The organism is Lactobacillus sp. X-49 (assembly GCF_057063645.1).
Genome location: NZ_JBXSQM010000009.1, coordinates 1 through 57,671, shown reverse-complemented (window position 1 = coordinate 57,671; position 57,671 = coordinate 1). Strand labels below are relative to the sequence as shown.

Here is a 57,671-nt window from a genome sequence, read left to right as displayed (position 1 = left end):
AGTATCAATACTATACTAAAATTAGCTTTGATGAAAATGCTAGTGATGATATTCGTCTTTATCACATGGCGCCTGTAATTGAGCAAAAAATAAGTGTCTTGCAGAAGAAAATTGAAGCAAGTGAGCGTGCAATTTCGCATGTAAAAGTTAAAACTGAAAATCTAATTCAATTGATTGGTTTTGTTCGGTTTGGATTAAGCTTTTGCTTGTTACTTTTAGCTATTAAGCAAGGAAAATTGAATGTTAGCCAGTTTACTTTTTATTTTAGTTTAATTGCGAGTATTGAGATAGTAATTAAAAGTAATTGGCAAAGTCAATTAAATTTACGTTCGGCTAATAGTGATCTGAATGTTGGTCGCAGTTACTTTGATAGTGTGAAAACGGTAATTTCTGAGAAAAAAACAACTGAGTTAATGTTGCCTATTGAGCTTAACATTAAGTTTGACCATGTATGTTTTGGCTATGAAGCAAGTAAACTTATTATTAAAGACCTTAGCTTAGAAATTAGAGCTCATGAGCATCTTGCTTTTGTTGGCCGTAATGGAGCTGGTAAAACAACCTTGATGATGCTACTAATGGGATATTTAAAACCAACTTCGGGTAAAATTTATTTTGGAGAAATTGACAGCAGTCAGTTGAGTACCCAGCAGCAATTAGGACTTTTTTCAGCCATGTTTCAGGAAAATACAGTTTTGGCAACAGATATTTTACATAACTTATCTGTTAAAGCAATAGCAAATCCAGTAAGAGCAGAAAATGAACTTAAACTAGTGGGATTATCAGCTAAAGTTAAACAGCTAGAAAAAGGATTAGAAACACCTTTAACTAAATATGTGTGTGATAATGGGCAAAACTTTTCGGGTGGTGAACTAGAAAGTTTAATGCTGGCTCGAGCATTGTATAAGTCAGCGCCGATGATGATTTTAGATGAGCCAACTGCAGCTTTGGATGCACTTAGTGAAAAGAGTTTGTATGAACAAATTGCGAAATTAATGCGCGGAAAAACTACGATTTTTATTTCGCACCGTTTAGCTTCAACAGCTGCTAGTGATCGTGTCTGCTTTATGGAAAACGGACAAATTGCTGGGTTGGGGAAACATAAGGTCTTATTAAAAAATAACGCAGCATATTATAACCTTTATCAAAGTCAAGCCAAATACTATCAAGAAGGAGGCAAGGTATGAAAGAGTGGGGCAAAATCAAACAGCTTTTGAAGGAGAGCAATAGTTTATCACCACATATCTTAACTTTACAGATAGCTCAGGCAATTGTTACTAGTAGTGCTAATATTCTGCAGGTCTTTATGGTTGCCTTCGAAGTGCAAACTTTGTTAGCAGGGGAAATTATTCAAGCATTAACTGTTGGCATATTTTTTTTAGTTGGACAGTTCTTAATTAATTTGGTGTCAAATTGTCTTAGCGAAGCAACTGATAGGCAAAGTAGGCTACTGAACTTTCGCGCGCAAACGGAAATTTCTAAGCATTTAGTAGAAGTTGACTATGAAACTTTTATGGATGCTAATTTTCGTCAACTTTATAGTGACATTGAGTCTGGATTTCAATTTACTGGTGGGTTTCAGGCCTTTATTCAGAACGTGGTCAAAGATTTTACTAGTTTCATTGTTACTCTATTTACTTCGGGTTCGGTTGTTATGTTAGTGTTGGTGAAATGTTGGCAACAGTTGACTCAACCGTTTGAAAAATTTTGGCTTGTCTTAGGGTTAGCCTTGGCAGTAATTTTACCATTATTTGTATCAAGCAAGGCGGGCAAACTATCTGGTAAGATTTTTCAACAATTTTTTGAAGTTAATACAAAATTTAACCGTCTATTGTCTTACTACTTCGACTATGCCTTTAAAGATATCAGCATTAATAAGCTTTTGCGCTTATTTGATCCTACTAACAGTTATCTTAATAAAGCTGAAGAACAAGTTATCGCTGGAGTTAGCATTGATGAAAAAATTCAAAATAAGGCATTAAGCGTTTATTTGTTTTCGGATCTGTTGACTAATCTTATAATTGGTCTAATGTACGTTGTGTTTGGATTATTCATTTTAAGAAGCAAGGCCTTGAATATTGCTAGTCTGATTGCAGCAGTTGGAACTTTACAATTATTAATTGCTAGTCTTGGCAGGCTATTTAGCTCCTGGGGTAATCGTATGGCTTCTTTTAAAACGATGGAACAGTACCATAAGTTTATGTCGATGGGTATTATAAAGACAGGGCTGACTAAGACTAAACCATTAATTACGGGTCAATACTTTGAGATTAAATTTGATCACGTTTCTTATTGCTACCCTGGACAAGAAAAGCCGGCATTAAATGATGTCTGCTTAACTTTTAAGAGTAATACCAGAACGGCTTTAGTTGGCCCTAACGGTAGTGGTAAAACTACATTAGTCAAATTACTACTTCGCTTAATTAAACCAACTAGTGGAAAAATTTTGTTAAATGGACAAAATATTAACAAAATTCTTCTTGACGATTACCAACACTTTTTTGCGGTAGTTTTTCAGCACTTCTTTTTAGGTGCGGATTCACTGGCAGATGTACTTTCAGTTGGTGTTAAGAAAGACAAAGCTAAAGCTGTGTCAGCTTTAGTAGAAGCTGGATTAAAAAAGCGCCTTGAACAATTACCTTTAGGAATTGAAACATCAGTTTCCAATACTTTAAATGCAAATGGTATAAACTTTTCAGGTGGTGAACAACAAAAGATTGCTATTGCTCGAGCAGTGTATCGTGACAGTCAATTTTATGTTTTGGACGAGCCAACAGCAGCACTTGATCCTATTTCGGAAGCAGAAGTATTTGATCAGTTTGATCTACTTACCCATGGAAAAACTGCCCTCTTTATTTCGCACCGCATGAGTTCAACTCGTGCAAGTGATCAGATTTATGTTTTAAAACAAGGAAAAGTTCTTGAATCAGGACAGCATCAATCCTTAATGGCTAAGCATGGCTTATACTACGAGATGTATAGCGCTCAAGCCGAATTCTTTATTAAAAAAGAAAAGTTGCAAACAAAGTGAGTGGTAGGATTTATTGGTTAATCGAATAATTTTTTAATATGATAGACTTGTATTCTTGAAATACTAACTCTTCTTACAATTTGTGAAATCGGTGCAGTTAAAATGAAAAATGGGGAAGTTATAGACTAATCTTTTTTGTGGATTAGGAGAATCAAGCGCATATAAAGACGAGTACCGCCTTTATATGCGCCTTATTTTTGTTATTCTTTAATTTTCCTCTGTTCTTCTTCGGCCTGAAGTACTATATAACTATTTGATATACTTAACTTTGAGTAGAAAAAGAACTAGCTCCGATAAAATATCGGAAACTAGTCCTAGGTTAAAGTTTAAAAATCTGTCCTAATTTTGAGGTTCACACCCAAATTAAGAAAATGCGTTTTTATTATTTATAAATTTTAGCTTAAATCTGCCCCATTAGTTGAAATCACTTGTTTATACCAGTCAAATGATTTCTTCTTGAAACGGTTGAAAGTTCCCTTACCTTCATCATCCTCATCAACATAGATAAAGCCATAACGTTTGGACATTTCACCTGTTGAGGCACTGACTAAGTCAATACAGCCCCATGGCGTATATCCCATCACATCAGCTCCATCATCAATTGCTTCAGAAATTGCCTCAATATGTTGGCGCAAATAGTCAATCCGATAATCATCAACTACATAATGATTTTTATCGGGCTCGTCAACTGCTCCTAAACCATTTTCAACAATAAATAGTGGCTTTTCATAGCGATCAGATAATTGGTTGAGCGCAATTCTTAAACCAGTTGGATCAATTTGCCAGCCCCAATCACTTGATTTTAAGAATGGGTTCTTGACGCCACCCATTAAGTTGCCGTTAGCCGTTTCTTGGTTTTCATGAGTTACATCAACAACGGATGACATGTAATAACTGAAGCCAATATAATCAACCGGATATTTAGCTAATAAATCGAGTTCTTCATCTGTATAATCAAGATCGGATAGCTTGACGCCCTGCCGAGCTAGTAAGCTCTTAGTATAAGCTGGATAATGTCCTCGAACTTGAACATCAGCACAGAAGAAATTATTAGCTTGATTGTCCTGTAAGGTTGCTAATTGGTTCTTAGGATTTGAATCATAGCTGTAAGTTGTTGCATACAGAATCATACAACCAATCTTCATAGCAGGATTTAATTCATGACCTATCTTAACTGCCTTTGAACTGGCAACAAATTGATTGTGCCAAGCTTGATAAATATTCTTTTTATCTTGGGCGCCATTACTTACAGTTAATCCTTGGCTCATAATTGGAAAATGTGCAGCACTATTAATTTCATTAAAAGTCATCCAGTATTTAACTTTATCTTTATAACGAGTCAAAACAGTTTGCGCAAAGCGTTCAAAGAACTCAATTAATTTTTTGTTCTTCCAGCCACCATATTGCTTAATGAGGTTTAGTGGTAATTCGTAATGTGAAATAGTAATTACTGGTTCAATATGGTTCTTTAAGCACTCATCAATTACTGCATCATAAAACTTAAGACCATCCTCATTAGGTTGTTTTTCGTCACCATTGGGAAAAATTCGAGACCAAGCAATCGAAAAACGATAGCATTTAAAGCCCATCTCTGCAAATAAAGCAATATCTTCTTTAAAATGATGATAATGATCAATCCCGACGTGGTTTGGATAAACCCGCTTAGGATCAATCGAAAAATCAAAATCAGGAGAAGCAATAATCTTCATTCGATCTTTTCCACCTGGTAAAACATCAGGTAATGATAACCCCTTACCACCTTCTTGATATGCTCCTTCAAGTTGGTTAGCAGCAGTTGCGCCACCCCATAAAAAGTTTTTAGGAAAATTATTAGTATCCATAGCAAATCTCCTTTCATTAACCGCTTATTCTAGATCAAGCAATGCATCGCCGAAGTTAACATCGCCACTAGCAAGTACCTTTACATCATGATAATTATTTGAATTTGTAACAACAATTGGTGTTGTAACCGTGAATCCAGCTTCTTTAATTGCTGCTATATCAAATTCAATTAAAGGTTCACCTGCCTTAACAGTTTGATCCTTCTTAACTAATACTGTAAAGCCTTTGCCATCTAATTCAACTGTATCCATTCCAATATGAATCATTACTTCAGCACCAGTAGCTGATTTAAGACCAATAGCGTGCCCGGTTGGGAATACCATCATAACTTGACAATCAAATGGCGCACAAACTTTACCTTCTGCTGGTTCAATCGCTACACCTTTACCCATTGATCCGCTAGCAAAAACTTCATCTTTAACTTCAGATAGCGGCAATACTTGACCTGTTAATGGAGCAACCAGCTTTTCTGCCTCATTATATGTTACTACAGCTGTTTTGGTTGTTGCTGCATTTTCATTAGTCGGTGCTTGAGTACCAGCGACAGCAGAAGTTGTTGCACCAACAAGTGGTTCATCAACGCTACTTTTACCAAACAACATTTGTAAAATGAAACCAAGAACTGTCGCAACGGCCATGGCAATCATTAAGCCGTAAACTCGACCATCAACACCATTTTTCCCAATTGCATCAGGAATTGAGAAAATGCCCATACCAGCCATTAAGTAAACTTTGGTACCGAAGAAACCAATCATTCCACCACCAATAGCAGAAGCTATACAACTAAGGATAAATGGTCTTTTACGCGATAAAGTAACTCCGTAAATTGCTGGCTCAGTTACACCAAAAATACCAGAAACAAAAGCAGGAATCGCAATACTACGAGTTTTTTCATTCTTAGTTTGGAAAATAATTGCTAAAACAACACCGGTTTGCGCAAATGAAGCAGCTAAAGATAATCCTAAAATCGGATCATATCCCATAGCGGCAATATTGGTCATCATCACCGCAACAAAGCCCCAGTGGACACCAAAAATCACAAAGACTTGCCAGAAAGCACCCATTAAAATACCAGCTAACAGTGGACTAAAGTTGTAAAGCGCACTAACTATAGCTGCAATTGCATTACCAAGCCACGTAGCCACCGGTCCAATAATTAAAAAAGTAATTGGAATTGTAATCAATAAAACGACAAATGGTACTAAGAAAGTTTTAACAACATCGGGAATAATCTTCTTAGCCAATTTTTGAACTTTCGAAGCAAACCAAATTGATAAAATAATCGGAATAACTGATGAAGTATAATTCATCGAAATTACAGGTATACCTAAGAAAGTCATGTGAACGGGAGCTTGTAAAATTGTACCCTTAAAAACAGTAAATAGAGCCGTCTTACTACTTGCCATGGTCACAATTGTTGGATAACAAAGTGCCGCGCCAATTGTCGCTCCTAAGTATTCATTGATGCCAAACTTCTTAGCAGCAGAAATCCCCAAAATAACAGGTAAGAAATAGAATAAACTATCGCCAATTGCATTTAAAATAATGTATGTTCCTGAATTAGCTGCAACCCAGCCAAAAGATAGAAACATAGCATTAAAGCCCTTAATCATTCCAGCTGCACATAGAGGTCCTAAGATTGGATTGAAAATGCCAGAGATTAAATCAATAAATCTATCAGCTAAACTCATGTTGCTGTTATCAACATAATCATCACTAACTGTGCCACCATCGCTAAAGCCACCAACTTTAATTAAAGTATCGTAGACATCAGCAACGTTATTGCCAATAACAACTTGATATTGACCACCAGATTTAACTAATGAAAGTACTCCATCAGTCGCTTTCATCTTTTCGTCATTTGCCTTTTTCTCATCTTTCAATTTGAAACGCAAACGTGTCGTACAATGCACCACGCTGGCAACATTATCCTTACCACCAACGTTGGCGATAATTTCTCGACTTAATTCTTCGTAAGCCATATCTTCCTCCATCTAAAAAATAAAAACCCGCGAACTCAAAGAAGACTCCTTGTTAAGACAACAATAGAATTTTCTTTATGTTCTCGGGTTAATGCCTGTAAACAGTAACACACCGTTCAAACTTTGATTAATTTTTGATTGGACCTTGACCTGAATTTTTGGCTTGCTTGTTACTTTGTCGATGAGTAACTCGCCAAACATGAAGCGTTAAATAAACCTCATCATCAGGTTGCAATTTCCAACCAGCTTGATTTGATAAATAAGTGCCGATCTTTAAAACTGTCTCATATGCTTTATTGTACTTAACTTTCATTAATTCAAGCAAAGACTGATCAAGTTCACTACCAGTATTTTCATCACCAATTGGATAAAGATGCCGTACCATAAATAAACGCAAATGAGTCATAAACCGACTGAAATTAAAGGATTCGGTATCAAGCTGCATGCCATACTGATATTCGATTATCTCAACTACTCCACGGATCAGTTTGGTAATTTTTACAGTGTCCTGCAACTTGGTTTGACTAGAACCCGCATTAATGAAGTGATAAGTTAGATAAACTGCTTCCGATTGTGGAAAAGCTAGATTTGTTTTTTGTTCTATCAGCTTTAATGCATCTTTAGCAACACTATACTCTTTAGGAAAGAGCTTATTCATTTCCCAACTTAATGTGTCTGGCCCCAATTCAAATCTTTCATCAGTTCTTTTAAGCATAAAATCAATATGATCAGCTAAAACCATATACTGATAATCAGAAAACTTTACTTGCAGTCGCTTTGAAACTAGATCAGTAACAATAGAAGTTAAAGACAAGGTTCGTTGATCAATATCTTTGATATTATCAATCATTTTGATATTTTTCTCAACCGCAACAAAACGACGAGTAATTTTTTCTTCGTCAATGGCATCACCCGGTTTTTTGCCAAAGCCAATTCCATTGCCAATTACTACCCAATCGACACCAGATTTATCCGACACCAAAGCAGCGTTATTGTTAAAATTTTTACGAAATTTCACTCAGCATACTCCTGTCCCAATAAAAAAACCTATGAGCAGCACAAAAAACTTGTTGTTCATAGGTTCATGCCTGATCGAATCAGTAACACACTTATTTACTTATAAAATTATACATCATTGTTAAAGCGATTTCAATACTTATTTACGTATTTTTCATCAGCATTTATTTAGTTATAAATATTTGTACTTAAGCAAAATATATATTTTAATATTAATTACTACTTTTTGTTCCCACCAAATAGAAAAAAGGTTTACTTTAATGACCACGAAGACACAAAATTATTCGTTAAAACAACGCTTTTTAAATTCAATTATTGTTTTATTCTTGGGGATGCTCTTTTATTTGGGTATCACATTAGTATTTTTTGGCTCTGGAATTGGTAATGCATATCTTATCAAAAATAATTCCGAAAAAGCTAGCTCCAATCTAACAGCCCAAAAAATCCGCAAGAATCAACAGCATAAGACTACTTATGATGCCAGTAAAACTGAATCTGTTAGTACCGTTAAGCTAATTAAATCACAGTCTCAAAAGGCATATAGTATTGGGCAGGTTTCAATTCCTGCTGTTAATATTCATGTGCCGCTATTTGCTGGATATGGCAAAAACAATCAAAATTTATCATATGGTGTCGTTACTTGCCTTCCTAATCGATCCATGGGAGGGAATAATAATTATGTTCTTGCCGGACATTATATGGGTTCAGCCAATGCAGCGGTTCTAGATAATCTGCACTTAACTAAACCAGGTGATCTTGTTTATATCACAGATTTACGCAACATCTATCTTTATCGCATAAAAAAGATTTCTGTAGAAATCAAACCTAACCAAATTGAAGTAGAAAATAATGTCAGAAACAAACCAATGATCACATTAATAACTTGTTCTGATTTTAATACATCAAAATACGGCTATGGTGCTAATCGAACGGTAGTTCAGGGAAAACTGGTCGGTCAAGCCAGCGCTAGTATAACCAATCTAAGGATCGCTGAGCTAATTAAATCTAAGAATAAGGCCTATAGTGCCCAAAACAAGTTAATTTTAACAAATAAAAAAGTCATTCATAAAAGCTGTCCTCGAGCAGCTGCTCAACCCAAGTTCTATCAAAACCAGTCCTTTATTAAAATTTCAATTATCACATTCAATATTATTTTTCTAATTATCATTAGTTGGTTACTTATAAAAATTTGGTAATCGACTAAATTTTTATCATTAAGTATGCTTACCCCTAAGATCATCACGCCACAATATTCTAAGCTCGAAATTAATAGTAATGGCTATAATCTATGAATTAAGACTATCAAACAATCGATTCATAATAGTCTATATATTAGATAATCTAATTTTTCAAGCAAAATAACATGGTATTTAAAATTATTATGGATTTAACACTCCAAATCAATATCACGGTTTATTGTTGTACAAAAAAGAATAATAAATACTATTACTTTTACATTTGACGTGATTCAGTAGATAGTCATGAACTACCTTTAATTTATTAATTATTGATAAAAAATTAACAGTCGAAAACCATAATTAGCTATTAATTTTAATTGCAATCTTATATTTTATACTTATAAAAAATTAATTAAATTGTAGCCAATAATAAACAACTCAAAAGAAAAATCAGTAAAAATGTGATCAAAATTCGCAATATTGAGAGACAATTTAATACAATCACTAAAAGACGTATGTAATTTCCAATATTAATCTGAAGAGTGATATTAACAAATTTTTAAATATAAAGAAAAGCTTATGTCTTTTTTATCCAAATAAAAAACCTATTGATTGGATATCATAGGAATATCTATCAACAGGTTTTATCACAGAGCCCTAATTAAACATCAGTTTAACTATCAGCAATATTTTTTAATAATCAAACAAATTTAAGAACTGACATGAAAAGAAACTATTTAAGTTTATAAGTAACTTATTAAAAAGGCTAACTTGATTAATTGTATCTGTAGATCAGCATTTATGAATTAATCTTGTTTTTTCTTGCGTTTAAATCCTAAACCACCTATTAGTGTTATTAATAAAGCAAAGATTCCACTGAAAGTAAACAAGTTTTTTTCTTTTTGGTTGCTGCCCGTTTGCGGTAGCATTGAATTTTTATTTACTTTATCAACCGGTGGAACTGTTAACTTGTTGCTCATTAAGCGTGGGATTGTGACCAATTGGTGGTTACTTGCATTAGCTAGGTCTTGCTTTGATTTTTCCGATGATTGTTGTTGCTCACGCTTTTCCCATATTGACAGATTGCGACGATGCTTATTTGGCAGTATCAATTGCTTTTGTTCATGACTTGGTTCTGTTTGATGACTGTGACGGTTCTCAGGCGCCGTTGACTGATTTAAATCAGATTTATTTGGCGACATAGGACTTTTATGACTAGGTTGTAAGGGATTAGGAGCTGGCTTGGTGATTTTTTCATAAATATAATAAATATTTTGTGCGGTGTCGCTAATTGTACCGGTTTTATTACCTTTAACTTCTTTTAACTGATAATCTGAAAACTTTTTTTCTTGACTTGTATATGGATCACCAATTTTACCATTAATTATAATTGGCTGAATTAAATCATTCCCAGTTGTATCTTGATAATGAATTGTAACAGCTTTCCCTTGTTTAGGGGCTTCTCGATGATTAAAGGCAACAGTATAAGTAATGTCACCAGTTACATTCTCAGGAATTGAAATATTTTGCTCATTATTTAAAGGTAAATTTGATTTTGAGGAATTTAGTACATATCCTTTAGAAATTAAAGAATTGACGATCTGGTTGTATTTTTCTTTATATTGAATTATAGTTCCGGATACAATATCTACTTTATCTGCTTCAAGTACTGAATTATTATTATCTAGATCGATGTAATTAATTGTTGCCTTAGAGGAAGTAGGAATTGAAGGATTAGGAGCTGGCTTGGTGATTTTTTCATAAATATAATAAATATTTTGCGCGGTGTCGCTAATTGTACCAGTTTTATTACCTTTAACTTCTTTTAACTGATAATCTGAAAACTTTTTTTCTTGACTTGTATATGGATCACCAATTTTACCATTAATTATAATTGGCTGAATTAAATCATTCCCAGTTGTATCTTGATAATGAATTGTAACAGCTTTCCCTTGTTTAGGAGCTTCTCGATGGTTAAAGGCAACAGTATAAGTAATGTCACCAGTTACATTCTCAGGAATTGAAATATTTTGCTCATTATTTAAAGGTAAATTTGATTTTGAGGAATTTAGTACATATCCTTTAGAAATTAAAGAATTGACGATCTGGTTGTATTTTTCTTTATATTGAATTATAGTTCCGGATACAATATCTACTTTATCTGCTTCAAGTACTGAATTATTATTATCTAGATCGATGTAATTAATTGTTGCCTTATATAACGATTGTAAATTATTATGTACATAGGTATCAGCATCTGTTTCACCATTATAGTTAGCTGCTAGATTAGTAGAGGATATTTTAATTGTACCTTTAGGATGTTGTATAGTACCGCCTTTGACACGAATCCAATCTTTTGGTGTATCTAAACCGGTTCCTGAAATAACGGAATCTTTGCCTAGAACAAAAACAGCTAAATTTTTAAGTCCACTAAGCATATTCTCTTTATAAATAACTTGATGCATTGAAAAACTACTAAGGTTTAAATATTTTAAACTGAGATTATTGCGGAACATAGAACTCATACTTAGTGCTGAGGTTGTGTTAAAAGTGCTCAAGTCTAATTTTTCTAGTTTTCCACAATTTTCAAACATTGAATTCATATACACAACTTGACTAGTGTTAATGTCGGGAGTTTTTAAGTTAGTTAAATTAGCACAATTTCTAAACATATAGCTAGTATCGGATGCAACCTTGCTTTTAAAGCTACTCAAGTCTAATTCAGATAATTTAGTACAACCATCAAACATATGCATAAAATAGACAATCTTTTCACCACCGAAATCTTCAAAAGTAAGATTTGTTAAATTAGCACAATTTCTAAACATATAACTTGAATCAATTGTTTCGATAGCTTTAAAGTTGCTTAAATCTAATTTAGTTAAACTACTATCACCGTCAAACATATACTGCATGTACTTAACTTTACTTGTATTAAATTTATTTAAAGCAAGTGTGGTCAGATTAGCATCATTACTGAACATCCGATCCATTGCCCCACAATTGCTGGTATCAAGAGAACTTAAATCAAGAGATTGAAGAGAGGAATCATTAGCAAACATTCCAGTCATATGAGTAACTTGTGATGTATCTAAGTTGTCTAGATTTTTAATTGATTTCAAATTTGGTAGATTAGCAAACAAATTATTTGCTTTGCCCCAAATTTTTATTTTATCAGCAATATTGATAGATTCAATATCTTGATAGTGTGGTATATTGGAAGCAATTGGATTAGGATCAGTTATACTTCCACCTTTATTAATAGTTAATGCTTTTGTTTGATCATTATAAGTTACTTTTAGACCATTCCAAGTATTATTACTCGGCTCCTCACTTTGACTGCTAATTTTTGTGTGATCTTTTTTGTCGTTTAATTGAGGTTGTTGCTTAGATTGTTCAGTTTGACTTAATCGTTGAGCAGTAGATTCTTTATTGCCAGAATTAGTAGTAATCTGATCTGCAATCAATTTTACCTTAACAACCTGATTATTTTGATTTTGACTGGATTCGTGATTATCTATAACTTTATGATCATTGACTTGGCTTTCTTTATCGGTAACCGTATCCGCTTTTATTTCCTTAACATTGGGATTAGCTAGAAATAAAGCAGCGCTTAAAACAGCACCGGCAATACTAACGTTAACTTTACCTAAATGCGAAAATTGTTTTATAATAACTGTTTGTTCATTTTTCATAATTTGACCATTTCTAATAACCATCGGTTTACTAATCTTATTTAATTAAAGTTAGTATAGATATATTTTTCTTCATTATAAAAATGATTATGTTACGTGTCAAACGGTTTTAATTCCATAAATATAAACAATTCAATTATTTATTACAGTGTTATTTATTTTAACAGTTTGCCGTAAGTAAATGGTTTTTATAAATACTGCAAAATTGTTTTAAATTATTTTTTCTTTACATGCCCATAAGTTAGGAAAATAAACAAAATATTTGCTATTTATATTACTATAAAATCATAATATTATAATGCAAAATACAATATATTATTTATAACAAAATTATATATTATACAAGTAAATTTTTAAAAAAGATTATAGATACTTTAATAAGTTATTTTATTTTTAAATTATTTACGTTAACTAAATAGATTAAAATTACTATTGTAATAACATTTATCTGGTTTAAAAGAAAGATTCATTATTTGTAGTTTCTTTAAGCTAACAATTTACCGCCACATTATGATAAAAAGAAACATAAGTTTTCCTTTACATTAAAAAATTGTTGATTCCACTTTTCAGATTCACATCAGAAATTGTTTATTGTTTTAAATTGTCGCTCAATGTTTAAGATCATGACCTCATTTTTACTGATTTTCTTTTAATTTGCTTCATTAAGTTAAAACTAAGGTCCATCATGTAATCTTAAAACTTGATTATTATGTCTACTATGCTTAGTCATCACACTAACAACGGTCATATCTTTGTTAATGTCTGCCACTATTCCAGTGCTAATGATAATTTCCCATAATATACATTAGACTGAATAAGAAATGAATTATCTAACAAGATTGTGGTAAGCATGCTATAGCAAAAAGCAATCTGGTAGATAAACATTGTTCCTCTCATTTTAATAAGATTCGACTACCAAAATATTTACAATGAATTCATCTGAATTATAAACGCCTAAACTTTTGTTATCTTTCATAAAAAGATATCATTATTCTAAATACATTTGTCTTAACTGAGTCAGATCAGCACTATTAAATCCTAATTCCTTTTCAAAGAAAGTAGCAAAATCGCCCCAGCCACCACGAATAGTTTCAGTAATACCGCGAATAGCAATACCTTCACCCTTAGTAACATTCATCTTGGCGACCATCTGTGTAATTTCATCATTGCTGGGCAATTGACGCGAAACAGCAAAGTCATAGAGTTTATTGGTTAATAAATAATCGCGAGCAATTGTATCGTCGCCAACTCCTAAGGCCATCAAAATTAATGCTGAGACCATTCCCGTTCGGTCTTTACCTGCACTGCAATGGTAGACCAATGCCTGATCTGGCTTTAATTTCAATAACTCGGTAAATATTTGAGCAAACATCTCCCGACTATGTGAATTAAGCAATGTTTGCTGATAAATTCGACCAATAAAATTATTATTCAAATTGGGAATGTGATGAAGAAAGCGATAAATGTGGTGGTTACTCTGACTTCCTGACTCATTTTCATCATATATTGGCACATCAACGTATTTAACATTTGACCAATGTACATCTGGAGCAGATTTTTTCTCGTACTGGGAACGCAAATCGCAATCAACTGCAATTCGTAATTGAACTAATTTAGTTTGATCAGTTGTAGTCAATGAACTAAGCGAATCAGACCTATAAATTTTATTCCATTTAACTTTTTGGCCATTTTCATTTTGATAGCCGCCAACATCTCTAAAATTCAACGGCCCATCCAATTTAATAATTCGATCATGTACCAATTAACTCACACTTTCTTAACTCAAGTATCAAATTCATTCATCATGAGCAAAAATCTGCGTCGCCTTAACGGCTCTTTTCCAGCCTTGGTATAAACGGTTTCGTTCGCTGTCATCCATTTGGGTTTCAAATGTTTTACCGACAACAAAAATATCTTTAAGCTCATCAACATCTTTCCAATAACCCACGGCAAGACCAGCTAAAAAAGCCGCCCCTAAAGCAGTCGTTTCCAACATTTGCGACCGCTCAATTTTTATTCCTAAAAGGTTTGCTTGAAATTGCAATAAATAATCATTATTTGATGCCCCGCCATCGACACGCAAGGTAGGAATTTGAATTCCAGAATCAAGTTGCATTGTATCAACTACATCTCTAGTTTGATAAGCTAACGATTGGAGCGTGGCCTTGATAAAATCATTTCTATTTGTTCCACGTGTAACTCCAAATACAGCGCCTCGAGCTTCTGAATCCCAGTACGGGGCGCCAAGTCCTGTAAATGCTGGAACAACATAAACCTCATTTTCAGATTTTGATAAACTAGCCGCTTTCTCCGACTCTGCTGCCGTTTTAATCATTTTCATTGAATCTCGTAACCATTGAATGGCACTACCAGAAACAAAAATCGATCCTTCAAGTGCATATGTTATTTTACCATCAAGTCCATATGCAATGGTTGTAAGTAAATTATTATCTGATTCGGTTGGCTGCTCACCTGTATTCATTACAATAAATGAACCTGTTCCATAGGTGTTTTTTACCATACCCTTTCTCAATGCCAGCTGTCCAACTAAAGCCGCTTGTTGATCGCCTGCAATTCCACATATTGGAACTTTCTCACCAAAAAAAGTATAAGACTTGGTATAACCATAAATTTCAGAATTTGATTTGACTTCGGGAAGCATTTCTTTAGGGATATTAAGCAAATTCAAAATATCATCATCCCATTGTAAATCATGAATATTAAATAGCATTGTTCTAGAAGCATTAGTATAGTCCGTTACATGAACTGTGCCATCAGTCAACTTCCACAACAACCAGCTATCAATAGTTCCAAACAACAAGTCACCTTGTTCAGCGCGTTCCTGTGCCCCGTTTACATGATCCAAGATCCACCTTATTTTAGTTGCACTAAAATAAGGATCAATGATTAATCCTGTTTTTTTATGAATCATTTGACTATAGCCATTATTTTTTAAATTTTCGGCTAATTCGGTTGTCTGCCGTGATTGCCATACAATTGCATTATAAATAGGTTTACCAGTTTTTTTATCCCAAATAACTGTAGTTTCTCTTTGGTTGGTGATTCCAATACCTTTAATTTGTTCAGGACGAATTCCGGAATTGATAATCGCATTAGCAATTGTCGTTTGTACTGCATGCCAAATCTCTTCAGCCTTGTGCTCAACCCATCCAGGTTGAGGAAAATACTGCGGAAATTCCGTTTGCGAAGAAGCAATCTTATGACCTTGATGGTCTATAATCATCGCCCGTGTCGAAGTAGTACCCTCATCAATTGCCATAATGTAATTTTTTGCCATAAATTGTCCTTTCTTAAGAAAGCGATTTACTATAATTTTACTACCTAAGCCCACTTTTACAAGAAATAATTATAGCATGGGATCTATTTTTTAAGTTATACTGTGAGCATCAAGCTTTGATTAAAAAGAGGATAACAAAATTATGAAAAAAGAAATAATTACCTTAACAATTGCTGGAAACGATAGTGACGGTAGTGCAGGAATGACCGCAGATTTACATTCATTTTATGCTCGCGGAGTTTATGGCATGGGGCTCCTAACAGCGGCAGTAGCTGGCAATACAACTGGAATCTATGCACAAGAAATAATGCCAGTATCCTTCATTCAAAAACAATTTGACATCCTTAACGATGATTTTAAAATTGCCGCATTAAAAACTGGTATGTTAGCAACTAAGGAAATAATTACTTGCGTTGCCAAAAATTTGTATCGCTATGATATGGGGAAAATTGTTCTTGATCCTGTAATTATGACAAAGCACGGTGATACTCTTCTTGACGACAATGCCTATCAAGCATTTCTAGAAGAACTAATGCCACTAGCAGATATTATTACACCAAACTTTTATGAACAACAGAAGCTAACCGGATTAGCCTTAATAAACAAGGATGAAATCTATCAGGGTGCAAAAATACTCAAAAACATGGGAGCTAAGAATGTACTCATGAAAGGGCGACATGACAATTCTGCTCAAAGTGATGTTACAGATATTCTATTGGCTTCAGATAATAAATTTTATGAATTTACTAAGCCCTATATTAATACTGATAGAATCAACGGAACAGGAGATACCTTATCCGCTGTTATTACAGCAGAACTAGCAAAGGGTAAATCAATTATCGATAGTGTTAAAATTGCCAAAGACTTCACTTATGAGGCAATTGCACATCCAATTGAAGTGGGCTCAAAATATGGTCCAATTAATCATTTTGCAGCTCAACAAGATGTTGAATAATTATCTTTTGCTCACATTCTACCTTTAAGATATACTTTAACCAAGAAGTAGAGGTAAAAAAACCATGGCAGACAAAACAATCAAAATTGCTTACTTATATGAAGACCTAATGAATACATATGGCGACTCTGGTGATGTTAAAATTCTTAGTTTCTTATTCCAAAAGCAAAATTATAATACCCAGATAACAAATATTTCTCTAGGCGATGAATTTAATGCCTTTGATTATGACTTTATCTTTTTTGGGGGTGGACAAGATTTTGAGCAGACCGTAGTTGCTAAGGATTTGCCCCGACATAAAGAAACTCTAACCGCTTATATTAATGCTGGTCATCCCATGTTAGGTGTTTGCGGAGGCTATCAACTTATTGGCACATACTACAAAACAAATAGTGGAATTACAATCAAGGGTCTTGATATCCTTCCTTTCCATACGATATTCAAATCCGACAAACGGATGATTGGCGACACTCGTTATATGAGTGAGTGGGGCGAAGTTATAGCATTTGAAAACCATTCTGGTCAAACTTATTTTGATGATCAAAACAAATTACATCCCTTAGGTAAGATGATTGAAGGATATGGTAATAATCCACAAGATCATGTTGAGGGTTTACGATATCGCAATTTCATTGGTACATATTCTCATGGACCAATATTAAAAAACCTTAATATTGCCAACGCAATTGTAAAGATGATTCTAACTTGGCATGAGGAACGTTTAGCAATCAAATAAATGTAATTTTTAACATATTATAATAGTTAAATTTATACCTTATTATGCAATGAGGTTTTTTTATTATATTAAGTAAAAAGGAGGATTTATACAATATAATGGTTACTGCTAAAGATGTTGCAGCTCTAGCAGGTGTATCTTTAGGATCTGTTTCCAATTATTTAAACGGAAAAAGGCAAAGAAAAAGTACGTCTGAAAATATAAAAAATGCAATGGAACAATTAAATTACCACAAGAATATTATTGCTAGTGGGCTTAAAAAAAATCGAACAATGTCAATCGGAATAGTAATTAACCAATTAACGGATTATTTTTCTATGTCCATTATCTCCGTAATTGAAAGATATGTTGAAAAATATGGATATAGCATTATGGTTTGTGATTACCATGATGACAAAGAAAGATTTGAAAAAAAAATAAACTTTCTTTTAAATAGATCAATTGATGCAATAATCGTTTTTCACCAAGATCACGTAACTCCAATGTTAAAAAAAGCATATAAAGAAAGAGTTCCTATAATAGCTATTGATGCACCAATTAAAGGTCTTCCTTCCGATGCCGTAATAGTTAATAATTATGAATCATCAAAAATAGGGGTTAATTATTTAATCAAAAAAGGTTATAAAAATATCGGAATTATAACTGGTTCTTCTAAAAATTATATTTCAAATGAAAGACAAAGAGGATACGAGGACGCTTTACGGCAAAATAATATACTTATTAGAAATAATTATATATGGCATGGCAATTATACTATTGAGGCAGGTTATCAAGGATACAATGAACTTGTAAAAACAACACCGAAGTTGGATGCTTTATTCATCATTAACTATTATATGTCACTCGGAGCAATTAGCGCTTATAGACAAGAGCCTCATCATAAAAAACTAAAAATTCTAGTGTATGATCACTTCTTCGTTAATGATATCTTTTATCCTGAAATTAGTTCCATCGAGCAACCTATTGAACAAATTGGCAATAAAGCAGGTAAACTCATAATTGAAAGATTAACTAATTCAGTTAATTCTGGGTTTAAAACAATTTATTGTAACAATATTGTTCACGAATGAAGAAAGCGGTTGCTTTATTTAGCGTAAGGTATTAAAATCTAGTTATGATTTGAATAAAATTATTCAAATTATTTATTTTTTGTAAAACTTGAAACGATTCACGTAAAGGAGAAATATTATGAATATTTTATTAGCATGTGGTGGTGGCATGAGTTCTTCTCTCTTAGCAACAGCTTTGACACGCGAAGCTACTAAGCACAATAAAAATTGGAATGTCCATGAAACAAGCATCGACAAAGTGTCTGATGACTTAAATGAAACAGACTATCAGTTAATTTTATTAGCTCCTCAAGTCTCTTTTAAGAAAAAGGATTTTGAAAAAGAAGCTAAACAGAAAAAAGCAAAGTTCATTCTAATTCCTATGACTATGTACACCCCAGCTAGAATAGATAAGCTATATGAATTAATAATCAAGGAGGTAGAGTAATGAACTTTGATTCTATTTCGGAAAAAATGGGTAAAGTTGCAAATAACCGCTACCTGACAGCTATTAGAGACGGTATGTCTGTTATTATTCCTGTTTCAATAATTGGTTCTTTTTTTACAATTTTATTAAATTTACCAATTGATTCATGGAAACATTTTATTCAGCCATACTCTTCAATGTTATCAGTACCAATGTATTATTCCATAAATTTAATGGCTGTCTACTGTGTATTTTCAATTACTGCTCATTTGTCAAAATATTATAAAATTGATCCAATTTCAACTGGTGTTCTTGCAGAAATGTCTTTCTTTATACTAGCAATTCAACCAATAGTTTTAGATAAACCTAAAGCTGGCATTACAGCAGGAACATACATGTCTATTAGTAATATGGGAGCACAGGGATTATTTACAGCAATTCTCTGTGCCATCTTTACAGTAGAAGTTGTTCGCTTCTTTAATGAAAAACATCTAGTAATTACTATGCCAGATGGAGTTCCTGCTGCTGTAGGTAATTCTTTTAGCGCTTTATTTCCTGGTATTATAATTATACTTGTATCTTTTATTCTTAAGGAAATATTTAAACTTGATATTAATGCAATTCTAACCTGGATTTTTTCTCCAATCGGTTACTTTGGCAAGGATACTTTCCTATCAGCAATCATTCCAGTTCTTTTGATAACTATTATTTGGCTTTTTGGTGTTCATGGTATGGTTATTGCAACACCTATTCTTTATCCATATTGGTATGCAAATCTTAATGCTAATGTAACTGCAATAGCACATAATCATGCCCCTGTTCACTTTATGACTGAACAATTCTTCCAGTGGTTTGTGTGGGTTGGCGGTGCTGGTGCTACTCTCTCTCTCTCAATTCTTTTATTATTAGGAAAGTCTAAATTTAGCAAAACAATGGGCGCTGTCACAATCGTTCCCGCTATCTTTAATATTAATGAACCACTAATTTTTGGTATCCCTATTATCATGAATCCTTATTTTGCAGTCCCGTTTGTGCTTGCACCTACGGCAATGGCTGCTGTAACTTATATAGCAATGAAATTACATTTAGTGGCTTATACAACTGCAGTTGCTCCATGGACATTACCTGGACCAATTGGAGCATGGATGGCCACAGGTTTTGATTGGCGTGCAATTATTTTATGTATCGTTAATATCTTAATTTCAATGGTTATCTACTATCCATTTTTTAAAATGTTTGATCATAACCAATTAAAATTAGAACAAGGAGAAAATACAAATGAAGGGAATATCAGTCTATCCAAATAAAAGTAACACAGATGACTGTATTCGTTATATTGATCAAGCTGCAGATATTGGATATACTCGACTTTTTACGAGTTTATTGGAGCTAAACGGTAATAAAGATAAGATCATTAATCAATTCAGAAAAGTTTTGTTTCATGCTCGTCAACGCAAGATGTGGATCAGTTTAGATGTTAATCCAAATTTATTTGATAGCTTAAATATAAGTTATAATGATTTGTCTTTTTTCAAAGAATTAGGTGCTGATATTGTCAGATTAGATTCTAATTTTGATGGACTGCCTGAATCAATTATGACTTATAATAATAAAGATTTAACAATTGAAATTAATATTAGCAATGATACAGGAAATTTGGCTAATATATTGAGCTATAAGCCTATTAAAGAAAAAATTATAGGTTGCCACAATTTTTACCCACAACGTTATACCGGCTTAGATACAAATTATTTCTTAAATACAACTCGTAAATACCACAATTTAGGAATTCGTACAGCCGCTTTTATTTCTTCTCCTTCTGCTAAAATTGGACCACATCCTTATAATGCAGGATTACCTACTTTAGAAATTCATAGAGAATTACCAATAGAAAAACAAGCTCAATATTTAATTAATACACAATTAATTGATGATATTATCATAGGGAATTCCTTTGCTAGTAAAGAAGAATTAGAGAAAATCGCAAAATTAAATTTAAATATTCCACAATTTTTTATTAAATTTATTCCAACAGTTACAGATTTAGAAAAAGAAATTGTTCTTAATAATCTTCACTTTAATCGAGGAGATATTAACAGTTATTCAATACGCTCTACTTTTGTAAAATTGAAATATAATCATCAAGATTTACCAGTCAATAATCCTATAAATACTTTAAAACGAGGAATGATTACAATTGGTAATAACAATTTTAAACAGTATAAGGGAGAATTAAATATTGTTAAACAAGAAATGGATAATCAAGATCATTTAAAGAATGTAGTAGCACAAATAATACCAAGTGACTTACAATTCATTAATTTTATTGATCCGTGGGATAAATTTAAATTCATTGATATCGATAACTATTAAGGGAGAAATTATGGAAGGATTAGAAGAAATTAGTTTTGAAATTATTAGCCACTCAGGACAAGCCAAAACTGAAATTATGGAAGCAGTCACTCGCTCTAGAACTAGCAATATGGATCCATACCCACTGATTAATTCAGCAAAAGAAGAACTTAAAAAAGCTCAACAGGCTCATATGAAAGTTTTATCATCTTTTGCTAAAACTGGTAAAAGCAAAATTGATCCTCTTTATATGCATGCAGAAGATCAAATGATTACAGCAGAAAGCTTTTTAGATTTTGCAAATGAATTAATTGAAACTAATTTAGAATTAAATAAATTGAAACAAAATCAATTGCACAAATAAAAACTTTTTTTAAATTAATAATTATAAATCAATTGAAAGAAAAATTATGCAAATAGAAACCAAAATTAAAAATTTTGAAAAAATGGGTATAGGATTATTCGTTCATTGGGGGTTGTATTCAAAGTTTTCTAGGGGAGAATGGTCTCAAAACATCTTAAATATTCCTGAGTATCAAACTGCTTTTAAGAACTTCAATCCTGCAGAAGAAAATGTTAAAAATTTAGTTAGAATGGCAAAACGGTCAGGATTTAAATATATTGTATTAACTGCTAAACACCATGATGGTTTCTATCTATTTGATACTAAAGGAATCAGTAATTTTGATAGTGTACATACTCCATTTAAAAAAGATATTATTAAAATTTTCACTAGTGAATGTCATAAACAAAAAATTAAACCATTTATCTATTTTGCTACTTATGATTGGAATAATAACAAATATTATCAAAATTTTAATGGTTATTTAAAAGAACTACGCAATTTAATTAAACTTCTTTGTACTAACTACGGTGAAATAAGTGGGTTTTGGTTTGATGGAAATTGGAATAAGCCTAAAGCTGATTGGCAAGAAGAAAAACTTTACAATGAAATAAGAGAATTACAACCACAAGCAATTATTACAAATAATACAGGATTAGAAAAACAGGGCCAAAATGATGGCACAAACGTAGATGTTTTAACATTTGAACGTGGTAATCCCAAAAACATTAATCACGTGCAACATAATCATTATTTTGCGGCAGAAACGTCTTTAACATTAAACAAACACTGGGGAAATGCTAAAAATGATCTTAATTATATTTCTGCCCAACAATTGATTGAACAAATTTGTCGTACACGCAAAGTTGGAGCAAATTTATTAATCAACGTAGGACCAGAATTTGACGGATCTTTAAACATTCACTGTCGTTCATTACTCGAAGTTGTTAGAAAATGGATGAATATAAATCACGAAGCAATTTATAATACTCCTAATTATGAAAACTTAACTAATACTTCAATTTCTAATAATTATGATTTTATTAAAGGACGTTATCTCTTTGTTGATAATTTAGGTAACGTTGGAAATAATAATGTAGTCCTTGGTGGAGAAAAAGATCGTAATATTATATTTAAAGACTGGGATAATCGATTAATCGATCATATTACTTGGTTAGATAATAATAAAAGTGTAAAATTCAGCCAAAATATAAATAGTAAAAGACTAGAAATTTTAGCTGATGGTTTTGAATATGGAACAAATTTAATTGAGCGCGTTGCTAAAATTTTTTATAAACAACGTTAGGTAAATTTGGTCAAATCTATTTTTTACACACGATTTCTTTATTATAGAGAAATCGTGTGTTTTCTTTTATTCTTTTTCATAAGTTATTTACCAAAATTGTAACTCGTAATAACTGCTATCTTCATTTGTTGCGTTGCTTTTCAGCAATTAAATCTGTCAGATTTAGTATTCTTTTAACATTTGCTTTATACTATTCGCAGTCATACGTATCGATCCATCTTTGATAATATTCGTAGATTTTATAAATATCGACCCATGAAGGTTTGCTTAATCCTGCCTGTTGCCAATCCTTTATTTCAATATATTTATTTTTGAAAAGAGAAGATTTATCCTTATATTTTGAAGTTAGTCTAAAAAGAAAATAGCTTTTTTAATCTTGTCTTAAAAATAAAACTGGACGAGTTTTACCACCCTTAATATCAATGAAACTAACATAAGCCCAATATAAAGTATCCGCACCCATTAATATCCACCATCATCATTTAAAAAGCTTCTGCTTTTTCTTCAGTATCAATTTTTTCAATTGGAAGCTCATAACTAGCCTTGAGTAGTTTAGCTTTAGCAAATTCATCATCTGAAGTTTGGAAACTTATACTTCTTGAACTTGTATTTATATTCAAGTTCAATTCTATTAGTTGTTTTGCAAATTATTGATTGTTAATTCGATAATAAATGGATGTTTCATACTCTGTTGCCAAAGATCATATACAGTTTCATAAAGTTTTTCTGTAAATCTAATCATTTTCTTTCTCTTTATAAACTACCTTTATTTAGCATTTTATATTGTACTACTTCTTAAATATCGCTATAATAAAAGTGATAACACGAGGGGAGCCCATTGAGGCTGAGATGGAATTTTTTCCAGACCCTTTGAACCTGTAAGCTAATTCTTGCGTAGGAACGTGCCTTATCCAATTATGCTTTGACACCATCCGGTATCAAAGCTTTTTATTTGCTCGAAAAAGCCCATGGTTCTTTATTTTTAGGAGATGAATTATGAAGTTAGACATGCTCAATAAGTTACGACAACAAAATCCCGTTGTTTTAAATGCCGCCAATTTTGTTACTGTTCAAGATGTAGCCAATGGTCTTAATGCCATCGGTGCATCGCCTATCATGAGTCAGGAAATCGAAGAAGCTGAAGAAATGGCTCAATTAGCTGCAAGTATCACCCTTAATCTTGGCACCTTAACCAAGCTCCAAGTCGAATATATGGAGAAAATCGCAGCAAAAGCATCCTCAGATAATAAACCAATTATACTTGATCCTGTCGCAGTTGGTGCGAACAAATACCGACTTGACACGGCTATACATTTGTTATCGGAATTCCCAATTCAAATTATTCGTGGAAATGCTGGTGAAATTGCTACTTTAGGTAATTTTGAATGGCAATCTAAAGGAATTGATGCAGGAGATGGCAATAATGATTTAGATGAGATTACTTTAAAAACGGCTCAAAAATTTAACTGTGTTGTAATTGCTAGTGGTGCTACAGATACAATTAGCGATAGTACTCACGTTACACATATTTATAACGGAACGCCCTTATTCCAAGCGCACGTTGGTTCAGGAGACATGCTCTCCAGTATTGTCGCAGCTTTTGCAGCTATTGAAAAAGATCCTTATGAAGCAGCAATAATTGCTACACTAATTTTCGCTGCTACAGGGGAACTGCTCGTCAAAAATCAGCCTCAAGTTGGACCTGGTTCATTTGGTATATACCTGCTGGACTATCTAGCTGAGGTTCAACCTGCTGATATTGAAAAAATCGCTCATTTTGATTAGGAGATAACCATGAAGCAAGAAATTAATTCTTTTCCGCAAGTGCTAACTATTGCAGGTACCGATTCAGGTGGTGGAGCTGGGATTATGGCTGATCTAAAAACATTTCAAATGCAACATGTTTTTGGTACAGCAGTAGTAGTAGCTGTTACAGCCCAAAATACTTTGGGTGTACAAAACTCATTTTTACTTCCCTTAGATATGGTTGATGCCCAGTTTGCTTCTCTAGCTAATGATTTCAAAATTCGGGCTTGCAAAACCGGCATGCTTGGTGATTCAGCTCATGTTCACCAAGTTGCACTTAATTTACAAAAATACAATTTTGGTCCTACTATCGTTGACCCGGTAATGATAGCCAAGGGAGGTGCTACTTTATTAAGTAAAGATGCGATTACAACCGTTAGAGAAGAATTACTTCCTTTAGCAGATCTTGTCACACCCAATTTACCTGAAGCTGAAGAACTAACCGGAATAAAAATAACAAAGAAAGAAGAATATCCGAAATTAGCACTTACCTTACAAAAAATGGGTGTTAAAAACGTGTTAATTAAAGGGGGACATGCTAAAGATAAACATGTTAGCGACTATACCCTTTTAGAAGATGGCACTGATTTTTGGATAAGCAGTCCACGCACAAATACAGCACGTACCCACGGAACGGGTAATACTTTAGCAGCAACAATTGCCGCTCAATTAGCTCTCGGAAATGAGCTACCAACAGCAATTAAAGTTGCCAAAAAATATGTTGCTGCTACCATTGAACAAACTATTCAGGTCGGTCATGGCCATGGTCCACTCAATCACTGGGCCAAAGTTAGATAGGAAAAAAATATGAAACAATTTAAATCTAATATCCTGCATTCTTACTTTATTTGTGGCACACAGGATCTTTCTCCTCACCAAACATTACCACAGCTTGTGGAAGAAGCATTAAAAGCAGGAATAACAGCTTATCAGTTTCGTGATAAGGGAGCTAAATCGACTCTAAGTAAAAAAGATCGCTTACCAATGGCAATTCAGTTACACGAACTTTGTCAAAAATATGACGTACCCTTTTTTGTTGACGATGATGTCAACTTAGCAAAAGAGGTTAGAGCCGAAGGTATTCACGTGGGACAAACTGATGAATCAATTGAACAAGTTATTGCTGATGTTGGTCAACAAATGATTGTTGGTTATTCTTGTTCTACTCTACCTGAAATTGAGCAAGGTAACCGAATTAATGGGATTGACTATTATGGTTGTGGCCCAATTTTTGCCACTCAGTCAAAAAATGACGCTGATCCTGAAATTGGTCTTGATGGTTTACGGCAATTAGTCACACATTCATTACGACCTATTGTTGCAATTGGTGGGATAACTACTTATGACTTGCCGGCAATTGCTCAAACTAGAGCAGCTGGCGCAGCAGTTATTTCAATGATTTCCCAAAGTAAGAACATTCAAAAGACTGTTACAGCAATGCTTACCACCAATTGGCAGCGACAATAATAGCTGTTAGCTTCTTCCTCGTTATTTAAAACCTTAGTTATCTTCAAAAAAGGCAGTACTACCGTACTACCTTAAGTACTGCCTTTTTTAGCTTCTTTAAATATACTTCATAAGAGTAATCTTTACTTTGCTTCAAATTTTTTCGATACTAGGGCATTTTTTAATACAGTTAGGTGCATTGTTACGGCTCTTTTAAACATAATTAATCGAAATTGAGACAAATCTACTTGATCCTTGAAGAATTACCGTTGGACCATTGCCTTTTGCTGTACCGTTGATTTCTACTTCACCCAAAATAGTAGCTAAATTGTCTTTAAGTTTCCATGACAACGGCAAGTAGATTGCGATCTCACTCATTAAAGCATTGACATTAATTACCACCGTATCGCCAGCAGGTTTAGCAGAATCTAGATAGACACTAGTTGTACCCATTGTTGAATTAATAGTGACTGTTTCTAAGTTTTGTGAATGAACGTAGCGCGAAACTTCCGATAATTTTTGGTTAATCACGATATGACGTTCATCATTTTCATTGTCGTCATCACCAAAATCACTTTTGGTAGAGGTGAATTCGCCATCCGTCCAACCTCTGCTTTGACGCTTATTGAAAAAATAAGATGTGTGATAGTGATGCCAACTTTTTGCAAAAATCAAATGTAATCCCGCATACACTAAGCAAGTTGCTAAAAGTAACGTCCACGGAACAATACTGGTGATGTGTAGTGGCTCAGCATAAACAATTAATAAAAAAGCGACTGAAAATACTGTACCAAATAAATTATGATTAACGAGGCTATTGATTAAGCTTACTGCAAAAATCACTGTCCAAAAAATAGTGGCCAAGCCTAAGTGAAAAGATAAAAGCTGTAATTGATTAAGAATTAAGAAAACGGCTGCTGCCACTAAACCAATGCCCCACAAAATTTCTTTAATCTTTTGTTTTCTCATGATAAGGACCTTCTCTCATTTAATTTATCACTCAAATTATGATAATAACGGCGTGAAACGTAAACAACTTTGTAAGAATCTCGAAAATGTACTTGGCAATTAGAAATTGATCTAGTTAATGCATAAACCTGTTTTAAATTTAAAATAGTTGATTTAGAAACACGCATAAACTGCCAGCTAAGTAATTTCTCTAATTCATATAATTTATAATTAACGCTAAAAGAATTACCTTTTGTATGCGCAACTACTTGGCGACCTTCAGTTTCCAAAAATAGAATATCATCTAAATTTAAATAGTATGTCAGCTCATTTTTGTAACATTCTAATTGATTGGGTCGTTCACTTAGTTCTTGCAGTTGCCGATAGATTTCTTCCACTTCAGCTGTTAATTCTGGTGCCTGAATAGTAACCATTGTTTCAGCAGTATCCGCATTCAAATCAATTTTAACTTTCAAAACTCTCACCTGCCCTTCAATTGGTAATTTTAATTAAACCCTAATTTAAACGTAAAAGCCAGCAACATGGTGCAAGTGGTTCCTTTATCTAAGTAAGCGGTCAATTTTAATAAGTGAATATAATAGTCATAATTTTTTTACAAGTAATTGAAAAGATTCTGCCAAGAAAGATCACCAGCTAATGATTAACCATTTTGTTTTTTAAAAAATCGTTCTAATTCTTTGCCATACTCAGGCATACCCAATAAAGAAAAATTCTCAATTGCTATTCGACAAATATCTAAATATTTATCTTCTGCTTTGTAATGATACTCAATCATATTTTTGAGTAACAAAATGACATTTTTATAAAAAAACAATTCAGGTTTAGTATCAATTTGATCTGCAGCTATAATTAAAAAGTGTGTTGCATCATATTCATTCTCTTCAATACACTGAATTAATAAATTACCAATAACACTTAAAATCATTGCCAACGTCTTCACATCATTGGATCCTTGGAATTGCTTAATTATCTTTCTAGTAATTAACAAATTGCTTTCAAGATCATAGAACATCATAAAATTGCAATACAGCACTAACTTAGACTTATCAAAATTAGGTCTACTAAAGATTTGATCTTTTAGAGCCTTTTTTTCTATATCATTTAAATCTTCATTATTTACATTAGCAATATAAGCATCAAGATAAAGCAAGTCAGTCTCTTTATTAGGAAGATCACTTTTACTAACAAATTCTTTCAACTTTAACAATTCGTTTTTTGAATTCCGATAATAAGCATCACTTATTACAGTCATTAATTCGCGTTCTTGATTATATTTTGATTGTTTAGAACTATTTAGTTCACCAAAAAAATCAAGTAAAGAGACAGAATTATAATTCAGTAAACTTACTAAATCTTCTGCAGAAATACGATGAATATCTTTTTCTACCTTAGAGTAATAGGAAGGACTTACAATATCCCCAATCCACTCTCGTTGAGTTTTTTCTTTATTCAGTCGAAATTTTCTTAATAAGCTACCAATAGTCATAATTTTCTCCATTCCTGTTACTTGTAATACTATATTTTTAATTTTTATTACGCCTGAATTTATTTTTCCCAATAAGTATTAATATTATATTTGTTCTGATTCACTTGCCTCTTTCTTATTTAACTATAAAATTTCGAATACGACATTTTTATGCTTAAAATTATAGCTCTTTTATAATAAAAATATCATCAAATTAAGAAATGAGAGGCAAATATTATGAACATCTTTTTAAAGAATAAAAACTACAGAAAATTTACTCTTGCCAGCTGGTTATCCGGCGCAGGCAACATCCTTTTCTACCTGGCTCTCATGACTTATGCTAGCAAATTGAAAAATTATTCCTTGGCATTATCTTTAATTGCGATTACCGAGTCACTACCAGACTTAATTCAAAGTCTCAGTGGCTACCTAGCGGACCGGACGCACAATAAATACCGCGTAATTGTCTGGCTTGCAGTCATTCGCTTTGCTTTGTACATGCTGGTGGGCCTGCTCTTCGTCACCAATATTGCCGGCTGGAACCTGGTTTTAATGGTTATCGGACTCAACTTTGTATCTGATCTATCCGGCATGTACTCTAGCGGTTTACAAACGCCTCTAATCGTTGGCCTCGTCGGTGAAAATGAAATGGCCGAAGCCCAGGGTTTTACAGGCGGCGTATCACAACTAATTACGCTAGTCGCACAATTTGTCGGTTCCGGGCTCCTGCTCTTCATGTCATATTCAGAACTAGCCATTGTCAATGCTCTAACCTTCTTAGCAGCTGGCTTACTCTACGCCAACATTGGGGCAAATGTTCGCAAGCAGCAGCCTGACCAGAAAGAAGAGGTCAATGACCAAAACTTTTTTGCCACGATTGGTTCATCACTCAAGCAAGTACGGCAAGCCCACGGACTCTTAACAATTGTTTTAGTTGTAGCTATGCTTAATGGTTTGCTCAGCTCTGTTGAGCCATTAATTTCAATCGTTATTGCCGGCAACAAAAGCATGCTTATCGGCAGCTATAGTTTCACCATCGCACTTCTAGGAGCTGCTACAGCAATCGGCTTAGCTCTTGGCAGTGCAGTCGGCACCAAACTCCTTAAAAACACGTCGCTTTTCCAGCTATCTTTATTATCTACTATCAATAGTGCCATTATGGCCGTTGTCATTTTGAACAAGAGCAGCATACTTTGCCTTATCTTAATGACCACTCTTGGCTTCTTAGCTGGTACGAGCAGCCCTAAGTTAATGCAATGGTTGGTTATCTCCGTAGATCGCAAAATTTTAGCTTCTTCAGCAGGGCTTTTAAACACAATCTTAGCAATTGCTGGTCCATTAATGACAACATTATTTACCACGATTGCTGGTACAATCAATGTTAATTATGCCCTATACGGTGTTTTGGGACTTAGTGCCATAGTTTTCATTGCTACTCTGATCGTAATGATTAAGGTCAATAAATAGCAATTACTTATGAGTATTAAAAAAAGAGTAATTCATTTACTCTTTTTTATTAATTATTTAATATCCAAATCATTTGTGCTATAAATCGTGTGGTTGTACCACTAGATCGAATCCATTAATACCTATATATAGAATATTTAAAATTATTAAATTAGATTTTATTCTAATCCAACCTTTTTAAAAATTTCATCAACATACTTTAAGTGATAATGATAATCAAAGGCGTCTGCCACATCCTCTTGGGATAAATAGGTCATTACGTCACTATCTTCAACCAGTTCTCTAAATAAACGACCTTCGTTCCAAGATTTGGTCGTTAATTTTTGCACCATATCATAGGCAGCTTCACGCGATAATCCCGCTTCATCAATCAGCTTTAACAATAATCTTTGCGAATAAATCAAGCCATATGTTTTATCCATATTCTTACGCATTGTTTCTGGAAAAACATCCAAATTCATCAAGATACGATTAAATCGATCAAGCATATAATCGAGCCCAATAGTAGCGTCTGGTAAAATAATTCGTTCAGCACTTGAATGCGAAATATCCCGTTCATGCCATAAACTAATATTTTCATATGCCGTAATAATTTGCCCACGTAAAACACGAGCCATTCCGCATAAATTTTCTGATCCAATTGGATTACGTTTGTGGGGCATTGCTGAGGATCCTTTTTGACCTGCACGAAAATGCTCTTCAACCTCATGAATTTCTGAACGTTGAAGTCCTCTGATTTCTGTAGCCCAATTTTCAATACTTGTCGCGATTAGTGCCAAGGTTGCAATATACTCAGCATGCAAATCCCGTGGTAATACCTGACTAGTAATTGGCTGCTGTGTTAACCCTAATTGCTTTAAAACACTAGTTTCAATTGCAGGAGGAACATTAGCAAAAGTCCCAACTGCTCCAGAAATCTTACCAGACTCAACGCCTTTAGCTGCATGTTCAAAGCGCTCAAAATCACGATTAATTTCAGCATACCAACGAGCAAGTTTGAGACCAAAAGTAGTCGGCTCAGCTTGAACACCATGAGTACGTCCCATTTCAACAGTATATTTATATTTGCGCGCTTTCTGTGCAATTGTTTCTTTTAAAGCAAGTAGATCTTGACGAATAATTTTATCAGCTTGCTTTAAAATATAGCCCTGAGCCGTATCAACCACATCTGTTGAGGTTAATCCATAATGGACCCACTTCTTTTCTGAACCCAAGCTTTCGGAAATAGTTCTTGTAAATGCTACAACATCATGATGTGTCACCTGTTCAAACTCAGCAACTCTGTCAACCGTAAATTTTGCATTTTGCGTGATTTTATCAGCGTCTGTTTTAGGTACTACTCCTACTTCGCTCCATGCCTTAGTTGCAGCAAATTCTACCTTTAGCCAAGCCGCATATTTATTTTCAATTGACCAAATTTTCCCCATTTGAGGGCGTGTATATCGTTCTAACATTTATCCTCTTTCCCATGGATTTTGTAATACAATTGTTTGTTCGCGATCTGGTCCCACCGAAACAGTCACTAACGGTACACCAACTAGTTCAGCAACTCGGTTTAAAAACTTTTGAGCATTTACAGGTAAATCGCTCCACTTTTTAGCAGCTGTGATGTCTTCATTCCAAGCAGGCAATTCCTCATAAATTGGCTTGCAGCGTTCAAGTTCTTTTAAACTTGCAGGATAATAGTCAATCTTTTTCCCATCTAGTTCATAAGTAGTGGCAATTTTGACAGTCTCAAAACCGCTAAATATATCAAGTAAATTCAAACTTAAAGCATTGATGCCCGCAACACGTTTAGCATGTCTTAAAGCAACTGCATCAAACCAACCGATTCGACGTGGTCGACCAGTAACCGTTCCATATTCATGAGCAGTTTCTCGAATACGATCTCCTACTTCATCCAGTAATTCTGTTGGAAAAGGACCGGCACCAACACGAGTCGTATAAGCCTTGCATACACCAATTACTGTTTGCAAGCGATTACCGCCAACCCCAATTCCGCTGGCTAAGCCACCAGAAATTGTATTTGATGAAGTAACAAAGGGATATGTCCCTTCATCAAGGTCGAGCATAATTCCTTGTGCACCTTCAAATAAGACTTTGTCATTTTCATCTAAAGCCTGATTTACCAAAACCGAAGTATCAGTCACATATTTTCGTAATTTTTGTCCATATTCATAGTATTCAGTAAAAATATCATTAAAATCAAGAGCAGGTTTATCATAAATTTTAGTAAACAACGCATTTTTTTCTTTTAGATTAGCCTGTAATTTAGCAGAAAAAGTATCTTTTTCAAGTAGATCACAAACTCGAATTCCAACCCTTGAAGCCTTATCCATATAAGCGGGTCCAATACCATTCTTTGTTGTACCAATCTTATTGTCACCCTTTGATTCTTCTTGATATTCATCCAGCTTAATATGGTACGGCATAATAAGATGCGCCCGATTTGAAATCCTTAATTTGCTAGTATCAATGTCATTTTGGGCTAAGTTTTCTAACTCTGCAAGTAAAACTTTTGGATTAATAACAACGCCGTTGCCAATTACTGCACCCTTATCCGCAGCAAAGATTCCTGATGGCAACAATCTCATTTTAAAAGTTTTACCATCAATTTCAATTGTATGCCCCGCATTATTTCCACCATTTGAGCGAACTGCATAAGCTGCATCTTTACTTAAAAAATCAGTAATTTTTCCTTTGCCTTCATCGCCCCATTGACTACCAACTACTGCCACTGCCGTCATTTTCATTCACCTCATAATAATCTAGCAATTTTACATTAATAGTCTAGCAACTATTTCAGCTTTAGTCAAACTTAAATACGAACTATTATCAGCCGTTTAATATATATAATTCGATTTATTAATTGACATGCGGAAGGTTTTTGATTATAGTTACATCGTTGAAAAAGATTTAATTTAGGAGCAAACACATTTATGAGCAATTATTTCAGTATGGATGCCTTTGACTACGATGATATTCAGCTTATTCCTAATAAAGGCATTATCAAAAGTCGCCACGATGCCGATACAAGTGTTAAATTTGGAACCCGAACATTTAAAATACCAGTCATTCCAGCAAATATGGAAAGCGTGATTAATGAAAATTTAGCTATCTGGTTAGCGAAAAACGGATATTACTATGTAATGCATCGTTTCCACCCAGAAAAACGTCTTGACTTTGTCAAAATGATGCAAAGTAAGGGCCTTTTTGCTTCAATTTCTGTTGGAATTAAAGAAGAAGAATATGCCTTTATCGATCAACTTGTAAAAGAACAAATTATCCCTGAATACATTACAATTGATGTGGCTCATGGTCATTCAATTTATGTAATTGAGATGATTAAGTATATTAAGGATAAGCTTCCAAATACATTCTTAACTGCTGGCAACGTTGCAACACCAGAAGCAGTGCGTGAATTAGAAAATGCTGGTGCTGATGCAACTAAAGTTGGTGTTGGACCAGGGCGGGCATGTATCACCAAGCTGAAGACCGGTTTTGGAACCGGTGGATGGCAATTAGCTGCCTTAAGGATGTGTAGCAAGGTTGCTAGCAAACCATTAATTGCCGATGGTGGTCTTCGCTACAATGGTGATATTGCCAAATCAATTCGTTTCGGAGCCACTATGGTCATGATTGGTTCAATGCTTGCAGGCCACGAAGAATCACCTGGTAATATCATTAAAATTAATGGTAAAACTTATAAACAGTATTGGGGCTCCGCTTCTGAGGTTCAAAAAGGCGCATATCGTAACGTTGAAGGTAAGCAGATACTAGTACCATTTCGAGGATCTATTCGTAATACTTTGCAAGAGATTCAAGAAGATTTGCAGTCCTCAATCTCTTATGCTGGTGGCAAGGATCTTAATTCAATTAAGTTAGTCGATTATGTTATCGTTAAAAACACAATTATGAGCGGAGATAAATAGTTTTTGAAATAATTTTTAATAAACTTATCTTTTGGTGTGGTAATACAGCGCATTTTCCGTTAAAATATTATTTATCTCAGTATTGTTAGGTAGTCGATACTGAGATTTTTTTATACAATTGAATTCAAAAACTAAGTTCAGTAAATAATTTGCTAGTGTTATTTTATTTCTTCTTATGCTAGAATATACACGATAATTTTTTATTCTAGAAAGTTTTTGAAATATATGAAAAAAAAGTTTTTAATATTTTTAACTGTAAGTTTTATTTTTTTGAGTGGTATCACTGTAATTCAAACTGCTCAAGAAATATCTGCTACCGAGATATCTAACACCAAAGCAAACACTAATATGCAAAAAGTTAAGGTAATTAAGCAACCTATTTCTCAGAACCCCTACTTAACTAATGAGCAGTTTAAACAACTATTAAAGTTATTAAAACCATCCTACGAAAAGTATCTCAAGGACCAAAAATCTAATGGTACAGTTAATAAAGAGACATCTTCGACTACACCAAATAAACAATCCAGCATAACAACTAAAAATGCTATAAGCTTAATGATTTTTATTGCAAACGATAATTCTTTGACTGTTAAACAAAAACAAGCGGCTAAAGATGCTGCTAATTTATTAAAAACCGGAAAATTAAATAACCAACCAGCGCCATCTTGGTTTAAGAAGTATGTTGATTTAACTAGTCCCCAAGACGCTACAAATAGTAGTAATATTCGTGTCTCACTAAAAAATTTGGCTAAAGTTAATCAAGCACGCACAGCAATTGGTGAAAAGGCCCTTAAAGTTTCTTTACCCTTAATAGCAATCTCAATGATTGATGCTGACTATCAAAAACGTGGTGGTTTAACACAGCCACATTATTATGAATATACCAACAACTTAGAAAATATTGCGGGAGGTACTGAACCAGTTGCTAAATGGCTGAGTGAAGAAATCAATTGGAAGTGGGATGTTAAAAAAACACCCAGTCTAGCACCGTATGAATTTTCTCCCAATTGGTCTAATATCAAATATGATAATGCTGTTTTTGGTACAAATGGTTATAAGACTGCCGGTCATTATTTAAATTTGATAAACAAACAACATCGCGTTATGGGAATGGCTCATATGACCAAAAGTAATTACGGCTTTGTTGACATTCTTAATGCCAACTATAAAGACTCATCTAGTGCTATTAGTTTCAATCAATATAAAAAATTAGTCACTAAGTGGCTGAAGAAATAATCTAAAAAATGCATCTCTAAAATGATAAAAACCCCGAAGTTAAGACAACTTCGGGGTTTTTATCATTACCCAATTACCTAAACAAGATGAAATTGACATCTTCAATCTTTGGCAAAACCACTGCATTGGCCTAAAGAATTGAGTTAATGTTATGGCATTAATGTAGCACAATTTTAATTGCTTGATGTTTATTTACCTAAAAAAGGCTTTGACATAGTTAACACCAATTATCGCTTAGCGCCTGATGTAGTCTATCCAGGCGAACTTGATGAAATAAATCGAGTTTTTCATTGGGTAGCAAAAAGTGCGAATGCAAGTAAAAACCGTAAATCAAGTTATTATCTTGAATTTACGGCTTAAAATAACTATCACTTATTTCTTTCTTTTCTAGAAAGCCAAAACATAAACGCTGGTAAAATGATAAACCCAAAGACCATCATTAAAATGACATACCAGTTGACACCGACAACTTTGCCATTAACCACAATTCCAAATTGAGTTTGCCAATTATAATTAATTAATAAAAAAATAACTAATAATATTGAAAGAATCGGAACAACAATATCTGTCCAAATATTTTTAGAAGCTGGTAAAACAGCTTCTTTATTTTTTCCAAAATAAAATAGAATAACTGCAAGTGGAACAATGATAAATCCCAAAAATCTTACCATTGCACTGAGGGTAATTAAATTAACCAAGTTATATTGAAAGGCAAGAGGCACTAACAAAGCTAATGCTTCAGAAATAAAGAATGTTCTAATTGGAAAATTATTTTTGGTTCTCTTCGTTAAAGACATTGGAAGCTGATGCTCACGCGCCATTGCTTCTAATATCCTTGGAGCATTGAAACTTGAAGCTACGTTTATCCCTAACATTGATATTAAGGCTCCAATCAAAATTACATCGCGCAAAATTTCATTATTAAAGATTGCACTAATTGCTACAACTTGCTTAGTTGTCATCAATGCCCTAGGATTTAACACCATAGCAACTGCCACCACACCAATATAGATTGCTGCAATCACAAAAATAGCTAATGGAATCGCCCGTGGTAAATTTTTCTCAGGTTCTTGCATATCATCTGAACCCGACGCAACTGATTCAAAACCGGTAAAGGCATAAAAGGCTGAAACGATTGCCATTACAAATCCTGTTGTAGTTAATGTAGGGACAATTCTTTGCCCATTTTGCGTAATTTGGTCGACTTCATTTAACTGATGAGAAGCACCACTAATAAGTAAAAGTACCACACCTGCAACAATAATTAATACCAAAGCTGCTAATTTACCTGCAGTAGCCATATTCATGACTAATTTAACAAATCTTTGACCAAAAACGTTAATAATCGTAATCAATACCATCAAGACAATAAATCCGATAGTGACGCTGTTAATATTATCTGGATTGCCACCAAAAATAGAAATAGTTGACTTAATTACTCCCACAGCCATTACGCCCCATGCTACACTGGCTGAGAAATAACGTAAAATCCCAACATAAAAACCAATATTGTCCCCAAAAGCTGCTTTGGCATAAGCATAGGACGCACCCGATTTCGTAACATACTTAGCTGCGGCCGAAAACGAAATAGCTAAAATCGCCGCAAAAGTTGCTGCAATTAAGTAAACTATTAATGCTTTGCTACCAGCTTGTCTAACAACACTGCCTGGCGTTAAAAAAATTCCTGAACCAATAATCGAATTAATCGCTAATAAAACTATCGACCAAAAGCCAAGCTTATCATTTATTCCACTTTCCTTATTCATCAAAGTCCCCCTTTAATTTGCATTTTGAATTAAAAATTTAAATAAGTTATTCATAAATTTAACGTCGGGATTGCGGTGTAACATTTCGGGGTGCCATTGAACCGCCAAAATATTGCCAGACTCATTTTCAAGTCCTTCGATTACACCATCTTCAGTCTGCGCAACAGCATTTAAATCTGGAGCAACCTTTTTAATTAATTGGTGATGAAAAGAATTAGTTAAGAAGTCGGTTTTACCCAAAGTCCGCGCTAGAAAACTGCCTTCTTTTACATGTACACGATGAGTGGGCAAATCTGGTGTATGTCCTTGTTCATGCTTAAATGTTTTCTCTGAGCGATCGGTTATATCTTGGTAAAGACTACCGCCATGTGCCACATTAACGATTTGGGCTCCTCGACAAACACCTAATATTGGCTTATTCATTTCCTCTGCAAATTTGAGTAATAACATATCAAAGTGATCCCGTGCAGGCCAAATTTCACCAATTTTTGGATCTAACTCTTCCCCATATAAATGAGGATCAACATCATGTCCACCTGACAAAATTAGCCCTTGAACTTGTTTCATTTGTGTCCTAATAACTTCTTCATCATCAGTATATGGAATAATAAATGGAACGCCACCATTTTGGACAACCGAATCAACGTAATCTTCATTGACATAGCTGCGACGATAGCCCGGAAACATTCCTCCTGCGTCAACGATTACTGAACCCGAAATACCAATAACTGGTTTTATCATTGTTTCACCTGCTTTTTGTCTACTTTATTAATTATCTTAATACTATTATAAGAGTAATTTGTGAATTTTGGCATTTATCTGTTTGGAAGCAGCTTAATTACTTTTTTTACCCAATCGCACAACTTGTTGCCTAAGCTGCTGTATCTCGGCAATCGAAATCTTGGGATCGGTAATTGCTTGAGCAAGTTTAAATTTTAATAGCGCAAGTTCATTACTTACTGGTACTGCTTTTTGGCTTAAATTAGAAGTTGCTGAAACTAATTGATTATTTTGAATTTTCCAGGTTTTAAAATTTAAATTTGCAAGTAACTGTTGATCATGAGTAACAATAAGCACCGCAAAAGAATAACTTTTAAGAAAATTCTCTACTGCTTTAAGGCTTTTAAGATCAAGAAAGTTGCTTGGTTCATCTAAAATTAATAAGTTATGCTGTCCCAGAAGAACTCGGGCCAATCTGTAACAGATCATCTGGCCACCACTCAAAGTGCGAATTTCATTTGTCAACGACTTAGTTAAATGTAAATCCCCTAAAAGCTGCATGGTAGTTGTCCGATCAAATTGACTAATTTTTTGAATTGCTACTTGCAATGTTGTGCTGTTTTCTGTTTCTTTGCTCATATTCTGCTTAAAAAAGCCAATTTGGGCTTGGGGATTAATCCATTCGGCTAAAGTTTTCGCGACTAACTGGCTTAAAAAAACAGACTTTCCGCAGCCATTAGAACCCGTCAAAGCTACTTTTTGGCCAGTTTTAAGTTTTAGTTGCGTTTTAATTGTAAATAATTCATGCTGGGCAATAGTTATTTTTTGTGGCTCAATACGTAATAAAGTATCGTTTATAGAAACAGCTGAAGATTGCCACTTTAAATTATTTAATGTTATTGGTTTATGAATATATGGTCTTACTATGCTTGTGGTTTCTTGTTCAATGCGTTGCTTGATTATCTTTTGTGTATGCGCCAAATGTTTTTCTTTACCACCATAATCTCGATTTTTCCATTCCGACCAAGATAAATCTTTTTTCTTACAATTTGCACGATCCACTTGTTGTTTCTTTCGCTGCTGCGCCTTTTTTAATTTTTTGATTTGCTTTACCTGATTATGGTATTGTATTTCTTCATTTTCTCTTCTTTTTTTGATATCTTGTTCAAAATTCAAAAATGATTCTTTATACGCAATAACTTTTTTATTGTTCAAATACCAAATTGTATTGACTGTTTGTGTTAAAAAATGACGATCATGACTAATTACAATATATGGGTTTTTGAGATGATTTAAAATTTCAATGAGCCATTGCTGTTGACCAAAATCCAAATTTGAAGTGGGCTCATCCAATAATAGTAAAGTCTTCTTACTACTATGGCGCATTTGCTCAATTGCCGTCACAATTTCCTGTCGTTCCCTTTCACCACCACTTTGTTTACCGTAACTAATAATTTGTGACACCATTACTAACTGACAATTACGTTGAATTTGTCCCGTAACATTAAACGCCACTGGCTTTTGGCTGATTATATTAAACAAGGTCGTTTTACCCGTACCGTTATTACCAATCAGGCCAATCCTTTGTCTATCTTGTACATTTAGCTTATCAATATATAATAGTTTTTCTCCTTGGTATTCAAGTAGTAATTGATTAATTTTGAGATATTCCATATCTAACAACTCGCTTTCTTGAGTAAAGAAAAAGCACTGATAACAGTTGCTTCCAACCTAAATTAGCAGTGCACAAAAAAGCCAGTGTCAAATACGACTACCTAAACTAAATTCAATACTAATTTCTGATTATCAGCAAAAAACACCCATCGAAATGTATGAGTTATCAATCTTTTTCGCATAATAATATTTCAGAAATTAATTTTTCATTTTAGTATAGGTCTCTCTTTTTTATCTTATAATTATTATATCATATTTATTTAACAAATAAACACTAATCAATCTTTTCAAAAACCTCACAGACCATTGGCGCTTGCGGATAAAATTCCTTATTTCCTTCTTGTTGATATTCTTGTTGAAAAAACTCATCATGAATTTGGCGCCAATATTGGTAACTGCGATCTCCCTCACCTTCATGATAAGCATGCTCAGCTGAAATTTGCTCATAGGGAATTATTTCAACTACTTTATCTTGAACTACACAAATGGCCTAGCAGCATGATCAAGGATGATATTCCAATCCCCAACTTGTGGTAGTGGCTCATCTTTTGCATAAAGTTCATATGCAGAAGTCGTCGCCGTTTTAAGCCGCTGCTTTACTAAATTAGCTAATTTATCACTACTAGTAGTGCCAAATGACCAGGCAGTAACCGGAGTACTTTGAGGTAATTGATGTTTTTGACAAAAGTCTTGCCAATATTTAATTGTTTCTTCATTCATTAGAGCCACCATTGTGGTGTTAATTCACCCATTGTCATTACTTTTGCTTGCTTATAATCTAGCATTACTTCAACTTTTTGATAATCTTTTTCCATTAATTGAACAATAAATTCACGGCAAGCTCCACATGGTGCGCCATTTTGCCCATTTGACATAATCGCTAACACTCTAGTAATTCTTGTTTCGCCTTGAGTAAGCATACTCATTAAAGCGTTTCTTTCCGCACATAAACCCAACCCACAGGCAGTATCAACACAAACGCCAGTATAAATTTTACCAGACTCCGATAAAACAGCGGCTGCTACACCACCGACCTCCATGTGATTACCAATTAAGCGAAAGCCTTGGACTTTCTTTGCTGCCGCAAGCATCTCTTGCCATTGTTGATCCATTTTTTTGCTCTCTCCAGCTTTTTTCTAATAATAGAGCTATTTGTAGATTCTTTTTCTGAGGCAATCATTCTATAACTCTTTTTAATATGCTTTCAATACTTGTTTGTTAAATTTTGCTACCACTGATAACAATGAAACAAAGTAAAAGCATTCATTAAGATACTCTTCTATTACTTCCATCATTTTATTAAATATAATTTATCAAAAAATTAAATAAAAATAAAGCCCCAATTGTTACTTGATAGGTTTCAAATAGCAATGGAGCTTCAAGATAACTTTTAATCTAATTAATTGATTGACCACCAGTCACACCATAAACTTGACCAGTAATATAACTAGCCATATTAGAGGCTAAGAAGATATAGACTGGAGCTAATTCATCAGGTTGACCTGCACGATTCAATGGTTCTTCTTGTCCAAATTTCTCTAAAGCGTCTGTCGGTTGTCCCCCTGCCACTTGAAGTGGTGTCCAAACGGGACCTGGCGAAACACTATTGACCCTAATCCCTTTAGGCGCCAACTCCTGCGCCAAGTTGATTGAAAAGTTAGCAATGGCTGCTTTAGTTGCGGCATAATCAAGTAAAATTGGTGTTGGACTAAATGCCTGAAGTGAGGTCGTCGTCAAGATCACACTACCTGGTTTCATCTTTGGTACCACGGTTTTGACCATTTCATACATTGAAATAATGTTAACTTCAAACGTATCATGAACTTGATCCATTGATAAATCTTCCAAGCTAGCAGAGTTTTGCTGGATTGCTGAATTCATTACCAGTAATTCTATACTACCAAATTCTTTAATTGCCTGTTCACTCACCCGGGATGCTTCACCACGCTTGCGAAAATCGGCTGGTATCAACACTGCCTTACGGCCCTCTTGTTCAACTAATTTTGCAACTTCTTTGGCATCATCAGCTTCTTCTGGTAAATATTGAATAGCAACATCGGCACCCTCTTTAGCAAAACCAATTGCTACTGCTCGACCAATACCTGAATCGCCTCCAGTAATTAAGGCATGGCGCCCAGTAAGTAAATTATGTCCCTCATAGTCGCGCATATCACCATTAGGTAACGGATCCATCTTACTTTGAATTCCTGGATATTTTTGTGACTGCTTTGAAAAATCATCAGCATGATAACGAGTTAACGGGTTTATTAAATTATTGTCCATCATTATCGTCTCCTTTTTTAACCTATCTATAATTTATAGCGCTTACAAAAATAAAGCAATAATTATGCTTGAAAGGAAAATTTTTGAAATTTGCATTAGCAAACCAATCTTTTCATAATAGTTCACTAACATCTTTTATTTGATACTTATCCATAATAGCTCTTAAAAATTCATATCTATCTAATACTAGGTAAATTTAATTATTAACTAAAATAGCTTTTAAAAAAGTTGACTTAGAGTTGCTCTAAGGTCATATACTTTTAGTAAGTAACAAAAAGGAGGTTATAAATGAAGTTCTTAATATTAGCAGCAAACGGGCAAATTGCTCAAATTGTTGAACAGCGTATTTTAAATCAGCCTGATTTTAAAAATATCAAGTTAACCTTAGGCCTGCGCCATGCAGATAGATTAGCCAAGCTCGCTGATAGCGCACGTGTTCTAGAAGTAGATTTACTAAAACAAGATGAAGTTGATCGAGCAATAAACGGGCAGGATATGGTTTTTGTTGCAGTTGTTGATCATTCTCAAAATAATACCATTACTAAAAACGTCATTACAGCAATGAAAAATCATCACGTATCAAGAGTTCTCTTTACTAATATTCTTGGTATATACAACGAAGTTAGTGGTGAATTTGGTCGTTGGAATCATGAATATACATTAAGTGGACTTGCAACCGCAATTAATTCAGACCGACTCTTAGCAGATTCCGGCTTGCAATATACGACTTTGCGTTTGCCATGGCTTAATGATCGTAACGAAATCAAATATACGATCACGACTCGTCATCAACCATATGTTGGTGTCTCGGGATCGCGCCAAAGCATTGCTGATGCAATTTTGAAAATTGTTCTCAAACCCGAACTTTATGTCAATAATAGTATTGGAATCGCTGATCCTGCTACTCAAGGACAAGACCGACCAGTATATTAAAAAAGTAGGAGATTAAAAATGAAAGTAGGAACATTTATTAAACCGGGTAAAATTGAAGTGCAAGATTACCCAATGCCTGAACTTAAATCTGAAGATGATGCAATTATCCATGTCGTTCGCGCTTCAGTTTGTGGGTCTGACTTATGGTGGTTTAGGGGCCTTTCTCACCGTGATCCTAATACGACAACTGGCCATGAGGCAATTGGTATTGTTGAAAAAGTTGGTACAAACGTGACTAATATTAAACCAGGTGATTTTGTAATCGCTCCTTTTACACATGGTTGTGGTCATTGTGCTGCTTGTTTAGCAGGTTTTGATGGAAACTGTTTAAATCAAGGCAATGATACAAACGGTGGTTATCAAGGTGAATATCTTGAATTTCATAATGCTAATTGGGCATTAGTCAAGATCCCAGGAAAACCACAGAATTACAGTGATGAACAATTAAATGATTTTCTAACATTAGCTGATGTTATGGCAACTGGGTACCATGCCGCAGACAGTGCCGAAGTTAAAAATGGTGATACAGTCGTTGTTATCGGTGACGGTGCGGTTGGTCTATGTGGTGTAATTGCCGCTAAACTATTGGGAGCCAAAAAAATCATCGCTATGAGTCGCCATGAAGATCGGCAAAAATTAGCAACAGAGTTTGGAGCAACCAATATCGTCCCAGAAAGAGGCAAACAAGCAGTTGACCACGTAATGGCGTTAACTAATGGAATAGGTGCTGATGCTGTACTAGAATGTGTTGGTACTGATCAAGCTGTCGCAACAGCGGTTCAAGTTGGACGTCCCGGTTCAATTGTTGGTCGCGTTGGTGTTCCACAAAGCTCAAGCCTAGATACGCGTAACTTATTCTGGCGCAACATTGGCTTACGTGGTGGAATTGCGTCTGTTACTTTTGATGATCGCAAAATTTTGCTTGATGCTGTTTTAAATGGAAAAATTCATCCAGGAAAAGTCTTCACTAAGCGCTTTTCTTTAAACCAGATTCAAGAAGCATATGAGGCAATGGATCAAAGAGAAGCAATTAAATCTTTATTAATTATCGATCCAGAATAAAAAGAAAGTAGATAAAATGAAAATTTTATTCATTAATGCTAGTCAAAATCAAGCAGGTAACACTAGCCGGATGGGAAAGGCTTTTCTTAAGAACAAAGCCTTTGATCAAATCAATTTAGTTGATTATAAAATTTACCAAATCAATCAACATTATTCCGATGATCAATTTGGAAAAGTATTAGCCAGATTACAAAAAACAGATTGGATTGTCCTTGGTACACCTGCTTATTGGCATGATATGAGCGGTTATCTCAAAACCTTAATTGAACGAATTGGTCAAGATCCAGAACTGGACACTTTAGCAGGAAAAAAACTTTCCGTCTTTATTCAAGGTAGTAATCCTGCAGATACGATTAAACCAGTAACTTCAATTATCAAAAGATTTGCCCAAGTCGCTCACATGGAATATATTGATATTCAACAAAATTTTACTCAGCATTAATAATTCAGCAAAATAATCTAAAAACAAATAACAAAATTGAATAAATTTTAACGAAGTGAAAGGTTCTCACATGAGAACCTTTCACTCTTTTTGATTCTTAAATAAGTATAATATACTTAAGTTATTGCAATATAAATCAAGCATATTTAATTCATTTAGGTGATATTCCTGCTATAATGAGGCCTCTAGGAGGTAAAGTCAATGCATAACAAAAATAGTTTTACCAATTTACCACAACACCTGTTGCATGCCAACCCAACACAAGAGTTGTTAAAACGAGTTCAACAAGTAACTAATTTTGTTCCCAAAGTTTGGCAAAAATTATGTGATAAAAACTATACTTGGACAAAAACTGGTTTGCAGCAAGTACAACACCTGTTGTTAGTATGTGCTAAACACAGTAAACACGTACAAAAGCAACTAACCAGTTTATTGCAACCAGCCAATTCTGAGCTGATTCCTGTTTTCAAAAATCAAAAATTTTTAAAACTACTAGCACATAAAATGAAACTTTCGCCGCATACTATTCAAAGGATTACCTCTTTACTAGACCAGTTTGATCAAAAAAACAGTTCATTTTCTTCTGGAACTTTACTGGTGATAGTTCTTTTCATCGCACTAGGGGCACAAGTACCACTTCTTTTTAAGGGAACCTTTAGTGCTAAAAAGGCTTTAATGTCAGTCATTACAATTTTAGACTATGTCTTGACCGCCATTGATTTAGCTAAAAATTTTCAAAATAATAAAAATAAATAATTCAAAAACACCTAGCTAATAAACCAGCTAGGTGTTTTTGAGCTTGATTAGAAAAATCAACTACAACATTAATTATTATTTTTTAAACCAACTTTTAAGCGAGTCAGACCATCTTGAACCATTGTTAAGGGACAAGCAAAGTTCATCCGTAAAAAGTTCTGCCCGTTACCACGGTAAATGCTACCAGGAGAAACAATTAGTCCGGTTTTTTGACGTAAACTGTCTGCTAACTTATGTGAATCGCTACTAATTTTAGAGGTATCAAGCCACATTAAATATGTGGCCTTGCCCGAAACAACTTTTATTTGCGGCAATTCATGAGCAAGATAATCTTGAGCATAAGCAAAATTTTTATTGAGTTGCTGCAGTAAAGCCTGGCGCCATTCATGACCCTTTTCATAAGCAGCAATGGTTCCAGGAATTGCCAGCAAGTTAGGTTCACCCACTTCATCGCTATTTATCCCACGACTCACTTGAGCATGCAAATTAGCATCGGGTATTATTGCCGTAGCAGCATGTAAGGCAGCAACGTTAAAAGTTTTACTAGGCGAAACCAGTGAAATAACGCTAGTTTGTGCAGTCCCCTTAACGGCAAAAGCGGGTGTATAGTCCTGTCCCTGTCTTACTAAATCACCATGAATTTCATCTGATAGCAAAATAACGTGATGTTGCTGACAAAGTTCAGCAATGCGTTGTACTTCTGCTCTTGACCAGACTTTACCTGTTGGATTATGCGGATTACAAAAAATCATTAAGGTGGTCAGGGGCTGGGCTAATTTTTCTTCTAGATCTTGCCAGTCAATAGTATACTCAGCACCATCAAATTTTAAGTCGTTACTCAACACATGCCGACCATTATTTTCAATTGAATTGTAAAAAATATTGTAAACCGGTTCCTGCACTACGACATTGTCGCCGACATGCGACATCCGTCGCACAATTGAAGAAATTGCTGGGACAACTCCAGTGGTAAAAATCATCCACTCCGTTTTAGGACGCTGCTTGTGTTCTTTTTCATACCAGTCAGCAACAGCCTTAAAATAATCATTTCTTGGCCACTCATAGCCAAAACAGCCTAAAGAAATTTTTTCTTTCATCGCTGTCACAATTTCTGGTGCCGTTTTAAAATCCATGTCAGCAATTGACATTGGTAATTCACCGGGGTTTACATCCCACTTAACAGAATCAACTTGTTTACGATCCGGTGCATTGACAAAATCATACTTGACTTCCATTATTTAATCCTCTGGTTTCTGATTTAAATCTGAATGTATAGTCTTTATGCCAATCTTATCACAGATAATCTGCGTTTGACTTGGATCCACCTTAGTTGCATCAATAATTAATTCACCAATCTCTGGTGCAACAATTTTTCCAGAAATGGGATTTTTGACGCTATCAAGTTTAGTTACTACTTCAACATCAAGATTTGACACATATTCAAAAGCCAAATCTGTATGAAGTAAACTGCTATTTTTTACTTCAAGCTGGTCGACATAATTCAATCCCTGATTACTTTCAATTTTACAATTGATAAACTTGATATTTTTACAGTTCCATGCCAAATACTCGCCATCGAGGGTAGAATCGTAAACTGTAACATTGTCACAATTCCAAAACGCATCTTTTGAAATTAAGGTAGAATGATGAACCTCAACATTTTTAGCACCGTCAAAAGCATAGTTACCAATAATACTTACCTGGTCAAGGTAAATATTCTCGCTATCTTTACCAAAATAATCACCATTAACCTGGCAATTGGTCATTTTAATATTTTGACACTTCCACATTGTTTCTTCTGCATTAGCAAAGTGCACATGATCTAATACAATGTCAGAAGCTCGCCTAAATAATTTTGGCGCTTGCAGTGCGGAATTAGTAATTTTGATATTTTTGGTATACCAAATTCCGCTACGTGCCATCGTTTCAAACGTGGTATTATCAACTTCAACATCGGTGTCATACCAAAGAGGATATTTCCACTGAAAAATCGAATCTTTAACAGCAATATGACTTGCTTTTTTAAGTGGTGATTCACCTTGTCCGAAGGTAATTTCAGTCAAATCTGTATCTTTAAGACCATAAAGAATTCGTTCTCCCGTAAAATAATGATTCTTAATACTATTCATTGTCATTCCTTCTATCATGATTTTTACATATTTTAATTATCATGCAAAAATTACTCAATTTAAAATATCAATTGCATAGTACCAAGTATTACTAAAAGTTATCGTTGAAGAGCAGATTATTAAAAAAAGCTAAATTAGTTATAGAATGCTTCCTAAATAGCTTTATATTAAATTCACATGGTACACTGTTTACTTCTGGTGGTAAGGATATGGATGCTATAACTGCGCTACACAAATCTCTAGCAGATGTTGACATTACCGAATATAACGCTAAAGTTGCATACAAACAAACCGTTTTTCAACAAATCGGTGTAATGGATGGTTATTATTCTGAAGGAACTAAAATTGGTACATGGGAAAATGGAAAAGCTGGAAAAGCACTTTATAATAAAAAAATTGCCCAAAATAAAAAGGGCGATTAAAAAGTACCCTTCTCATAAAGTTTGACTACTTTGACAATATAATAAATTAAATTAAATTGCAACTACTAAGTTTAAAAAAACAAAAAATCTGATCAGTTGATCAGATTTTTTGTTTTCATAAATATCTTACTAAAATTTATTTTATACTTTACTTATATATCGGATGCCGATATACTAATAATAAAAAAGGATCGTGTCAATTTTGAATCCTGAACATATCGTCTTAACAGAAGCTTATTACTACATCCTATTATCATTATTTAAACCATTACATGGCTACGGCATTATGAAGAAAATTGCTGAGCTATCTGACGGCAGAGTCATGCTAGCTGCAGGTACATTGTATGGTGCACTAAGTAAATTGGAGCAGAATCAATGGATTAAAGCCCTGCCCGTAAACAACATTGATCACAAAAAACAATACGTTATTACTTCCCAAGGGAAAGAAATTGTAATCAATGAACTTAAGCGATTAGAAGAATTAGTAAATAATGGGCACAAAATTATGGAGGATAACTAAATTGGAAAAGAAGAAGTTCCGGCTATTTTTTAGTGACAGACAAGAAGAAATTTGGCTTAATCAAATGGCAACCGCTGGCTGGCAATTAACCAAAATTAAGGGATTATTTTATTATTTTACTAAACAAAAGTCTAAGTATATTTATCGCATCGATTTTCTTGATCCTAAAGCTTCTAAAACGAACCAACAAGATTATATTAATTTTATTGAAGAGACCGGTGCAGAAAAAATTGCTCAAAGTGGCCAATGGATCTATTTCCGGCGTCCCGCAGTTCAAGGAGACTTTCAACTTTATTCAGATAACGACTCCAAGTTAAACTATTTAAAACGCATTCGCAGACAAATATTACTCACAACGCTATTTCCATTACCACTAATTCAAATGCTCATGACTGATATTAGTAATGGCAATAGTAGCTGGGCAAGATACTTTAGCTTAGGTTTCTTTACCTTGTTTGAATTATTTTTGCTAGTCAAACTAAGTACTTTGTCAATCCGTATTAAAAAATTAATTGCTAGTTAATTTTTCAATTTATGACAGTAAATAAAAGCGACAACCATCATAATCGTTGCCGCTTGTTTTTTATTAAGATACCTAATTTTTTCTAATACGTTTAAAAAGTACAAGCCATTCATAAATAACGGCAATGATTGCTATTACATAGTCGCATCACTGGAAAGCATTCGTAAAACCAAATACGGAAAGTAGTAAAACTAAAATCAGCAATAAACTATAGTAAATAGGGATAACATAGATTAGATTATGCTTATTAAGCCAAGAGTCTATTGGTAAAAGTTCAAAAGCGAGAATGATAAAACAGCAATAACGTACTCATCTTTTATTCCCTTATTCACTAACTTCTTGTACCCAACCTTCTGGGCCTTCTTCATTACCATATTGAATGTCAACCAATTCTTGATATAGCTTGGTCGTAATCGGGCCAGTCTTGTCCTCACTATAAATCACATGCTTTTGTCCTTGATAAGTGATTGACCCAACTGGCGAAATAACAGCTGCCGTACCCATTGCCCCAGCTTCTTTCATCCCAAAGGCCTCTTCTAAAGTAATCTGACGTTCAACTGGATTTAAGCCTTGCTTTTTGGCCAATTCGAGCAGTGATCTTTTAGTAATGGAAATTAAAATCGACGGTGATTTAGGTGTCACAAATTGCCCCTCTTGCGTAATGCCAAAGAAATTAGCCCCGCCAAATTCATCAATATATTTATGCTCGCGGGGATCAAGATAAAGACAATCAGCATAACCCTTTTGATGCGCTTCAACTGACGGCAATAAACTACTGGCATAATTTCCGGCAGTCTTAGCTTGACCTGTCCCAGCATAAGCAGCCCGATCGTAGTCACTGACAATATAAGCCGCCGGATTTAACCCCTTAATGTATGCGCCAACTGGTACGGCAAAAATACGGAAAGTATATTCATTGGCGGCTTGAACGCCCAAAACATTAGAAGTTCCTACCATGAATGGCCGTAAATATAAGGTGGCTCCACTATCATACGGTGGTACAAATTCTTGGTTAGCCAAAACTACTTGCTTAACTGCAGCTACAAAACGCTCTTCCGGAAATGGTGGCATCGCCAGGCGCTCAGCCGACAAAGTAAAACGATGGGCATTTTGCTCCGGACGAAATAAGTTGATTTTACCATCTTTTCTACGATAAGCCTTTAGACCTTCAAAGATTTCCTGGCCGTAATGTAAAAGTTCAGCTCCTTCAGACAGGGTCAAGGTTGAAGATTCGACTAATTTACCTTCCTGCCATTGACCATCTTTAAATTTTGCTTCATAGCGATATGGCAAATCGCGATACACAAAACCTAAGTTTTTCCAATCAAGATCTTCTACTCGTTGTTTCATAAAAACCTCCTGCTTAGCTAATTTATGTAATAATAATTTAATTATTGACTAATTTATGCTATAAAACACCTAATGTCAATAGACAGTGAAGATAATTTGATTATTTTATTTAGTCATACCCCATTAGGTTTACATTCAAGCAATTAAAAGCATATAATTAAATCATTAAATATTTTTATTACATATAACTAATGCAAATTAATATTATATTAATAAATAAAGTATAAAAATGAAAAAATAATAAGTAAAGTAGCCATTCTACTTTTATTTGGTACTAGTGTATTGAGTAGTTTTAATGGAACCGTTCAAGCGTCAGATATAGTTCCAGATACTAAAATTGCTACTACTAGTGAAACTAAAGAGGATGAAACAATTGATCAAGCTTGGTCACAGAAATTAGCTAAGGCTGGTTATGTTTTTAGACTAACTAAGAGTGTATATTCAACACTCTATCTTGATAACTGGATAGATCATCAAGCTTATAGTAAAAAATATGCTAAAAAGATAGTTGCAAAGAAAATGTTATTTAAAGTAGATCAAGCTAAATCGATTGAGAATGGTAGTGCTGTTCATATCATTTCACAAAATGGTAAATATCGCTTTTGGGTAAACTTTTTAACGGATATTGATAATGTTAATGGTCATAAAAAGTCACTGAAAGCACTAATTAATATTGAAACTAAGATAATTAGAGATGCCAATCCAAAAGCAGCACTAAAGCAATTTACAAAAGCAGAAAAAGCGACAACTAAGTTAAAAGGTAAAGATCGAAAACTTGCACGTGAATCACTGAAAGAATTAAAACAATGGTCTAAGGATGAGCGCTATGCCAAAATACCTACACTTTTAATTGGTAGTTTGTAAAGAAAAATGGCAAAAAGGAATCTGGGAAAAGCTAATTCCCTTTCACTTTTTGACGGTCAAATAAATTAACTTTAATCAAATCTTTCAAGGTTAAGTATAACAAAATTAAAACGGCTATTTAAAATTCAAGGAATAAATTTTTTATATCAAGACTTATTCCTTTTTTCACACACGAATTTATTAACAAAATGGCACTTATTAAATAAAACTAAAAACCATTATGTTTGAAACCAAAAGGCTAATGTTATTTAGGAATACTGCAATATTTGCTATAATTAAGTTGAATTGATAGCAAATTGTTTTGAGGGCGGTTGGCTGTTTTTCCAAAAGAGCAGTAAAATCTTGCATAGAACAAAAAAATCAAAACCTTAAAAAATTACTCTACATGAAGCTTCTCGCTTACAAGGTTTTCCTTCTATTTTATTATACCGGTATATACAAGCGTATAAACGATTTATGCTGTTGCCCAAAAACACTAAAATATTAATAATGTAATTAAAACTGGTAAATCGAAGTTTGATGCAGCTTGGAAATAATAAAAACTAAATAGCAAAGTTAATAAAAGGACTAGTCCTTAAAGATTGATTCTTTTTGATTGGTTACCATTGAGTTTTAGAAATATTAACAGCTGAAGTTATGTATTTATTAAGTAAATCAATTTCTTTTCGTTTGTCAGAATTAATTAAAAATAAAATCCCATATGAAAGTTTCTCTTTAGTTTCCAATGGAATATATCGTAAATCTGTGTCATCTTTATTGTATAAAATGCTAGGAACGATTCCAATACCCATTCGCGCACGAACATATGCAATTAAAATCGAAGAGTCATTTTCTTCTTCATAATTAATATCAATATTTCTACTTTCAATACTGAATTTTAGACTTTCGATTGATGGAAAAGTATCGTTGCCATTCCATAAATAAACTTTTCTTCCCAATAAATTTTCAAAGACAATACTATCTTTTACAAAAAGATTATCTCCTTGTGGAACTACAACTGAAAATCCCTTTTTAAAAATTTCATCATACTGAATATGTTTTTTTTGATTAACAATATCTTTCTGTATAATCATGATATCAATCGTGCCATCACTAATTAATTTATCAATATTTTGCTCTGAACCTGGATCAATAAAAACTGGAATTAATTCTAATTTTGTTTGGGAATTAATCATTCTTAAAGCAGTCGGTAACCATTTCTTTTCAAAGGGAAGATCAGTATATCCCATTTTGATTTTGGTACGCACAATATTCTTACTTTGTTGCAAATTTTGAACAGTGTCAGTAATTTCGGAAACAGATAGCAACATTTGATTATAAAATAGTTTGCCCTTTTCGGTAAGAAAAATTTGATGGTAACTTCGCTCAAATAATTTGATTTGTAATTCCTTTTCTAAATTTTTAATATTTTTCGATACTGTAGATTGTGATAAGAAAATATCATTAGCTGATTTAGTAAAATTGAGTGTTTTTGCTAAAGATAAAAAACATTTTATCTGTGTAGAATTCATTATATATAATTCCTTTTTATCATAACGCTATTCATTAATTGGTTAATTATATCGCTTATATTACGATATTATCAAGATATACTAAAAACAATTTAAAGATGAGGTGGTTTTATGAGTAAGCAAAAAAGGAATATTAGGCCTTGGATTGTTATGTGTTCAATTGGAATAATTTCTGCAACCTGTTTAGGTTCAAGTATGGTTTTAATGGGTTCTTTTTTAGATCCACTAAGTAAAAGCTTACATACGGAAATTTCAACTTTATCGTATTATTATACGGTATTAGTTTTAACAATGGCAGTAATGACACCTAATGTGCCCAAAGTATTAATGAAAGCCAATAACAAGCTATTATATTTATTTTCAAGTTTAGCAGTTGCTGCAAGTTTAGTTTTAATTCCACATTTTACTAATGTCTGGGAATTTTTCTTAATTGGTATTGTTATTGGAACTGCCATATCTTTTATGTCGTTTACGCCTGTTGGTATTTTGATAGATAATTGGTTTGTAAAAAAATCTGGATTTGCTATTGGACTTTGTTGGGCAATTACCTCAGTATTTCAAGGGATAATGAGTCCAATTCTATCTATGTTAATTGAAAAATCTGGTTGGAAATTTAGTTTAACAATTTTGGCAATTATTGTAGCAATATTAAGTATTCCTTGTGCAATATTTGGAGTTAACTTCACTCCTCAGCAAGAAGGACGTAAACCATATGGGTACGTTAAAGATATCGATCCAAAAACTCAAGATGTTAAGGAAATACAACAAGTATCAAATCATGAACTATTTAATTCTGCTACTTTTTGGATTTTATTGCTAATAGTAATTTTATTGCAATTTCCAGCAGTTTTGAATCAAATGTTTCCAACTTATGCTGTATCTGCTAATTTTAACGGAACAATTGGTGGGTTCATGGTTACTTCAGCAATGATTTTTGATATCTTCTTAAATCCGTTGGTTGGATCAACTTGTGATAAATATGGAGCTGAAAAAGCTAGTATCGTTTGGATCGGTATTTCTGTAGTTTCATATATTTTATTAATCATAGCTACTAATATTCATTCATCAAATTTAGCTATTTTTAGTGCAGGTATCAATGATATTTTTTACGTTTATCTAGGAACGGGAATAACTACAATTGCAACAGCTGTATTGGGTAAACGAGCATTTGCAAAAGGATTTTCGTATATAAATTCTATTGCATTCTTAATAGGTGCATTTGCAATGCCTTTTAATAATTTAATTGCAGAAAAGTTTGGTGGATTTACAGCAGTTTATATCTTCTTTGCGATTATTGCTCTTTTTATCATGCTTTTGATTGTAATCATTTCAAAGAAACATTTTGAATCATAGAATTAATAGAGGTACTAATAATGAAAAATAAAAAATATGAAGTAATTGTTGTTGGAGCAAGTAATGCTGGTGGAATGGCAGCTGCAGCTGCAGCTGAACAAGGTGCAGATGTTTTGGTAATTGATAAAATGGGTAGTGCAGGATATTTATATCGTGAAACGATTGCTGCTATTCATAGTAAGGCTCAAAAAAAGGCAGGAGTTAACGTTGATCGTAATGAGTTAGTTAACTTCATTTCTACCTTTAATCAGGGGAATGTGGATCAGAAGCTTTTAAATGTTTGGGCTGACAATAGTTCAGAAATGGTTGATTGGTTAGATGATAAAATTTTACGTCCGCACGGTGCATATATCCAAGCTACATCAGATGCATATTTCGAAACTGAAAGAAATCATGCATTTCCAACTGGTAATGAGGTGACGGCATCTGATGGAAAATACTGGCAAATGGGTTATGGTAAGTGGGTTATTGATGAAGCTGAAAGATTAGGAGCAGAGTTTGCTTGGAAAACTAAACTCGAAAAGTTAATTGTTGAAAATGGAAACGTAGTCGGTGTGATTGTAAAAGATATGACTACAAAAAAGATAACTAAAATCAAAGCAACTAAAGGAGTTATTTTATGCACAGGTGGTTATGGCTCTAACAAGGCACTTATGCAAAAATGGAATCCACTTGGTCTTAAAACCAACGTTTATTCTGACAGTCAGAGAGATGACGGTTCTGGCTTACTAGCAGCTATTGAAATAGGAGCTGCCAAAGATGAAGAACCTGCAACAATTTCTTTTAATCGAGGAGCTGTACCAGTAGGCACAAATACTGAAGATTTTTATGAAGTAGATTTAACTCCGCCAGATGATCCAGGTTATTTGTGGCTTGGATCATATCCAATGCTTAAAGTTAATCTTAAAGGTGAGCGTTTCTTTAATGAAAGTGCACCATATCAATTTCAAATGAATGCGGCTTCTAAACAATTAGGTTATCTAAGTGCAATGATATGGACAGAGGAATTAATGACTAATGATAATCTGAGAAAATTGCATACTCTAGGTTGTTCACGACTAGGATTTCCAGGTATTTTTAATGGAGAAGAAGCACGAAAAGAAGTTAATGATCGAGTTCAAGAAGGTTTAGTACAAAAAGCTAATTCAATAGAAGAACTTGCCGAGAAATTGAATTTACCAACGACTAATTTAAAAGAGAGTATTAAACAGTATAATAAATTAGCAAAATCAGGAGAAGATGTCGACTTTGGCAAAGAAAGCTATCGTTTAGTATCCATTGATCACGCACCATATTATGGAGCAATTATTGGTGGACGTTTATTAGCTACACTCGATGGTTTGAGAGTCAACTGTAAAATGCAAGTTATTAATCATCAAGGTAATGTAATAAAAGGTTTATATGCTGCTGGCAATTGTTCGGGTGGTTTCTTTTGGGGTAGTTATCCAGATCATATTCCAGGTCTGACAGCTAGTCATGCTTTAACGTTTGGTAGATTAGCGGGAAAATATATAGCAGAATAAAAGTTAAGCTTGTTCTTTCAAACAAGCTTTTTTATTGGTCAATTTAGAACAAAGATACTATTATTACTCGTATTAACAATCTGATTCCGAACTTTAAATATATAAAGTGAAAAATAATTAAGAAATACGAATTAAATTTACAAAACTAAGCGGCTTTATTCATTTAGAAGACACAATAATTTTGCTATAATTAAAAAGAATTGATAGCAAATTGTTTTGAGGGCGGTTGGCTGTTTTTCCTAAGAAAGGAGACGGTGCTTATGGCACGAAATTCTTCAGAAAGGTTGACAGTCATTGAGCGTTTATCATGCGCTAGAATTAGCGCTGGCATTCGCTACGTTTATTCTTGTTTTGTTGACATATATCGACAAGCACAAGTAAACAAAAAGACCGTCCCAGCAAAACTTTGGCTAGTTATGGGATTGGTCTTTCCAACATAAACATAATATAGTCAACCGCCTTTAAAGCGGCTGCTTGAAATTCAGAAGAGAAGTCTTGTTTATACAAGACTTCTTTTTCTTTACAGTCATATTGTAGCACGTTTTGTCTTATTTTACGCAAGAACTTGACTGAGTTATTCCATATTTTTCTCTGTACCGTTTGAAAGTGATCCGATTAATTCCAGTTACCTTACTGACGGCAGTATCAGTCATACCACTTTGGTAAAGTTTAAAAGCGTGTTGCAATTGTGGACTGTCTTTATCATATTTAGGCTTTCTACCATGATAACGCCCCTCTGCTTTAGCTATTTCAATACCTTGACGTTGGCGCTCCTTAATTCGTTTACGCTCGCTTTCGGCTTGATACTTGTATAATTCCAAAATTAAATTATTCATTAGCTGCCGCAAATTTGGGTCTTCAATACCACGCAAAGAGGGAAAATTTAAGATATCAAGTGTTGCACCTTTTGCCTTTATGGCACCCATGATTTTAGTCAAATCTTGATTATTGCGCCCTAATCGATCAAGTTCAGTTACAATTACGACATCATCTTCACGTATATAATCTAACATGTTTTGTAATTGGGGGCGTTTAGTATTTGCCCCCGACATTTTGTCACAGAATAATTTGTCTACTTGAATTTTTTCTAATGATTCAATTTGCCGATCTAAATTTTGATCACGGGTACTAACTCTTGCATATCTAATTTTTGCCATTTTTCAAATCCTTTTTGAACACACCCTATTGTTAACAAAAAAGAAGTTGAGTTATCCAACGTCTTTGTAGCTATATAAAAAATCTATGAGTTATTTTCCATAACTCGAAACAAAACTATACGGTTTTAAAAAAAGTGGGTTCGCACTTTGCATGTGTTTTTCATAATTTAACTGTTCGGCTGCCTTTTTAGAATTGAAATTAATATCCAAATTAAGTAGCAGATTGCTTGATATTCCTAGAACTTTTTGTAGTTTTAATGCGGTTTTTTCATCAACAAAAGTTTTCCGATTTAAAATTAGAGAAACACTTTTTTGACTAATGCCAAGTCGTTTTGCTAAATCATCTTGAGTAATATTAAAGTCAGCCATAGTTTCTTGTAATAGGTCAGCGGCTGAAGATGTGTGATATGCCTGTATTTTATTTTTACGATTTAACATACAATTTCCCCCTAGTTTTTATGATAATCTTCAATTGCAATGATTGATATTGTAGTAATTTTGTCTATATCAACTGATAATTGGTCGTTCTTATCATATCCTTCAAAAACAAGACGATAGTTTCCACTAACAGTAACAGCAAATTGACCTCTACGCTCCCCCTTTAGTGCATGGCACCTAGGTGGCGGCGTTGATGGTATATCTCGCAATGTCCTTGCAGCAGCAAACTCATCTAATCTAGCCATAATTTTTTGGGTTAGCTTGCCATAATTTTTTTTGATTAATTCAGGTTTCGCTAATATTTTAGTTAATTTGGTTGTTCCGCCGAATATCTCCATGGTTCTCTCCAATTAGTATACCATATTATACCATATTGGTATAATATGGTATACTTAATCAATTAAATAAATAATTTACTTATATTGTCTGCGAGTTAATATTGCTTACTTCAAAGTTTTTGCACGTCCACTTTGATAATCAAAAATAAAGCTTGGGTTCGGAACGATAGTAATCCTAGTTATTTTGATAGAGATTTAATGATAGAATTTTTAGCTAAACAAAATATTGAGCAAGCAAACGCAAATTCTGATTATTTATTAAGCAAGGACGACCATTAATGCATAAAAAGAAAATTAAAGCAAAGAAGCATAAATATACTTCTCAAGAGTTAACTGAACTTGAACGTCTACGTTTAGAGAATCGTGCATTACATGTAG

At 33.8% G+C, this 57,671-nt stretch carries 52 protein-coding genes, 1 pseudogene and 1 riboswitch (1 of these 54 running past the window's edge); of the genes and pseudogenes, 29 read left to right on the top strand and 24 right to left on the bottom strand.

Annotated features, from left to right (window positions below):
* Together ACYIAQ_RS05780 and ACYIAQ_RS05775 are read left to right on the top strand one after the other, a co-directional pair.
* Positions 1-1,184, top strand: partial view of an ATP-binding cassette domain-containing protein gene (locus tag ACYIAQ_RS05780; RefSeq protein ID WP_483562861.1) — the 3' portion only. The gene continues 610 nt to the left of window position 1, outside the view; only the last 1,184 of its 1,794 coding nucleotides appear in the window; its start codon lies off the left edge, out of view; its stop codon occupies positions 1,182-1,184.
* Positions 1,181-3,028 (top strand): ABC transporter ATP-binding protein, encoded by a 1,848-nt coding sequence (locus ACYIAQ_RS05775; protein WP_483562860.1) that lies wholly within the window; start codon positions 1,181-1,183, stop codon positions 3,026-3,028. Before ACYIAQ_RS05780 ends, ACYIAQ_RS05775 begins: the two co-directional genes overlap by 4 nt.
* Before the next feature lie 395 nt (positions 3,029-3,423).
* On the opposite strand, the gene ACYIAQ_RS05770 is transcribed toward ACYIAQ_RS05775, so the two are convergent.
* The 3 genes from ACYIAQ_RS05770 to ACYIAQ_RS05760 all read right to left on the bottom strand — a co-directional run bounded on the left by ACYIAQ_RS05770 (position 3,424) and on the right by ACYIAQ_RS05760 (position 7,870).
* Positions 3,424-4,869: a glycoside hydrolase family 1 protein gene (locus ACYIAQ_RS05770; RefSeq protein WP_483562859.1), complete on the bottom strand. Its 1,446-nt coding sequence runs from the start codon at positions 4,867-4,869 to the stop codon at positions 3,424-3,426.
* 24 nt (positions 4,870-4,893) lie between these two features.
* Positions 4,894-6,852 carry a beta-glucoside-specific PTS transporter subunit IIABC gene (locus ACYIAQ_RS05765; RefSeq protein ID WP_483562858.1) on the bottom strand — a complete coding sequence of 653 codons (1,959 nt, stop codon included), beginning with the start codon at positions 6,850-6,852 and terminating at the stop codon, positions 4,894-4,896.
* A gap of 127 nt (positions 6,853-6,979) precedes the next feature.
* Entirely contained in the window at positions 6,980-7,870 is an 891-nt protein-coding gene (locus ACYIAQ_RS05760) for a PRD domain-containing protein (protein WP_483562857.1), read from the bottom strand.
* 259 nt (positions 7,871-8,129) lie between these two features.
* Between ACYIAQ_RS05760 and ACYIAQ_RS05755 the strand changes: the two genes are divergently transcribed.
* On the top strand, positions 8,130-9,065 hold the full coding sequence (locus tag ACYIAQ_RS05755) for a class A sortase (protein WP_483562856.1): 936 nt from the start codon (positions 8,130-8,132) through the stop codon (positions 9,063-9,065).
* Positions 9,066-9,853: 788 nt separating this feature from the next.
* Here the strand turns inward: ACYIAQ_RS05755 and ACYIAQ_RS05750 are convergent.
* The 3 genes from ACYIAQ_RS05750 to glpK form a co-directional block, all read right to left on the bottom strand.
* Positions 9,854-12,766 carry a MucBP domain-containing protein gene (locus tag ACYIAQ_RS05750; RefSeq protein ID WP_483564041.1) on the bottom strand — a complete coding sequence of 971 codons (2,913 nt, stop codon included), beginning with the start codon at positions 12,764-12,766 and terminating at the stop codon, positions 9,854-9,856.
* Positions 12,767-13,730: 964 nt separating this feature from the next.
* Positions 13,731-14,504 carry a tyrosine-protein phosphatase gene (locus ACYIAQ_RS05745; protein ID WP_483562854.1) on the bottom strand — a complete coding sequence of 258 codons (774 nt, stop codon included), beginning with the start codon at positions 14,502-14,504 and terminating at the stop codon, positions 13,731-13,733.
* Between the two features lie 33 nt (positions 14,505-14,537).
* Positions 14,538-16,040, bottom strand: a complete 1,503-nt coding sequence (gene glpK, locus ACYIAQ_RS05740; protein ID WP_483562853.1) for a glycerol kinase GlpK — start codon at positions 16,038-16,040, stop codon at positions 14,538-14,540.
* A gap of 142 nt (positions 16,041-16,182) precedes the next feature.
* On the opposite strand from glpK, the gene thiD (ACYIAQ_RS05735) reads away from it, so the two are divergent.
* The 11 genes from thiD (ACYIAQ_RS05735) to thiE all read left to right on the top strand — a co-directional run bounded on the left by thiD (ACYIAQ_RS05735) (position 16,183) and on the right by thiE (position 26,481).
* Positions 16,183-16,995: a bifunctional hydroxymethylpyrimidine kinase/phosphomethylpyrimidine kinase gene (thiD, locus tag ACYIAQ_RS05735; protein WP_483562852.1), complete on the top strand. Its 813-nt coding sequence runs from the start codon at positions 16,183-16,185 to the stop codon at positions 16,993-16,995.
* 64 nt (positions 16,996-17,059) lie between these two features.
* Positions 17,060-17,731 (top strand): type 1 glutamine amidotransferase, encoded by a 672-nt coding sequence (locus tag ACYIAQ_RS05730; protein ID WP_483562851.1) that lies wholly within the window; start codon positions 17,060-17,062, stop codon positions 17,729-17,731.
* 98 nt (positions 17,732-17,829) lie between these two features.
* Positions 17,830-18,801: a LacI family DNA-binding transcriptional regulator gene (locus ACYIAQ_RS05725; protein ID WP_483562850.1), complete on the top strand. Its 972-nt coding sequence runs from the start codon at positions 17,830-17,832 to the stop codon at positions 18,799-18,801.
* Between the two features lie 118 nt (positions 18,802-18,919).
* Complete coding sequence (locus ACYIAQ_RS05720) at positions 18,920-19,228, top strand: PTS sugar transporter subunit IIB (protein ID WP_483562849.1); 309 nt, start codon at positions 18,920-18,922, stop codon at positions 19,226-19,228.
* On the top strand, positions 19,228-20,514 hold the full coding sequence (locus ACYIAQ_RS05715; RefSeq protein WP_483562848.1) for a PTS sugar transporter subunit IIC: 1,287 nt from the start codon (positions 19,228-19,230) through the stop codon (positions 20,512-20,514). The genes ACYIAQ_RS05720 and ACYIAQ_RS05715 overlap by 1 nt, the downstream gene beginning before the upstream one ends.
* Entirely contained in the window at positions 20,486-21,580 is a 1,095-nt protein-coding gene (locus ACYIAQ_RS05710) for a DUF871 domain-containing protein (RefSeq protein ID WP_483562847.1), read from the top strand. The genes ACYIAQ_RS05715 and ACYIAQ_RS05710 overlap by 29 nt, the downstream gene beginning before the upstream one ends.
* Before the next feature lie 10 nt (positions 21,581-21,590).
* Positions 21,591-21,923: a PTS sugar transporter subunit IIA gene (locus tag ACYIAQ_RS05705; RefSeq protein WP_483562846.1), complete on the top strand. Its 333-nt coding sequence runs from the start codon at positions 21,591-21,593 to the stop codon at positions 21,921-21,923.
* Positions 21,924-21,969: 46 nt separating this feature from the next.
* Positions 21,970-23,208, top strand: a complete 1,239-nt coding sequence (locus ACYIAQ_RS05700; protein WP_483562845.1) for an alpha-L-fucosidase — start codon at positions 21,970-21,972, stop codon at positions 23,206-23,208.
* A gap of 817 nt (positions 23,209-24,025) precedes the next feature.
* Positions 24,026-24,126, top strand: a riboswitch (TPP riboswitch).
* Between the two features lie 78 nt (positions 24,127-24,204).
* A complete protein-coding gene (gene thiM / locus ACYIAQ_RS05695; RefSeq protein WP_483562844.1) occupies positions 24,205-24,993 on the top strand; it encodes a hydroxyethylthiazole kinase in 789 nt (262 codons plus the stop codon).
* 9 nt (positions 24,994-25,002) lie between these two features.
* Complete coding sequence (gene thiD / locus ACYIAQ_RS05690) at positions 25,003-25,812, top strand: bifunctional hydroxymethylpyrimidine kinase/phosphomethylpyrimidine kinase (protein WP_483562843.1); 810 nt, start codon at positions 25,003-25,005, stop codon at positions 25,810-25,812.
* 9 nt (positions 25,813-25,821) lie between these two features.
* Positions 25,822-26,481 carry a thiamine phosphate synthase gene (gene thiE, locus ACYIAQ_RS05685; RefSeq protein WP_483562842.1) on the top strand — a complete coding sequence of 220 codons (660 nt, stop codon included), beginning with the start codon at positions 25,822-25,824 and terminating at the stop codon, positions 26,479-26,481.
* A 192-nt stretch (positions 26,482-26,673) separates the two neighbouring features.
* Here thiE and ACYIAQ_RS05680 read toward each other — a convergent pair whose 3' ends face one another.
* From ACYIAQ_RS05680 to ACYIAQ_RS05670, 3 genes are all read right to left on the bottom strand, one after another.
* Complete coding sequence (locus ACYIAQ_RS05680; RefSeq protein ID WP_483562841.1) at positions 26,674-27,429, bottom strand: LiaF transmembrane domain-containing protein; 756 nt, start codon at positions 27,427-27,429, stop codon at positions 26,674-26,676.
* On the bottom strand, positions 27,426-27,884 hold the full coding sequence (locus ACYIAQ_RS05675) for a LytTR family DNA-binding domain-containing protein (RefSeq protein ID WP_090092622.1): 459 nt from the start codon (positions 27,882-27,884) through the stop codon (positions 27,426-27,428). The genes ACYIAQ_RS05680 and ACYIAQ_RS05675 overlap by 4 nt, the downstream gene beginning before the upstream one ends.
* A gap of 185 nt (positions 27,885-28,069) precedes the next feature.
* Positions 28,070-28,915 carry a helix-turn-helix domain-containing protein gene (locus ACYIAQ_RS05670; RefSeq protein ID WP_483562840.1) on the bottom strand — a complete coding sequence of 282 codons (846 nt, stop codon included), beginning with the start codon at positions 28,913-28,915 and terminating at the stop codon, positions 28,070-28,072.
* Between the two features lie 216 nt (positions 28,916-29,131).
* Between ACYIAQ_RS05670 and ACYIAQ_RS05665 the strand changes: the two genes are divergently transcribed.
* On the top strand, positions 29,132-30,361 hold the full coding sequence (locus tag ACYIAQ_RS05665; protein ID WP_483562839.1) for an MFS transporter: 1,230 nt from the start codon (positions 29,132-29,134) through the stop codon (positions 30,359-30,361).
* 158 nt (positions 30,362-30,519) lie between these two features.
* Here the strand turns inward: ACYIAQ_RS05665 and purB are convergent, their stop codons facing one another.
* Together purB and ACYIAQ_RS05655 are read right to left on the bottom strand one after the other, a co-directional pair.
* Positions 30,520-31,815, bottom strand: a complete 1,296-nt coding sequence (gene purB, locus ACYIAQ_RS05660; protein WP_483562838.1) for an adenylosuccinate lyase — start codon at positions 31,813-31,815, stop codon at positions 30,520-30,522.
* Positions 31,816-33,108, bottom strand: coding sequence for an adenylosuccinate synthase (locus tag ACYIAQ_RS05655; protein WP_483562837.1), 1,293 nt, complete (start codon positions 33,106-33,108; stop codon positions 31,816-31,818).
* Positions 33,109-33,300: 192 nt separating this feature from the next.
* Between ACYIAQ_RS05655 and ACYIAQ_RS05650 the strand changes: the two genes are divergently transcribed.
* The 3 genes from ACYIAQ_RS05650 to ACYIAQ_RS05640 all read left to right on the top strand — a co-directional run bounded on the left by ACYIAQ_RS05650 (position 33,301) and on the right by ACYIAQ_RS05640 (position 35,889).
* On the top strand, positions 33,301-34,293 hold the full coding sequence (locus ACYIAQ_RS05650; protein ID WP_483562836.1) for a GMP reductase: 993 nt from the start codon (positions 33,301-33,303) through the stop codon (positions 34,291-34,293).
* Positions 34,294-34,518: 225 nt separating this feature from the next.
* Positions 34,519-35,529 (top strand): CAP domain-containing protein, encoded by a 1,011-nt coding sequence (locus ACYIAQ_RS05645; RefSeq protein ID WP_483562835.1) that lies wholly within the window; start codon positions 34,519-34,521, stop codon positions 35,527-35,529.
* A gap of 177 nt (positions 35,530-35,706) precedes the next feature.
* Positions 35,707-35,889 (top strand): hypothetical protein, encoded by a 183-nt coding sequence (locus ACYIAQ_RS05640; protein ID WP_483562834.1) that lies wholly within the window; start codon positions 35,707-35,709, stop codon positions 35,887-35,889.
* A gap of 8 nt (positions 35,890-35,897) precedes the next feature.
* Here ACYIAQ_RS05640 and ACYIAQ_RS05635 read toward each other — a convergent pair whose 3' ends face one another.
* From ACYIAQ_RS05635 to ACYIAQ_RS05610, 6 genes and pseudogenes are all read right to left on the bottom strand, one after another.
* A complete protein-coding gene (locus ACYIAQ_RS05635; RefSeq protein WP_483564040.1) occupies positions 35,898-37,295 on the bottom strand; it encodes an APC family permease in 1,398 nt (465 codons plus the stop codon).
* Positions 37,296-37,307: 12 nt separating this feature from the next.
* Positions 37,308-38,036, bottom strand: coding sequence for a gamma-glutamyl-gamma-aminobutyrate hydrolase family protein (locus tag ACYIAQ_RS05630; RefSeq protein ID WP_122019267.1), 729 nt, complete (start codon positions 38,034-38,036; stop codon positions 37,308-37,310).
* Positions 38,037-38,129: 93 nt separating this feature from the next.
* Complete coding sequence (locus ACYIAQ_RS05625) at positions 38,130-39,689, bottom strand: ATP-binding cassette domain-containing protein (protein WP_483562832.1); 1,560 nt, start codon at positions 39,687-39,689, stop codon at positions 38,130-38,132.
* Positions 39,690-39,963: 274 nt separating this feature from the next.
* A pseudogene (locus ACYIAQ_RS05620) lies at positions 39,964-40,409 on the bottom strand (ASCH domain-containing protein).
* Positions 40,409-40,801 (bottom strand): cytidine deaminase family protein, encoded by a 393-nt coding sequence (locus ACYIAQ_RS05615; protein WP_233551618.1) that lies wholly within the window; start codon positions 40,799-40,801, stop codon positions 40,409-40,411. The pseudogene ACYIAQ_RS05620 and the gene ACYIAQ_RS05615 overlap by 1 nt, the downstream one beginning before the upstream one ends.
* Before the next feature lie 283 nt (positions 40,802-41,084).
* Positions 41,085-41,975, bottom strand: coding sequence for an SDR family oxidoreductase (locus tag ACYIAQ_RS05610; RefSeq protein ID WP_122019277.1), 891 nt, complete (start codon positions 41,973-41,975; stop codon positions 41,085-41,087).
* Between the two features lie 285 nt (positions 41,976-42,260).
* Here ACYIAQ_RS05610 and ACYIAQ_RS05605 point away from each other — a divergent pair, with 285 nt between their 5' ends.
* The 4 genes from ACYIAQ_RS05605 (at position 42,261) to ACYIAQ_RS05590 (ending at position 45,165) form a co-directional block, all read left to right on the top strand.
* Positions 42,261-42,905 carry an NAD(P)H-binding protein gene (locus ACYIAQ_RS05605; RefSeq protein WP_483562831.1) on the top strand — a complete coding sequence of 215 codons (645 nt, stop codon included), beginning with the start codon at positions 42,261-42,263 and terminating at the stop codon, positions 42,903-42,905.
* Positions 42,906-42,923: 18 nt separating this feature from the next.
* Positions 42,924-43,967 carry a zinc-dependent alcohol dehydrogenase family protein gene (locus ACYIAQ_RS05600; RefSeq protein WP_483562830.1) on the top strand — a complete coding sequence of 348 codons (1,044 nt, stop codon included), beginning with the start codon at positions 42,924-42,926 and terminating at the stop codon, positions 43,965-43,967.
* A gap of 16 nt (positions 43,968-43,983) precedes the next feature.
* Entirely contained in the window at positions 43,984-44,409 is a 426-nt protein-coding gene (locus ACYIAQ_RS05595; RefSeq protein ID WP_483562829.1) for a flavodoxin family protein, read from the top strand.
* 201 nt (positions 44,410-44,610) lie between these two features.
* A complete protein-coding gene (locus ACYIAQ_RS05590; RefSeq protein WP_483562828.1) occupies positions 44,611-45,165 on the top strand; it encodes a hypothetical protein in 555 nt (184 codons plus the stop codon).
* 68 nt (positions 45,166-45,233) lie between these two features.
* On the opposite strand, the gene ACYIAQ_RS05585 is transcribed toward ACYIAQ_RS05590, so the two are convergent.
* Positions 45,234-46,400 (bottom strand): MalY/PatB family protein, encoded by a 1,167-nt coding sequence (locus ACYIAQ_RS05585; RefSeq protein WP_483562827.1) that lies wholly within the window; start codon positions 46,398-46,400, stop codon positions 45,234-45,236.
* A 3-nt stretch (positions 46,401-46,403) separates the two neighbouring features.
* The gene (locus tag ACYIAQ_RS05580; RefSeq protein WP_483562826.1) at positions 46,404-47,294 is read right to left on the bottom strand and encodes a DUF3737 family protein; all 891 of its coding nucleotides are present in this window, start codon (positions 47,292-47,294) and stop codon (positions 46,404-46,406) included.
* A 209-nt stretch (positions 47,295-47,503) separates the two neighbouring features.
* Between ACYIAQ_RS05580 and ACYIAQ_RS05575 the strand changes: the two genes are divergently transcribed.
* The 3 genes from ACYIAQ_RS05575 (at position 47,504) to ACYIAQ_RS05565 (ending at position 48,759) form a co-directional block, all read left to right on the top strand.
* Positions 47,504-47,716, top strand: coding sequence for a hypothetical protein (locus tag ACYIAQ_RS05575; RefSeq protein ID WP_483562825.1), 213 nt, complete (start codon positions 47,504-47,506; stop codon positions 47,714-47,716).
* A 202-nt stretch (positions 47,717-47,918) separates the two neighbouring features.
* Positions 47,919-48,236: a PadR family transcriptional regulator gene (locus ACYIAQ_RS05570; protein ID WP_483562824.1), complete on the top strand. Its 318-nt coding sequence runs from the start codon at positions 47,919-47,921 to the stop codon at positions 48,234-48,236.
* 1 nt (position 48,237) lies between these two features.
* Entirely contained in the window at positions 48,238-48,759 is a 522-nt protein-coding gene (locus ACYIAQ_RS05565) for a DUF2812 domain-containing protein (protein WP_483562823.1), read from the top strand.
* 324 nt (positions 48,760-49,083) lie between these two features.
* On the opposite strand, the gene ACYIAQ_RS05560 is transcribed toward ACYIAQ_RS05565, so the two are convergent.
* The gene (locus ACYIAQ_RS05560) at positions 49,084-50,109 is read right to left on the bottom strand and encodes a branched-chain amino acid aminotransferase (RefSeq protein WP_483562822.1); all 1,026 of its coding nucleotides are present in this window, start codon (positions 50,107-50,109) and stop codon (positions 49,084-49,086) included.
* 282 nt (positions 50,110-50,391) lie between these two features.
* Between ACYIAQ_RS05560 and ACYIAQ_RS05555 the strand changes: the two genes are divergently transcribed.
* Complete coding sequence (locus tag ACYIAQ_RS05555) at positions 50,392-50,973, top strand: hypothetical protein (protein ID WP_483562821.1); 582 nt, start codon at positions 50,392-50,394, stop codon at positions 50,971-50,973.
* Between the two features lie 599 nt (positions 50,974-51,572).
* Here ACYIAQ_RS05555 and ACYIAQ_RS05550 read toward each other — a convergent pair.
* Positions 51,573-52,484 (bottom strand): LysR family transcriptional regulator, encoded by a 912-nt coding sequence (locus tag ACYIAQ_RS05550; protein WP_483562820.1) that lies wholly within the window; start codon positions 52,482-52,484, stop codon positions 51,573-51,575.
* Positions 52,485-52,595: 111 nt separating this feature from the next.
* On the opposite strand from ACYIAQ_RS05550, the gene ACYIAQ_RS05545 reads away from it, so the two are divergent.
* The 3 genes from ACYIAQ_RS05545 (at position 52,596) to ACYIAQ_RS05535 (ending at position 55,800) form a co-directional block, all read left to right on the top strand.
* Positions 52,596-53,837: an MFS transporter gene (locus ACYIAQ_RS05545; RefSeq protein ID WP_483562819.1), complete on the top strand. Its 1,242-nt coding sequence runs from the start codon at positions 52,596-52,598 to the stop codon at positions 53,835-53,837.
* Between the two features lie 20 nt (positions 53,838-53,857).
* The gene (locus ACYIAQ_RS05540) at positions 53,858-55,360 is read left to right on the top strand and encodes an FAD-binding protein (protein WP_483562818.1); all 1,503 of its coding nucleotides are present in this window, start codon (positions 53,858-53,860) and stop codon (positions 55,358-55,360) included.
* A gap of 260 nt (positions 55,361-55,620) precedes the next feature.
* Positions 55,621-55,800: a hypothetical protein gene (locus ACYIAQ_RS05535; protein ID WP_483562817.1), complete on the top strand. Its 180-nt coding sequence runs from the start codon at positions 55,621-55,623 to the stop codon at positions 55,798-55,800.
* A gap of 108 nt (positions 55,801-55,908) precedes the next feature.
* Here ACYIAQ_RS05535 and ACYIAQ_RS05530 read toward each other — a convergent pair whose 3' ends face one another.
* From ACYIAQ_RS05530 to ACYIAQ_RS05520, 3 genes are all read right to left on the bottom strand, one after another.
* Positions 55,909-56,517 carry a recombinase family protein gene (locus tag ACYIAQ_RS05530; protein ID WP_483562816.1) on the bottom strand — a complete coding sequence of 203 codons (609 nt, stop codon included), beginning with the start codon at positions 56,515-56,517 and terminating at the stop codon, positions 55,909-55,911.
* A 90-nt stretch (positions 56,518-56,607) separates the two neighbouring features.
* Positions 56,608-56,955: a HigA family addiction module antitoxin gene (locus ACYIAQ_RS05525; protein WP_483562815.1), complete on the bottom strand. Its 348-nt coding sequence runs from the start codon at positions 56,953-56,955 to the stop codon at positions 56,608-56,610.
* Between the two features lie 11 nt (positions 56,956-56,966).
* Positions 56,967-57,293, bottom strand: coding sequence for a type II toxin-antitoxin system RelE/ParE family toxin (locus tag ACYIAQ_RS05520; RefSeq protein ID WP_483562814.1), 327 nt, complete (start codon positions 57,291-57,293; stop codon positions 56,967-56,969).
* Between the last annotated feature and the right edge of the window lie 378 nt (positions 57,294-57,671).

Bases quoted from the DNA above. Each gene is read 5' to 3' on its own strand.
- ACYIAQ_RS05775 (WP_483562860.1), top strand. From the start codon at position 1,181: ATGAAAGAGTGGGGCAAAATCAAACAGCTTTTGAAGGAGAGCAATAGT.
- ACYIAQ_RS05770 (WP_483562859.1), bottom strand. From the start codon at position 4,869: ATGGATACTAATAATTTTCCTAAAAACTTTTTATGGGGTGGCGCAACT.
- ACYIAQ_RS05765 (WP_483562858.1), bottom strand. From the start codon at position 6,852: ATGGCTTACGAAGAATTAAGTCGAGAAATTATCGCCAACGTTGGTGGT.
- ACYIAQ_RS05755 (WP_483562856.1), top strand. From the start codon at position 8,130: ATGACCACGAAGACACAAAATTATTCGTTAAAACAACGCTTTTTAAAT.
- ACYIAQ_RS05750 (WP_483564041.1), bottom strand. From the start codon at position 12,766: ATGGTTATTAGAAATGGTCAAATTATGAAAAATGAACAAACAGTTATT.
- glpK (WP_483562853.1), bottom strand. From the start codon at position 16,040: ATGGCAAAAAATTACATTATGGCAATTGATGAGGGTACTACTTCGACA.
- thiD (WP_483562852.1), top strand. From the start codon at position 16,183: ATGAAAAAAGAAATAATTACCTTAACAATTGCTGGAAACGATAGTGAC.
- ACYIAQ_RS05730 (WP_483562851.1), top strand. From the start codon at position 17,060: ATGGCAGACAAAACAATCAAAATTGCTTACTTATATGAAGACCTAATG.
- ACYIAQ_RS05725 (WP_483562850.1), top strand. From the start codon at position 17,830: ATGGTTACTGCTAAAGATGTTGCAGCTCTAGCAGGTGTATCTTTAGGA.
- ACYIAQ_RS05720 (WP_483562849.1), top strand. From the start codon at position 18,920: ATGAATATTTTATTAGCATGTGGTGGTGGCATGAGTTCTTCTCTCTTA.
- ACYIAQ_RS05715 (WP_483562848.1), top strand. From the start codon at position 19,228: ATGAACTTTGATTCTATTTCGGAAAAAATGGGTAAAGTTGCAAATAAC.
- ACYIAQ_RS05710 (WP_483562847.1), top strand. From the start codon at position 20,486: ATGAAGGGAATATCAGTCTATCCAAATAAAAGTAACACAGATGACTGT.
- ACYIAQ_RS05705 (WP_483562846.1), top strand. From the start codon at position 21,591: ATGGAAGGATTAGAAGAAATTAGTTTTGAAATTATTAGCCACTCAGGA.
- ACYIAQ_RS05700 (WP_483562845.1), top strand. From the start codon at position 21,970: ATGCAAATAGAAACCAAAATTAAAAATTTTGAAAAAATGGGTATAGGA.
- thiM (WP_483562844.1), top strand. From the start codon at position 24,205: ATGAAGTTAGACATGCTCAATAAGTTACGACAACAAAATCCCGTTGTT.
- thiD (WP_483562843.1), top strand. From the start codon at position 25,003: ATGAAGCAAGAAATTAATTCTTTTCCGCAAGTGCTAACTATTGCAGGT.
- thiE (WP_483562842.1), top strand. From the start codon at position 25,822: ATGAAACAATTTAAATCTAATATCCTGCATTCTTACTTTATTTGTGGC.
- ACYIAQ_RS05680 (WP_483562841.1), bottom strand. From the start codon at position 27,429: ATGAGAAAACAAAAGATTAAAGAAATTTTGTGGGGCATTGGTTTAGTG.
- ACYIAQ_RS05670 (WP_483562840.1), bottom strand. From the start codon at position 28,915: ATGACTATTGGTAGCTTATTAAGAAAATTTCGACTGAATAAAGAAAAA.
- ACYIAQ_RS05665 (WP_483562839.1), top strand. From the start codon at position 29,132: ATGAACATCTTTTTAAAGAATAAAAACTACAGAAAATTTACTCTTGCC.
- purB (WP_483562838.1), bottom strand. From the start codon at position 31,815: ATGTTAGAACGATATACACGCCCTCAAATGGGGAAAATTTGGTCAATT.
- ACYIAQ_RS05655 (WP_483562837.1), bottom strand. From the start codon at position 33,108: ATGACGGCAGTGGCAGTAGTTGGTAGTCAATGGGGCGATGAAGGCAAA.
- ACYIAQ_RS05650 (WP_483562836.1), top strand. From the start codon at position 33,301: ATGAGCAATTATTTCAGTATGGATGCCTTTGACTACGATGATATTCAG.
- ACYIAQ_RS05645 (WP_483562835.1), top strand. From the start codon at position 34,519: ATGAAAAAAAAGTTTTTAATATTTTTAACTGTAAGTTTTATTTTTTTG.
- ACYIAQ_RS05635 (WP_483564040.1), bottom strand. From the start codon at position 37,295: ATGAATAAGGAAAGTGGAATAAATGATAAGCTTGGCTTTTGGTCGATA.
- ACYIAQ_RS05630 (WP_122019267.1), bottom strand. From the start codon at position 38,036: ATGATAAAACCAGTTATTGGTATTTCGGGTTCAGTAATCGTTGACGCA.
- ACYIAQ_RS05625 (WP_483562832.1), bottom strand. From the start codon at position 39,689: ATGGAATATCTCAAAATTAATCAATTACTACTTGAATACCAAGGAGAA.
- ACYIAQ_RS05615 (WP_233551618.1), bottom strand. From the start codon at position 40,801: ATGGATCAACAATGGCAAGAGATGCTTGCGGCAGCAAAGAAAGTCCAA.
- ACYIAQ_RS05610 (WP_122019277.1), bottom strand. From the start codon at position 41,975: ATGATGGACAATAATTTAATAAACCCGTTAACTCGTTATCATGCTGAT.
- ACYIAQ_RS05605 (WP_483562831.1), top strand. From the start codon at position 42,261: ATGAAGTTCTTAATATTAGCAGCAAACGGGCAAATTGCTCAAATTGTT.
- ACYIAQ_RS05600 (WP_483562830.1), top strand. From the start codon at position 42,924: ATGAAAGTAGGAACATTTATTAAACCGGGTAAAATTGAAGTGCAAGAT.
- ACYIAQ_RS05595 (WP_483562829.1), top strand. From the start codon at position 43,984: ATGAAAATTTTATTCATTAATGCTAGTCAAAATCAAGCAGGTAACACT.
- ACYIAQ_RS05590 (WP_483562828.1), top strand. From the start codon at position 44,611: ATGCATAACAAAAATAGTTTTACCAATTTACCACAACACCTGTTGCAT.
- ACYIAQ_RS05585 (WP_483562827.1), bottom strand. From the start codon at position 46,400: ATGGAAGTCAAGTATGATTTTGTCAATGCACCGGATCGTAAACAAGTT.
- ACYIAQ_RS05580 (WP_483562826.1), bottom strand. From the start codon at position 47,294: ATGAATAGTATTAAGAATCATTATTTTACGGGAGAACGAATTCTTTAT.
- ACYIAQ_RS05575 (WP_483562825.1), top strand. From the start codon at position 47,504: ATGGATGCTATAACTGCGCTACACAAATCTCTAGCAGATGTTGACATT.
- ACYIAQ_RS05560 (WP_483562822.1), bottom strand. From the start codon at position 50,109: ATGAAACAACGAGTAGAAGATCTTGATTGGAAAAACTTAGGTTTTGTG.
- ACYIAQ_RS05550 (WP_483562820.1), bottom strand. From the start codon at position 52,484: ATGAATTCTACACAGATAAAATGTTTTTTATCTTTAGCAAAAACACTC.
- ACYIAQ_RS05545 (WP_483562819.1), top strand. From the start codon at position 52,596: ATGAGTAAGCAAAAAAGGAATATTAGGCCTTGGATTGTTATGTGTTCA.
- ACYIAQ_RS05540 (WP_483562818.1), top strand. From the start codon at position 53,858: ATGAAAAATAAAAAATATGAAGTAATTGTTGTTGGAGCAAGTAATGCT.
- ACYIAQ_RS05535 (WP_483562817.1), top strand. From the start codon at position 55,621: ATGGCACGAAATTCTTCAGAAAGGTTGACAGTCATTGAGCGTTTATCA.
- ACYIAQ_RS05530 (WP_483562816.1), bottom strand. From the start codon at position 56,517: ATGGCAAAAATTAGATATGCAAGAGTTAGTACCCGTGATCAAAATTTA.
- ACYIAQ_RS05525 (WP_483562815.1), bottom strand. From the start codon at position 56,955: ATGTTAAATCGTAAAAATAAAATACAGGCATATCACACATCTTCAGCC.
- ACYIAQ_RS05520 (WP_483562814.1), bottom strand. From the start codon at position 57,293: ATGGAGATATTCGGCGGAACAACCAAATTAACTAAAATATTAGCGAAA.